Annotated in this window: 41 protein-coding genes, 1 pseudogene, 1 riboswitch and 1 other annotated feature; of the genes and pseudogenes, 37 read left to right on the forward strand and 5 right to left on the reverse strand. The window is 43.1% G+C overall.

Annotated features, from left to right (window positions below; all coding sequences use genetic code 11):
* A partial coding sequence (locus WA325_RS19640; RefSeq protein ID WP_134980913.1) for an IS3 family transposase occupies positions 1-86 on the forward strand: 86 nt, incomplete at its 5' end.
* A 106-nt stretch (positions 87-192) separates the two neighbouring features.
* On the opposite strand, the gene WA325_RS19645 is transcribed toward WA325_RS19640, so the two are convergent.
* The 3 genes and pseudogenes from WA325_RS19645 to WA325_RS19655 form a co-directional block, all read right to left on the reverse strand.
* Positions 193-642 carry a hypothetical protein gene (locus tag WA325_RS19645; protein WP_336184098.1) on the reverse strand — a complete coding sequence of 150 codons (450 nt, stop codon included), beginning with the start codon at positions 640-642 and terminating at the stop codon, positions 193-195.
* 73 nt (positions 643-715) lie between these two features.
* Positions 716-1,948 carry a nucleotidyltransferase gene (locus WA325_RS19650; protein WP_336184099.1) on the reverse strand — a complete coding sequence of 411 codons (1,233 nt, stop codon included), beginning with the start codon at positions 1,946-1,948 and terminating at the stop codon, positions 716-718.
* Positions 1,945-2,128, reverse strand: a pseudogene (locus WA325_RS19655) (hypothetical protein). The gene WA325_RS19650 and the pseudogene WA325_RS19655 overlap by 4 nt, the downstream one beginning before the upstream one ends.
* 27 nt (positions 2,129-2,155) lie before the next feature.
* On the opposite strand from WA325_RS19655, the gene WA325_RS19660 reads away from it, so the two are divergent.
* The 3 genes from WA325_RS19660 to gerR all read left to right on the forward strand — a co-directional run bounded on the left by WA325_RS19660 (position 2,156) and on the right by gerR (position 3,601).
* Positions 2,156-2,674, forward strand: a complete 519-nt coding sequence (locus WA325_RS19660; RefSeq protein WP_024121301.1) for a YceD family protein — start codon at positions 2,156-2,158, stop codon at positions 2,672-2,674.
* A 21-nt stretch (positions 2,675-2,695) separates the two neighbouring features.
* Positions 2,696-2,875, forward strand: a complete 180-nt coding sequence (rpmF, locus tag WA325_RS19665; protein WP_003154457.1) for a 50S ribosomal protein L32 — start codon at positions 2,696-2,698, stop codon at positions 2,873-2,875.
* 144 nt (positions 2,876-3,019) lie between these two features.
* Complete coding sequence (gene gerR, locus WA325_RS19670) at positions 3,020-3,601, forward strand: sporulation-specific transcriptional regulator GerR (RefSeq protein WP_105954184.1); 582 nt, start codon at positions 3,020-3,022, stop codon at positions 3,599-3,601.
* 53 nt (positions 3,602-3,654) lie between these two features.
* On the opposite strand, the gene WA325_RS19675 is transcribed toward gerR, so the two are convergent.
* A complete protein-coding gene (locus tag WA325_RS19675) occupies positions 3,655-4,137 on the reverse strand; it encodes an N-acetyltransferase (RefSeq protein WP_024121303.1) in 483 nt (160 codons plus the stop codon).
* 160 nt (positions 4,138-4,297) lie between these two features.
* Between WA325_RS19675 and WA325_RS19680 the strand changes: the two genes are divergently transcribed.
* The 33 genes from WA325_RS19680 (at position 4,298) to ileS (ending at position 43,043) form a co-directional block, all read left to right on the forward strand.
* The gene (locus WA325_RS19680; RefSeq protein ID WP_105954185.1) at positions 4,298-5,194 is read left to right on the forward strand and encodes a 2-dehydropantoate 2-reductase; all 897 of its coding nucleotides are present in this window, start codon (positions 4,298-4,300) and stop codon (positions 5,192-5,194) included.
* 70 nt (positions 5,195-5,264) lie between these two features.
* Positions 5,265-6,884 carry a bacillithiol biosynthesis cysteine-adding enzyme BshC gene (bshC, locus tag WA325_RS19685; protein ID WP_336184100.1) on the forward strand — a complete coding sequence of 540 codons (1,620 nt, stop codon included), beginning with the start codon at positions 5,265-5,267 and terminating at the stop codon, positions 6,882-6,884.
* Positions 6,885-7,009: 125 nt separating this feature from the next.
* The gene (mraZ, locus tag WA325_RS19690; protein ID WP_003221402.1) at positions 7,010-7,441 is read left to right on the forward strand and encodes a division/cell wall cluster transcriptional repressor MraZ; all 432 of its coding nucleotides are present in this window, start codon (positions 7,010-7,012) and stop codon (positions 7,439-7,441) included.
* Between the two features lie 69 nt (positions 7,442-7,510).
* Positions 7,511-8,446, forward strand: coding sequence for a 16S rRNA (cytosine(1402)-N(4))-methyltransferase RsmH (gene rsmH / locus WA325_RS19695; protein ID WP_044155985.1), 936 nt, complete (start codon positions 7,511-7,513; stop codon positions 8,444-8,446).
* Between the two features lie 39 nt (positions 8,447-8,485).
* The gene (gene ftsL, locus WA325_RS19700) at positions 8,486-8,839 is read left to right on the forward strand and encodes a cell division protein FtsL (protein WP_003232200.1); all 354 of its coding nucleotides are present in this window, start codon (positions 8,486-8,488) and stop codon (positions 8,837-8,839) included.
* Positions 8,840-8,844: 5 nt separating this feature from the next.
* Positions 8,845-10,989 (forward strand): penicillin-binding protein 2B, encoded by a 2,145-nt coding sequence (gene pbpB, locus WA325_RS19705; RefSeq protein ID WP_442895291.1) that lies wholly within the window; start codon positions 8,845-8,847, stop codon positions 10,987-10,989.
* A 125-nt stretch (positions 10,990-11,114) separates the two neighbouring features.
* Positions 11,115-13,055, forward strand: a complete 1,941-nt coding sequence (locus WA325_RS19710) for a stage V sporulation protein D (protein ID WP_105991237.1) — start codon at positions 11,115-11,117, stop codon at positions 13,053-13,055.
* A gap of 174 nt (positions 13,056-13,229) precedes the next feature.
* A complete protein-coding gene (locus WA325_RS19715) occupies positions 13,230-14,714 on the forward strand; it encodes a UDP-N-acetylmuramoyl-L-alanyl-D-glutamate--2,6-diaminopimelate ligase (protein WP_336184102.1) in 1,485 nt (494 codons plus the stop codon).
* A 111-nt stretch (positions 14,715-14,825) separates the two neighbouring features.
* Positions 14,826-15,800, forward strand: coding sequence for a phospho-N-acetylmuramoyl-pentapeptide-transferase (gene mraY, locus WA325_RS19720; RefSeq protein ID WP_024121314.1), 975 nt, complete (start codon positions 14,826-14,828; stop codon positions 15,798-15,800).
* Positions 15,801-17,156 (forward strand): UDP-N-acetylmuramoyl-L-alanine--D-glutamate ligase, encoded by a 1,356-nt coding sequence (gene murD, locus WA325_RS19725; protein WP_336184103.1) that lies wholly within the window; start codon positions 15,801-15,803, stop codon positions 17,154-17,156.
* Positions 17,157-17,215: 59 nt separating this feature from the next.
* Positions 17,216-18,316, forward strand: a complete 1,101-nt coding sequence (gene spoVE / locus WA325_RS19730; protein WP_003221421.1) for a stage V sporulation protein E — start codon at positions 17,216-17,218, stop codon at positions 18,314-18,316.
* A gap of 123 nt (positions 18,317-18,439) precedes the next feature.
* The gene (gene murG / locus WA325_RS19735; RefSeq protein WP_336184104.1) at positions 18,440-19,531 is read left to right on the forward strand and encodes an undecaprenyldiphospho-muramoylpentapeptide beta-N-acetylglucosaminyltransferase; all 1,092 of its coding nucleotides are present in this window, start codon (positions 18,440-18,442) and stop codon (positions 19,529-19,531) included.
* A gap of 31 nt (positions 19,532-19,562) precedes the next feature.
* The gene (gene murB / locus WA325_RS19740) at positions 19,563-20,474 is read left to right on the forward strand and encodes a UDP-N-acetylmuramate dehydrogenase (protein ID WP_024121317.1); all 912 of its coding nucleotides are present in this window, start codon (positions 19,563-19,565) and stop codon (positions 20,472-20,474) included.
* 129 nt (positions 20,475-20,603) lie between these two features.
* A complete protein-coding gene (locus WA325_RS19745) occupies positions 20,604-21,395 on the forward strand; it encodes a cell division protein FtsQ/DivIB (RefSeq protein ID WP_024121318.1) in 792 nt (263 codons plus the stop codon).
* The gene (locus tag WA325_RS19750; RefSeq protein WP_059292825.1) at positions 21,392-22,087 is read left to right on the forward strand and encodes a DUF881 domain-containing protein; all 696 of its coding nucleotides are present in this window, start codon (positions 21,392-21,394) and stop codon (positions 22,085-22,087) included. The genes WA325_RS19745 and WA325_RS19750 overlap by 4 nt, the downstream gene beginning before the upstream one ends.
* Before the next feature lie 21 nt (positions 22,088-22,108).
* On the forward strand, positions 22,109-22,816 hold the full coding sequence (locus tag WA325_RS19755) for a DUF881 domain-containing protein (protein ID WP_305934026.1): 708 nt from the start codon (positions 22,109-22,111) through the stop codon (positions 22,814-22,816).
* 17 nt (positions 22,817-22,833) lie between these two features.
* The gene (locus tag WA325_RS19760; RefSeq protein WP_010334164.1) at positions 22,834-23,199 is read left to right on the forward strand and encodes a small basic family protein; all 366 of its coding nucleotides are present in this window, start codon (positions 22,834-22,836) and stop codon (positions 23,197-23,199) included.
* 174 nt (positions 23,200-23,373) lie between these two features.
* Entirely contained in the window at positions 23,374-24,696 is a 1,323-nt protein-coding gene (gene ftsA / locus WA325_RS19765) for a cell division protein FtsA (RefSeq protein WP_024121323.1), read from the forward strand.
* 35 nt (positions 24,697-24,731) lie between these two features.
* Positions 24,732-25,880: a cell division protein FtsZ gene (gene ftsZ, locus WA325_RS19770; RefSeq protein WP_024121324.1), complete on the forward strand. Its 1,149-nt coding sequence runs from the start codon at positions 24,732-24,734 to the stop codon at positions 25,878-25,880.
* A gap of 307 nt (positions 25,881-26,187) precedes the next feature.
* Positions 26,188-30,495 (forward strand): S8 family serine peptidase, encoded by a 4,308-nt coding sequence (locus WA325_RS19775; protein ID WP_336184105.1) that lies wholly within the window; start codon positions 26,188-26,190, stop codon positions 30,493-30,495.
* A gap of 195 nt (positions 30,496-30,690) precedes the next feature.
* Positions 30,691-31,620 carry a sigma-E processing peptidase SpoIIGA gene (gene spoIIGA / locus WA325_RS19780; protein ID WP_193660640.1) on the forward strand — a complete coding sequence of 310 codons (930 nt, stop codon included), beginning with the start codon at positions 30,691-30,693 and terminating at the stop codon, positions 31,618-31,620.
* Between the two features lie 62 nt (positions 31,621-31,682).
* The gene (sigE, locus tag WA325_RS19785; protein WP_024121327.1) at positions 31,683-32,402 is read left to right on the forward strand and encodes an RNA polymerase sporulation sigma factor SigE; all 720 of its coding nucleotides are present in this window, start codon (positions 31,683-31,685) and stop codon (positions 32,400-32,402) included.
* A gap of 139 nt (positions 32,403-32,541) precedes the next feature.
* Positions 32,542-33,324, forward strand: a complete 783-nt coding sequence (gene sigG, locus WA325_RS19790) for an RNA polymerase sporulation sigma factor SigG (protein ID WP_010334169.1) — start codon at positions 32,542-32,544, stop codon at positions 33,322-33,324.
* 156 nt (positions 33,325-33,480) lie between these two features.
* Positions 33,481-34,275: an ABC transporter ATP-binding protein gene (locus tag WA325_RS19795; RefSeq protein WP_227599195.1), complete on the forward strand. Its 795-nt coding sequence runs from the start codon at positions 33,481-33,483 to the stop codon at positions 34,273-34,275.
* Between the two features lie 8 nt (positions 34,276-34,283).
* Positions 34,284-34,386: riboswitch (TPP riboswitch) on the forward strand.
* A gap of 90 nt (positions 34,387-34,476) precedes the next feature.
* Complete coding sequence (locus WA325_RS19800; RefSeq protein ID WP_202852509.1) at positions 34,477-35,757, forward strand: acetylornithine deacetylase; 1,281 nt, start codon at positions 34,477-34,479, stop codon at positions 35,755-35,757.
* A gap of 83 nt (positions 35,758-35,840) precedes the next feature.
* Entirely contained in the window at positions 35,841-36,086 is a 246-nt protein-coding gene (locus WA325_RS19805) for a YlmC/YmxH family sporulation protein (protein WP_010334173.1), read from the forward strand.
* A gap of 161 nt (positions 36,087-36,247) precedes the next feature.
* Positions 36,248-37,084 carry a peptidoglycan editing factor PgeF gene (gene pgeF / locus WA325_RS19810; protein WP_095713799.1) on the forward strand — a complete coding sequence of 279 codons (837 nt, stop codon included), beginning with the start codon at positions 36,248-36,250 and terminating at the stop codon, positions 37,082-37,084.
* A gap of 6 nt (positions 37,085-37,090) precedes the next feature.
* Entirely contained in the window at positions 37,091-37,783 is a 693-nt protein-coding gene (locus WA325_RS19815) for a YggS family pyridoxal phosphate-dependent enzyme (protein WP_336184106.1), read from the forward strand.
* Complete coding sequence (gene sepF, locus WA325_RS19820; protein ID WP_024121333.1) at positions 37,780-38,232, forward strand: cell division protein SepF; 453 nt, start codon at positions 37,780-37,782, stop codon at positions 38,230-38,232. The genes WA325_RS19815 and sepF overlap by 4 nt, the downstream gene beginning before the upstream one ends.
* A 6-nt stretch (positions 38,233-38,238) precedes the next feature.
* Entirely contained in the window at positions 38,239-38,511 is a 273-nt protein-coding gene (locus tag WA325_RS19825; RefSeq protein WP_003221463.1) for a YggT family protein, read from the forward strand.
* Positions 38,512-38,573: 62 nt separating this feature from the next.
* Positions 38,574-39,347, forward strand: a complete 774-nt coding sequence (locus WA325_RS19830; protein WP_248336803.1) for a YlmH family RNA-binding protein — start codon at positions 38,574-38,576, stop codon at positions 39,345-39,347.
* 94 nt (positions 39,348-39,441) lie between these two features.
* Positions 39,442-39,936 carry a septum site-determining protein DivIVA gene (gene divIVA / locus WA325_RS19835; protein WP_010334179.1) on the forward strand — a complete coding sequence of 165 codons (495 nt, stop codon included), beginning with the start codon at positions 39,442-39,444 and terminating at the stop codon, positions 39,934-39,936.
* A 62-nt stretch (positions 39,937-39,998) separates the two neighbouring features.
* Positions 39,999-40,226: a binding site (T-box leader), on the forward strand.
* A 51-nt stretch (positions 40,227-40,277) separates the two neighbouring features.
* Positions 40,278-43,043 (forward strand): isoleucine--tRNA ligase, encoded by a 2,766-nt coding sequence (gene ileS, locus WA325_RS19840; RefSeq protein WP_336184107.1) that lies wholly within the window; start codon positions 40,278-40,280, stop codon positions 43,041-43,043.
* 61 nt (positions 43,044-43,104) lie between these two features.
* Here ileS and WA325_RS19845 read toward each other — a convergent pair.
* Positions 43,105-43,190: IS3 family transposase (locus WA325_RS19845; RefSeq protein ID WP_134980913.1), on the reverse strand; the 86-nt coding region annotated here is incomplete at its 5' end.

Raw genomic sequence — 43,190 nt, forward strand, 5'->3', positions numbered from 1 at the left:
AATACATTTATTATTATAACAACATTCGTATTCAAACGAAACTAAACAGCCAATCACCGATAAGCTATCGGCAATTGGCTGTATAAAAGGTGTTTTGATCCCTGTCTCAAAAACAGGGGTCAGTCCCAGCATATAGGTGTTTTTAATTTATCTGTGGAATACTCTCCGCAAAAGTAAGATATTATTATGGGCTTAGCGTCCATATATTTTAATATTTTTTGAATATGCGCTTGGGTCATCAGCATAACCGCTATTTTTCTTCTTAGACAAGGTAACGTGGATTTTCGTCGTTTGAGTTCGTTCCACACTTTTGATGCTAAAGGATTTCCATGGAGTTGAGCTAGAAAATTCTCCAGTCTGAGTAGGCCCTATAGACGCGAAATTAGCATTTTTATAAGCGAGTTCCAATCTGTAATAGAGCTTCCCACACTTACCATTCTGTTCTACCTTCGCATCAACTGTTGTAGCTCTTTTGGTATATGTACTTGCATCGGTAATAACTCTTACTTTACAACTCTTGTTAAAACCGTAGGGGTGTTGCCAGCCTGAATAAGTAGCTGCTTGGGCTTTTTCATTAGATCCAAATAATACAACTGAAGATACTAATAAAAAAGAGAATAAGGTTAATAAAGATTTTTTCACAATGATACCTCCATTAGTAAAATATAATAAAATATTAATATATTAATATTTTATTGTCAAATTAACTTAAAATTTACAAAAAAACCTTGTTAATCTCATTATAACGAATTGGGGAAAATTCTTGTTTGTAAAATTCCGACCGATTTGGCTCTTTCAATGGTGCGCTATATACCAGAGAGGCTTTAATATCAAGATTAAGAGCGGTATGTGTAAATTTCGATGGGTTACTAATAAGAGGTAATTTAAGATCTTTTTTCTTTTTGGATAAAAATGACTGGCCTTTGGTTGTCATTCCTAATATTCTTATGTAAGGAACACCTCTATGTAATAACTGAGAAAGTTCTTTGTTTTTGGCATGTGTTAAAAGATGTACATTTAGACGCTGTAGCTTTGTCCAAGTATATCGTTTTGTTTTTAATTTAGTCATATACTCTTGAAATGAAGGAGCATTCAGGTAAAGTTTTAAAATTCTGTTTTCCAACCCCTCTTCAACTTCATAAATTTGACTAAGTTCTTTTTCCGATAATAATGAAAGATTATATTTTAAAAAACTAAAGTAATCCTCATGGCTATGCCACATACCGTATTTTTCTTTGTATAATTTCAGTTCGGATGCTATATTATCTGGAATGAATTCCTTTATTTTATCAATGTCACCAGTCTCAAATAATGCATTTCTAATACTTGTAGCACTCGCGAAAGATTTTTTGTTTTTTGGAAGAACAAGTTCATGGTAGCCCTGATGAAGTCTAGGACCAGTCATTGGTTTTATGGGCAAGTTAAGGTCTTTGATTGTTTTTACATAATGAAAACCTAAAATATTATTAGGTAAAGCTAAATTAACTCCTTTTTTATCTAAATAAGTTTCAAATGATTTTGCCATTGAAGCTGCATAGTTTTTGCCTGTCTTAATTTCTTTTTTAAAGGTATTATAAATATTTCTTTCTTCTTTTTGATATATCTCCAATCCATGATAAAAATGTTCTATTTCCCCATCTTCACTACCGAAAAAAAGGGTTGAACATCCAATATGATTTAAAATGTTGACTGCTCCATATGCAAAAATATCTGCTCTTTGTACAGCATACATATATGGGAGTTCGATGATAATATCAACACCATTTTGCAACGCCATCCTAGTACGAGACCACTTAGAAACAAGTGCTGGCTCCCCTCGCTGCAGGAAGTTACCACTCATTACTGCAATAGCCAAGTCACTTTTGGTTTGTTTTTTTGCTTCCTGAACATAATATGCATGTCCGTTATGAAAAGGATTAAATTCAACCACCAATCCGACAGCTTTCATATTTTTTCCGCCTTTCTTGCTATGTTTAAAAACGTATGGTACATTTGCAATTGAAAACTCTTACGTCTTTTTTGATTTAAGTGTATGCATAGTATATTCAGCTGTCAACGATGCTTGGCTGGCAGCATTATGCTGTAAAGAAAAAATATTGACAAAAACATTCTTAAAAGCTATAATCATGTTTGTTGCTTTCCTGAGGTGATACAAATGAAATGGACGATTTATCAGTTGCATCAAATGAAAAAACCGAGTTTTGAGTTTGATGAGACAGTTGAGTTACATGAGCTGACAAAGCTGAATTCTGACATTCGCCGCATTTCTCCTGTAAGGGTGAAAGGCAGAGCGGATATCAAATCTAAGCAGGTTTCGTTTGATTTTACGATCTCAGGCGAAATGATTTTGCCATGCTCAAGAACACTCGTTGATGTTCCGTATCCATTTACAATTTCGACAAAAGAACTGTTTATATTTCATCAGACGGATGATATAGAAGATGATGACGTTCACACTGTTGAGGACGATACTATCGACTTAACTCCGATCGTGAAAGAAGAAATTCTTTTAGAAATCCCTATGCAAATCTTTTGTGAATCTGAACAAGAAAAAGGAGCTGCTCCTCAAGAAGGAAAGGACTGGCAAGTCATTTCAGAGGAAGACAAGAAGAACAAAGTCGATCCGAGACTTGCAGCCCTTGAAAAGCTCTTAAAACAAGATGATGAATCTTAACTCTTTAAGGAGGTGGGAATAATGGCTGTACCTTTTAGAAGAACTTCTAAAATGAAAAAAAGATTGCGCCGTACACATTTCAAACTTAATGTACCTGGTATGACAGAATGTCCGTCATGCGGAGAGATGAAATTGTCTCACCGTGTATGCAAAGCATGCGGATCATACAACGGCAAAGACATAAATGTAAAAAGTAACTAATAAGAAAAGCGCAGGGTGAAAACCTTGCGCTTTTTCTTTTTTTCTTCCTGTCAGCTTGCAGAAAATTTGTGAGTGCAAATAGTCTATCTAATCTATTACCGGCATATGTATGAGATAAATAAGCTGACATGGAGGGAGATTGATTTGACTATTACAAGACAAGATGCTTGGACACAGGATGAGGATTTGCTGCTGGCAGAAGTAGTGCTTCGTCATATTCGCGAGGGCGGAACACAGCTTTCTGCCTTTGAGGAGGTCGGAAGGGCACTGACCAGAACAGCCGCTGCCTGCGGATTCAGATGGAACTCTTATGTGAGAAAGCAATACCAATCAGGCATAGAACTGGCAAAAAAACAGCGGAAAGAACTAAGGAAACAAATCGGGGTTCATTCCGTCAATATGCCGAATTCCGTCAAGCAGGCTGCCCCGGCAGCTTCAGAGAGGAAAAGAGATTTGTCCATTCAGGATGTGATTGAGTTTCTCGAACAGTTTAAAGAAGCGCCGTCCGCGCAAGAATTCCACGTTGAAAAGGAAAAAATGAAGGAGCAAATTCAGTCGCTGCAAAAAGAACTTGAGGATTTACGGAGTGAAAACCAAACATTGAGAAACCAGCTGGAGATGACAGAAGAGGACTACAAGGCACTGATCGATATTATGGATCGAGCCAGAAAAATGGTTGTTTCGAAGGAAGACGGAAGACTGAAAAAAACAGCTCAAGAAACGTAATGAACCCTCAAATGAACCGGCCCTAGAGTCATCAAAGGCCGGTTGTTTCATGTTTATGCTGATTCACCCGGTGTCATTTCGCCATCCATATCCGGATGCCAGATGAGCGGGTTTTCCCCTTTGTCCCGCGCCATGTCATATTTGACTGGTTCAAAGTTCATTTTACTAAAAAACTCTGCTGATTTAATCCGAGAATTTGTTCGAATCGGCATTCTGAATGATTTGGCGAATTCAACCAATGCTGTACCGTAGCCCCTGTTTTGATAACCTGGAAGGACCTCAAGCTTCCAAAGCTCTAAGTAATCCTGATGTTGGTCGAAGTAAGGATTTGATTTGCCATTAACTTGATACAGACTCATTCGCGCTACCAGTTTATCCCCGAAATAAATCCCATAAAAAGGCGAAGTGCTGTCATTTTCAATGATATTATCTTGAAGATCTTCAAGCATTGAGAGCTCTTGTATACCGTATTCTTTGAATTTCTTGAATTCTTCAAGCGTTTTATAGTTGACGAGCAGACGTTCTACCTTAATCAAATTAATCTCCCCCTTTGTTGTTCTCTACATATATTGTAAACGCTTTATTTAAAAAATCCAAATATTTAAACTTTAATTTAAGTGTTTTGAAATCTCTGTGAAGTATTTTTTTCATACTTCTGCTATGATAATACGTAAATGTTAAATTGGGTGTGACATCATGAAAATTGGAATTATCGGCGGGGGCTCCGTCGGTCTTTTATGTGCCTATTATTTATCTTTGGATCATGAGGTGACTGTTTTGACAAGGCGGGTTGAACAGGCCGCAGCGATTCAAACGGAAGGGATTCAGCTTTATAAAGCCGGAAAAGTGTTCAATGCTCATTGCAGCGCGGGCGCAGCTATTGATTCATGTTTTGACCTTCTTGTCGTGACAGTGAAACAGCATCAGCTTCAGACTGTTTTCCCGATGCTTGAACGAATCAAAAAAACAAATATTTTATTTTTGCAAAACGGTATGGGCCATATTCACGACCTTAAAGACTGGGGTGCTGACCATTCCGTTTATGTTGGGGTTGTTGAGCACGGAGCTGTAAGGAAATCGGATACAGCCGTTGAACATACAGGCATTGGTGCGATAAAATGGAGCGCATTCAAGCATGCTGAACCAGATCGTCTGAACGCGGTGCTTCAGCATAACCATTCCGAATTTCCAATTCGCTATGAGATGGATTGGTATCGCCTGCTGACGGGCAAACTGATCGTAAACGCCTGCATCAATCCGTTAACCGCGCTGCTGCGTGTGAAAAATGGAGAGCTGTTGACTGTGCCTGCTTATTTTTCTTATATGAAGCTCGTTTTTCAAGAGGCGTGCAGCATTTTGCGGCTGGAAGATGAAGAGGCGGCCTGGGAGCGTGTACGTGCAGTTTGTGAGCAAACGAAAGACAATCGCTCTTCCATGCTGGTCGATGTGGCCGGCGGACGGCAGACGGAGGCTGACGCCATTCTCGGATATTTGCTGAAAGAAGCACAGCTTCAAGGCCGCGACGCTGTTCACCTTGCGTTTTTACATGGCAGCATCAAAGCTTTGGAGCGAAACCCAAACAAAGTCTTTTGAGCTTTTCTGGTAACATGCTATACTCATTTCGGATAACTAACTATTTATTGGAGAAAGGAAGTTCTAGAAGATGCAGCTAACTGAACTTTCCATCAAAAATCAGAATGTGTTTGTACAGCACTATATAGATGGTAAAGAAGAAATGTCTTCTTTTTTTGATTACAGCATTCATCATAAGGATATGTGGCAAGAAAGACTGAAAGATTTATCCTCGCGGGTTTTCGCAAGAGAGGAATTGACAGCCTATTTATCCTCTTATCACAACAAATTCGGCTCAAGCGCCATGCAGCGTTCTATTGAGAAGCTGAAGGATCCGTCAAGTGTTTCTGTTGTCGGCGGACAGCAGGCAGGGCTTTTAACAGGACCGCTTTACACCATACATAAAATCATCTCAATTATTGTTTTAGCAAAGGAAAAGGAAGAACAGCTGCAAGTGCCTGTTGTACCGATCTTTTGGGTTGCCGGAGAAGACCATGATTTGGATGAAATTAATTTTGTCCACACGTCAGAAGAAAGCGGTCCGGTGAAAAAAAAGCTACCGCAGTCTTACTGGAAAAAGTCATCTGCCGCCAACACACCGCTTGACCAAGAAAAATGCGCCGCGTGGATAGACGATGTGTTTGCGGCTTTTGAAGAAACAGACCATACGAACACACTTCTAGAACATGTGAAACGATGTTTAAGGGAATCTGTTACGTTTACTGATTTCTTTGAACAGCTGATTGCGGATCTGTTTCAAGAGGAAGGCTTAGTATTGTTAAATTCAGGAGACCCGGGAATTAAAAAGCTGGAAACCGCCATGTTCCAAAAGATCCTCCGTGACAATGATGAACTTGCACACGCTGTTTCTAAACAGCAGGACTTCATGCGCGGAGCGGGCTACAAGCCGATTATCGAGTCTGGAAAAGAGCAGGCAAATCTGTTTTATGAATATGAAGAGGAACGCTTTTTAATTGAGAAGGACAACGGCCGCTTTGTGATTAAGGAGCTTGATCTGGCATGGTCGATGGATGAACTTTATACGCATATAGAAGAACATCCTGAACGCTTCAGCAATAATGTTGTAACGAGACCGTTAATGCAGGAATTTTTGATTCCTACCTTGGCATTTATCGCGGGCCCCGGTGAAATCAACTATTGGGGTGAGCTCAAACAGGCTTTTGCAGTGATGGGCTTTACAATGCCTCCTGTTATGCCGAGGCTGAACATCACGATAGTCGAGCGCCATATTGAGAAAAAACTGGTTGAACGAAAGATATCATTACAAGAGGCGATAGAAGGCGGGACGGAAAACCAAAAAGAAAAATACTTTGAACACCAGATTCCGGAAGAGTTTACCGCGGTGATTGAGCAAGCGAAAAACCAGATTGAAGCAATTCATAAAACCGTCCGGCAGGAGGCGCTTAAGGTTGATCAGAGCATGGAGCCTTTGCTCCTGAAAAACGCGGCGTTTATTCAAGATCAGCTTCAGTTTTTAGAGCGTACAGTGACAAAAAGAATTGAAGAAAAAGAAAGCTATGTCTTAAGGGATTATGAGAGAATCCAAAATAGCATTAAACCGCTGCTCGCACCACAAGAGCGAATTTGGAATATCATGTATTATTTAAATAGGTACGGTCCAAAATTCTTCACATCATTCAAAAATCTGCCATTTTCTTTTCAAAATCAACATCAAGTTGTCAAACTTTGAAATAAAGTTTTAAAGAACCCTGAATAGTTCAGGGTTTTTTTTTATGTATAAACAGTGTAAAATGAAGTTGTGGAGAGAAGTGGTGGATAGTGGTGAGTTAAGGAGAGAAAGTGGGGCAAAAGATCATGTTTATGGGTGAATACCAGCATACAATCGATGCGAAAGGCCGCATGATCGTACCCGCTAAATTCAGAGAAGGCCTCGGTGAGCAGTTTGTGCTGACAAGAGGACTTGATCAATGTCTCTTCGGCTACCCTATGCACGAGTGGAAACAGATTGAAGAAAAGCTAAAAGCTCTTCCTCTCACAAAAAAAGATGCCCGCGCATTTACCCGTTTCTTCTTTTCAGGTGCGACAGAATGCGAACTGGACAAGCAGGGCAGGGTGAATATCGCATCATCTCTATTGAATTACGCAAAACTGGAAAAAGAATGTGTTGTTATCGGGGTTTCGAATCGAATTGAATTGTGGAGTAAAGTAATTTGGGAACAATACACAGAAGAGCAAGAAGATTCATTCGCTGAAATTGCTGAAAACATGATTGGGTTTGATATATAATGAATCTTCGTGTATAACACTCTAAAAATAATTTCAATTCATCCTGATAAAAGGTGGGACCAACACAAAATGTTTCAACACAAGACAGTACTTCTTCGTGAAACCGTTGACGGCCTAAATATTAAACCGGACGGTACATATGTAGACTGCACACTCGGCGGAGCTGGGCACAGTACATATTTATTACAGCAGTTATCAGAGAAAGGGCGTTTAATCGCTTTTGACCAAGATGACACGGCATTACAGCATGCAGAAGAAGCGTTGTCCGATTATCAAGGACAGCTTATTCTGATTAAAAGCAACTTTAGGTATTTAAAAGAATGTTTACATGAACACGGCATTACTGAAGTAGACGGTATTTTATTTGATTTAGGGGTGTCTTCCCCGCAGCTGGATACACCGGAAAGAGGATTCAGTTACCATCATGACGCACCTTTGGACATGAGGATGGACCAGTCGGCCACGCTTACGGCGAAAGAGGTCGTAAATGAGTGGCGCTATGAGGATCTTGTCCGTATTTTCTTTAAATACGGTGAAGAGAAGTTCAGCAAACAGATCGCCAGAAAAATTGAGGAGGCAAGAAGCAAATCTCCTATTCAAACTACGGGCCAACTGGTCGATCTAATAAAAGACGCGATTCCCGCTCCGGCCAGAAGGAGCGGAGGACATCCCGCAAAACGCGTGTTTCAGGCAATCAGAATTGCTGTGAACGATGAACTGAAGGTTTTTGAAGAGGCTTTGGAGCAAGCAATTGACGTGTTAAAGCCGGGGGGCAGGGTATCAGTGATTACCTTCCACTCACTTGAGGACAGAATTTGTAAATCTACGTTTAAAGAGAAGTCGTCACTTCCGGAACTTCCTCCGGGTCTTCCTGTTATACCGGAAGAGTTTGAACCGGAGCTCAAGCTTATCACAAGAAAACCGATCACGGCATCTGAAGAAGAGTTGGCAGAAAACAATCGTGCTCGTTCTGCGAAGCTTCGAATTGCTGAAAAAAGAAAATAACAATACGCGAACGCAAACTTAAAAGGAGGTCATCAGCCTATGAGCAATTTAGCTTATCAACCAGAGAAACAGCAACGGCATGCGATCAGTCCTGAGAAAAAAGTGATTGTCAAGAAAAGGGCTTCCATTACACTCGGAGAAAAGGTGCTTCTCGTCCTCTTCGCTGCGGCAGTGCTGAGCGTATCACTTTTGATCGTATCGAAGGCATATGCGGCTTACCAAACAAATATAGAGGTGCAAAAGCTTGAGGAGCAAATTTCTTCCGAAAACAAGCAGATTGGTGACCTCGAAAAAAGCGTTGCTGATTTAAGCAAGCCGCAGCGCATTATGGATATTGCGAAAAAGAACGGCTTGAATTTAAAAGATAAAAAAGTGAAAAACATACAGGAATGATTCAAATGCCAAAAAAGAATAAATTTATGAACAGAGGAGCAGCGATTCTAAGTATTTGTTTCGCTCTCTTTTTCTTTGTCATCCTTGGGAGAATGGCATATATTCAAATAACCGGAAAAGCCGACGGTGAAGTGCTTGCGACAAAAGCGACAGAGCAGCATGAAAAGAAACGGACAATCGAAGCGAGCCGGGGCTCCATTTTAGACAGAAATGGTAAAGTAATTGCTGAGGATACAGCTACGTATAAGCTGATCGCTGTTCTTGATGAAAAAATGACAACTGACAAAAAGCATCCGCAGCATGTCCAGAACAAGGAAAAAACAGCGGAAGAACTGTCTAAAGTGATAGATTTGGACAAGGCTGAAATCCTTGATATCTTAAATAAGAAGGGTGCAAAACAAGTTGAGTTCGGGTCAGCAGGCCGGGATATTACCTATTCCCAAAAACAGAAAATCGAAAAGCTGAAACTTCCGGGAATTTCATTTTTGCGCGATACAAAGCGGTACTATCCGAACGGCATATTTGCGTCCAACTTAATCGGCTATGCCGAGGTTGACCAAAAAACAAATGAAATTACGGGCGCGATGGGCTTAGAAAAAGTGCTGGATCAGTATTTGAAGGAGCGGGACGGATACGTAACATATGAAAGTGACAAATCCGGCTGGGAGCTCCCGAACAGCAAAAATAAAATTACAGCGCCAAAAAATGGTGACAATGTATATTTAACCATTGATCAGAAAATTCAAACCTTTTTAGAAGACAGTATGACAAAAGTGGCGGAAAAGTATAAACCGAAAAAAGTCATGGCAGCAGTTGTTGATCCGAAAACGGGCAAAGTGTTAGCAATGGGTCAGCGTCCAAGCTTTGACCCGAATAAGCGTGATGTGACGAATTATTATAACGATTTGATTTCATATGCGTATGAGCCTGGATCAACGATGAAGATTTTTACACTTGCTGCTGCGATGCAGGAAAATGTGTTTAATGCGAATGAAAAATATAAATCAGGGACCTATAAAGTTGGCGGCGGAAAAGTATATGACCATAACGAGGGTGTGGGCTGGGGCCCCATATCTTTCAAAGACGGGGTGCTTAGATCCTCTAACGTTGCTTTTGCCAAATTAGCCAATGAAAAATTAGGTTTTGATCGTTATAATGAGTATTTGCATAAATTTGGTTTTTATCAAAAGACAGGAATCGATCTGCCGGGAGAAGCATCAAGTAAAATGAACTTTAAGTATGATTACGATAAAGCTTCAACTGCATACGGCCAAGCATCCGCAGTCACCCCGATTCAGCAGCTAGAAGCAGCGACTGCCGTCGCAAATGATGGCAAAATGATGAAGCCTTATGTCATTGATCATATTGTTGATCCTGATAAGAAGAAAACCGTTTATCAAAATAAACCGGAATCTGCAGGAACACCGATCTCTGCCAGTACAGCTAAAAATGTGCGTGATATCCTTGGAGACGTCGTTTCATCAGACATTGGAACCGGACGCCCTTATAAAATTGAGGGCTTTGACGTGGCTGGGAAAACAGGTACAGCACAAATTGCAGGAACGAATGGTTATTTAAAGGGACAAGATAACTATATTTTTTCATTTATGGGAATGGCGCCTAAAGATGATCCTGAGCTACTGATCTATGTTGCAGTGCAGCAACCGCAATTAGAAAATGATGAAACAGGTTCTAATCCAGTATCTGAAATTTTCAATCCGACAATGAAAAACAGTTTGCATTACCTGAACATTGAACCGACTGAAACGTCTGATTCAAATAAGGAAGAAACGAAAGCGCAGGCGATGCCTGACTTAACAGATCAAACTGTAACAGGTGCTCAAAAGAAAGCGAAAGACGAAAACCTCACACCGATTGTGATCGGAAGTGATATTGCAGTAAAAGAGCAATATCCAACAGCGGGTGAGGAAGTTTTGACCAATCAGAAGGTCTTCCTGAAAACGGGGGGCAAAATCAAGATGCCTGATATGACAGGCTGGTCGAGAAGAGAGGTTCTTCAATACGGCGATTTGGCAGGAATTCATATTGAAGTGAGCGGACAAGGTTACGCTGTGAGCCAAAGCGTTAAGAAGGACAAAGAAATAAAAGACGGAACCGTGATCAAGGTGAAGTTTAAGAATCCTGACTAAATAGAAAGAAAGCTTACCCCGTCGGGTAAGCTTTCTTTTTTTATATCTCCAAAGAGGAGCGCCGTTCTACCTGTCCACACGCAGGCATAAAATGAAACAAGCCTAAATAAGGAGTGAACGGTGCCTTGCGCGTCTCGAATGTAACGGTTAGAAAACGTTTATTATTTGTTTTGCTTTTTGGAGTGATCGTATTTCTGATCATTGATACAAGGCTGGGGTATGTTCAGTTTGTCATGGGAGAGAAACTGACTTCTCTGGCGAAGGATTCCTGGAGCCGGAACCTGCCGTTTGAGCCGGAACGTGGAGAGATCCTTGATCGGAACGGCGTTAAGCTTGCCACAAATAAAAGTGCACCGACCGTATTTGTCGTGCCGCGCCAAGTCCAGAATCCGCTGAAAACGAGCAAACAGCTGGCTGCGGTGTTAAATATGTCTGAAGAAAAAGTATATAAGCACGTCACGAAAAAAGCATCGATAGAAAAGATTACACCAGAAGGGAGAAAAATTTCAAATGAGAAGGCAAAAGAAATCAAATCGCTCGATTTAAAAGGGGTGTATGTAGCGGAGGATAGTATCCGCCATTATCCGTTCGGCAGCTTTTTATCTCATGTGCTTGGGTTTGCCGGTATTGATAACCAAGGACTTCTTGGGCTTGAAGCCTATTATGATGATGATTTAAAAGGAGAAAAAGGCTCTGTTAAGTTTTATACAGATGCCAAAGGGAAGAAAATGCCCGATGAAGCGGATGACTACACGCCTCCTAAGGATGGACTCGATATGAAGCTGACTGTGGATTCGAAGGTGCAAACCATAATGGAACGAGAGCTTGATAATGCTGAAGCTAAATATCATCCAGACGGTATGATTGCAGTCGCAATGAATCCGAAAAACGGAGAAATACTTGGGATGGCAAGCAGACCTGACTTTGATCCGGCTGATTACCAATCTGTTGACCCGTCCGTTTACAATCGGAATCTCCCTGTATGGAGCACATACGAGCCGGGTTCTACCTTTAAGATTATTACACTTGCGGCGGCTCTGGAGGAGCAAAAAGTCAACTTAAAACGCGACCAATTTTATGATAAAGGGCATGCAGAAGTAGACGGAGCAAGACTGCGCTGTTGGAAAAGGGGCGGCCACGGACTGCAAACGTACCTTGAAGTTGTGCAAAACTCCTGTAACCCCGGCTTCGTTGAATTGGGCGAGAGATTGGGCAAAGAAAAGCTATTCAAATATATAAAAGGCTTTGGATTTGGCCAAAAAACCGGGATTGACCTGCAAGGTGAAGGAACAGGGATTTTATTTCCGCTTGACAGAGTAGGCCCGGTTGAGCAAGCGACAACCGCCTTCGGACAGGGGGTATCCGTCACGCCGATTCAGCAGGTTGCAGCCGTTTCTGCCGCTGTTAACGGCGGCACGCTCTACACACCTTATATAGCAAAAGAGTGGATTGATCCGGTAACCAAAAAAACTGTCAAAAAACAATCGCCAATCGCCAAGAAACAAGTCATTTCTAAGGAAACATCAAAACAAATCCGCTATGCTTTAGAAAGCGTCGTTGCAGAAGGCACGGGACGCAATGCGTTTGTCGAAGGCTATCGTGTCGGCGGAAAAACAGGAACAGCACAAAAGGTTAAAGATGGAAAATACCTCGAAAACAACCATATTGTATCATTTATCGGTTTCGCGCCGGCTGACGACCCGAGTCTTGTCGTCTATGTCGCGGTGGATAACCCGAAAGGCACGATTCAGTTTGGCGGAACCGTTGCAGCGCCTATTGTGGGAAGTATTATGAGAGACAGCCTGCCGGAGCTTGGTGTTAAGCCTAGGAAAAATCAAATCGAAAAAAAATACCAATGGAACGACACAAAAACAATAGAAGTTCCGAATGTTGTAGGGATGTCTGTCTCAGATCTTGAGTCACTCTTGGTGAATCTGAATATAGATGCTTCCGGAAAAGGAAGCAAAATCGTCAAACAATCACCAGCTGCAGGAACAAAAGTAAAAGAGGGCTCTAAGATACGTGTTTATTTGACTGAAGAAGATGAAAAGGAGGCAGCCGATTGATTCGGGCTGCCTATTATTTTATTGCAGAAAAATGCTGATATCTTTCAAGATTAGCTGGATGTATCCTTTTTTTTACGCTAAAATATGAACTGTATGCTTAAAAGTCATTATCACATCATTTGATGTGACTTCAATGATAAAAAGAACGAATAGAATGTTGAGAGGTTTGATACGATGAAACTTACAAAGCTGCTTACATACTTAACAACCGAACCTTCTGTAAATGACTCACAAGACCCTGAAATAACTTCAATTGAGATGGACTCCAGGGAAGTAAAGAAAGGGAGTCTTTTTGTATGTGTAAAAGGGTATACGGTAGATGGCCATGATTTTGCGCAAAAAGCAGTTGAAAACGGCGCAGCGGCTATTGTGGCTGAAAAGGAGCTCGATGTGGATGTGCCTGTCATCATTGTCCGGCAGTCACTGCGGGCGCTCAGCGTTTTGTCTGATGCGTTTTACGGACAGCCGACAAAGAAACTGCAGCTGATCGGAATAACCGGCACAAACGGAAAAACATCTACGACCCATATGGTTGATGAGATTCTCAAAAAAGCGGGGAAACGAACAGGCTTAATCGGCACGATGTACATTAAAATCGATGACGAAACACTTCCCGTTAAAAACACGACACCGGAAAGCGTCACGTTGCAGCAAACATTTAAAAAAATGAATGACAAGCATGTCGACACGGCCATCATGGAGGTTTCTTCTCACGCTTTGTCACTGGGACGGGTTCACGGCTGTGATTATGACATTGCCGTGTTTACGAACTTAACACAGGATCACCTTGACTATCACAAAACGATGGATGAGTACCGACAGGCAAAAAGCCTGCTGTTTTCTCAGCTTGGCGGGGCATTCAACCATGAAAATCCAAAACGGGCTGTTTTAAACGCGGATGATGAGGCAAGCGCTTATTTTGAAAAGGTCACTGCGGCACATATTTCTACATATGGAATTAAAAACAATGCTGATGTAATGGCGAAAGATATCAAAACCACTGCACAGGGCACGAGTTTTGAACTGGTGACGAACAAAGGCACTAAGCACATCACGATGTCGCTCGTTGGACAGTTTAACGTGTATAACGTGCTCGCTGCTGTTGCGACTTGTATTGCGGCAGGCATTCCGTTTGAAACCATTACAGAAGCCGTGGAAGAATTGCATGGCGTAAGAGGCCGTTTTGAACTGGTTAATCAGCAGCAGGAATTTCCGGTTATAGTTGATTACGCGCATACGCCGGACAGTCTTGAAAACGTGCTGAAGACATGCAGAGATATGGCGGAAGGAAAGCTTTTTGTTGTTGTCGGCTGCGGCGGAGACCGAGATAAGACGAAACGCCCGAAAATGGCGAAAATCGCTGTTGAGCTGGCTGACGAACCAATTTTCACTTCAGATAATCCAAGAAGCGAAGACCCGCGTGCCATTTTAAAAGATATGGAAGCAGGGGTAGAGAACGAATACTACCACAGCATTGCAAATCGCGAGCAGGCGATCTTCTTTGCCATTGCCAACGCCAAAAAAGGCGACGTTGTCCTCATTGCCGGGAAAGGCCATGAAACCTATCAGCAGATTGGGAACGAAACCTTTGACTTTGACGATGCCGAAGTGGCGGCAAGAGCGATTGTCGAACTGAATAAAAATAAGACGAATTCATAGGAAAGAGATGTTATTGAATGATGGAGCTTGAAAAGATTTTTCATATGGAAAAAAATCATGAATATGATAACTACGTATGTCGTTTGAAAGAAACAGGAGGAGAAAAGGACAATGCTTGAGCAAGTCATTCTGTTTACAATTTTAATGGGTTTTTTAATCAGTGTTCTGCTCTCTCCGATTCTTATTCCGTTTTTAAGAAGATTAAAATTCGGCCAGAGTATTAGAGAAGAAGGACCGAAATCACACCAGAAAAAATCAGGGACGCCGACAATGGGCGGAGTCATGATCATACTGTCTATCATTGTGACAACAATTGTGATGACACAGAAGTTTTCAGAAATAAGTCCGGAAATGTTCCTGCTGCTGTTTGTCACGATCGGTTACGGTTTACTCGGCTTTTTGGATGATTACATCAAAGTCGTAATGAAACGAAATCTCGGTCTGACGTCAAAGCAAAAACTGATCGGACAAATTATCATCGCAATTGTGTTTTATGCGGTGTATCATTACTACAATTTTGCGACGGATATCCGCATTCCTGGGACTGATCTGTCATTTGATCTTGGATGGGCTTACTTTATCCTTGTGCTATTTATGCTTGTCGGCGGATCAAACGCCGTCAACCTGACTGACGGTCTAGACGGTTTATTATCAGGTACGGCAGCTATTGCTTTTGGCGCCTTTGCAATCCTAGCTTGGAATCAATCCCAATATGATGTTGCTATTTTCTCAGTCGCGGTTGTCGGAGCGGTGCTGGGCTTCCTGGTATTCAATGCGCATCCAGCCAAAGTGTTTATGGGAGATACAGGATCACTTGCATTGGGAGGAGCAATCGTCACCATTGCCATTTTAACGAAATTAGAAATCCTGCTGGTCATTATCGGCGGTGTATTCGTCATTGAGACATTATCCGTTATTTTGCAGGTCATCAGCTTTAAAACGACAGGTAAACGAATCTTTAAAATGAGTCCGCTTCACCACCATTATGAGCTTGTCGGGTGGTCTGAATGGAGAGTTGTTGTAACATTTTGGGCTGCGGGACTTTTGCTTGCCGTATTAGGAATATACATCGAGGTGTGGTTATAAGTGGAAAACGATCTATTTTTGCAAAATCAGCATTTTTTAGTCCTTGGGCTCGCGAAAAGCGGGTTTGCGGCGGCGTCTATTCTTCATGAAAAAGGTGTTTATGTTACAGTCAACGACCAAAAGCCTTTTGATGAGAACGAACCAGCCCAGAAACTTTCTGAAAAAGGGGTCGAAGTTGTCTGCGGAGAGCACCCTGTTTCTCTGTTCGATCAGCATCAGATTACTGTACTGATCAAAAACCCGGGAATTCCATATGAAAATATTATGGTTCAGGAAGCAGAAAAAAGAGGCATCCCGATTTGGACAGAAATTGAGCTTGCCTACCATCTGACTAATGCCAAATTTATCGGGATTACCGGATCGAATGGAAAAACGACAACGACGACGCTGATTTATGAAATGCTGAAGGCAGACTCTCAAAAGGCGCTGATCGCCGGAAACATCGGTACAGTCGCAAGTGAGGTTGCCTATCACGCTGATGGAGATGAATGGATCGTAACGGAACTTTCGTCATTTCAGCTGATGGGAACGCACGACTTCAGGCCTGAAATCAGCCTGATTTTAAACGTGTTTGATGCCCATCTGGATTATCATCATACGAGAGAAAACTATGAAAAAGCCAAACAGAAAGTGTATCTGCATCAGAAAGCTTCAGATAAAGCAATTGTCAATCAGGATGATGAAACAGTCGTCCGCCTGGCTGAAGCCGGAGAAGCCGGAATTGTTCCTTTTTCAGTACGCAAACAGCTTGAACACGGCGCTTATGTAAAAGACGGCATGATTATGTACAGCGGCGAAGCTATTCTTCCTCTGGAAGAGGTTGTGCTGCCAGGTGCGCATAATCTGGAGAACATTTTAGCCGCGATTGCGGCAGTGAAAACGGCTGGAGCGTCCAACGAGGCCATTAAAAAAGTGCTGACAAGCTTTACCGGCGTCAAGCACCGTCTCCAGTATGTCACAACGGTGAAGAACCGTAAGTTTTATAATGACAGCAAAGCAACAAACGTTTTGGCGACAAGCAAGGCGCTTTCGGCTTTTGAAAAACCTGTCATCCTGCTTGCAGGCGGACTGGATCGCGGAAACGGCTTTGACGACTTAAAGCCTTACATGAAGCATGTCAAAGCGGTGCTTACATTCGGACAGACAGCACCGAAACTCGAGAAACTCGGAAATGAGCTGGGAATACAACATGTCAAACGTGTCGATAATGTTGAACAAGCAGTATCTGCGGCGTTTGCGCTCTCAAATGAAGGAGATGTCATTCTGCTTTCACCTGCGTGTGCGAGCTGGGATCAATTCAAAACATTTGAAGAACGCGGTGACATGTTTATAGACGCCGTGCATATGCTTAAGTAAGGGCTTGTCTTGGAGAAATCGGCAGCCCTAATGACTTTAAGCTTGGGGTGTCGATTGATTTGACTACTAAAAAAACATCGCCTGATTTGTTATTGGTCATCATTACGTTATTATTATTAACAATTGGATTAATTATGGTGTACAGTGCGAGTGCGGTATGGGCGGATTATAAATTTGACGACTCATTCTTTTTCGCGAAACGGCAGCTGCTGTTTGCGGGCATCGGAGTTATTGCCATGTTCTTTATTATGAATGTTGATTATTGGACATGGCGGACATGGTCTAAATTGCTGATGGTTATCTGTTTTTTCTTGCTGGTGCTTGTTTTAATACCAGGCGTAGGCATGGTGCGGAACGGCTCAAGAAGCTGGATCGGAGTCGGTGCATTCAGCATACAGCCTTCAGAGTTTATGAAGCTTGCGATGATAGCATTCCTTGCTAAATTTCTCTCTGAAAAGCAAAAAAACATTACATCGTTCAGACGTGGATTTGTCCCGGCGCTCGGCATCGTGTTTTCCGCATTTTTGATTATTATGTGCCAGCCTGACCTCGGAACAGGAACGGTAATGGTCGGTACTTGTATTGTCATGATTTTTGTAGCGGGTGCGCGAATCGCCCATTTCGTCTTTCTCGGGCTGATCGGCCTGAGCGGATTTGTCGGGCTGGTACTGTCGGCTCCATACCGGATTAAACGGATTACCTCTTACTTAAATCCGTGGGAAGATCCGCTCGGCAGCGGCTTTCAAATCATTCAGTCGCTATATGCGGTAGGGCCTGGCGGATTGTTCGGAATGGGGCTTGGCCAAAGCAGACAGAAATTCTTTTATCTGCCCGAACCGCAAACGGACTTTATTTTCGCCATCTTGTCAGAGGAGCTTGGGTTTATCGGCGGGTCGCTTATTTTGCTTCTGTTCAGCGTGCTGCTGTGGAGAGGAATCAGGATCGCGCTCGGTGCACCAGATCTATATGGCAGCTTTGTCGCTGTGGGGATTATTTCAATGATCGCGATCCAAGTTATGATCAATATCGGCGTTGTGACGGGCCTTATTCCGGTAACTGGCATTACGCTGCCGTTTCTGAGCTACGGAGGTTCATCGTTGACCCTGATGCTGATGGCTGTCGGCGTGCTGCTGAACGTGAGCCGCTACTCGAGGTATTAATGAATTTTATTAGTGAAGCGATCCTATGAAACAGGAAGCTGGGAAACAATTGAAGCGATAACCCTGTCCATAAAAACAGGGTTATCGTTATGTTATAGAGAAACTGAGACTGGGGGAAGAGTTATGCGAATTGCAATAAGCGGAGGCGGCACAGGGGGACACATTTATCCTGCGCTTGCCTTTATCAAAGAGGTGCAGCGCCGCCATCCTGATACGGAATTTTTATATATCGGAACAGAAAACGGATTAGAGAAAAAAATTGTAGAACGAGAAAATATACCGTTTCGTTCCATTGAAATTACAGGTTTTAAAAGAAAGCTTTCATTTGAAAACGTAAAAACGGTGATGCGTTTTCTAAAGGGCGTTAAAAAAAGCAAATCGTATTTAGCGGAATTTAAGCCGGATGCCGTGATTGGAACGGGCGGTTATGTGTGCGGGCCGGTTGTATACGCTGCTGCAAAAATGGGGATTCCGAGTATCGTTCATGAACAAAACAGCCTGCCGGGCATCACCAATAAGTTTCTTTCAAAATATGTTAATAAAGTAGCAATATGTTTTGAGGAAGCAAAATCACATTTTCCAAGTGAGAAAGTTGTATTTACGGGAAACCCGAGAGCCTCTGAGGTCGTCTCAATAAAGACGGGCCGCTCAATGGCTGAATTCGGACTCTCTGAAGAGAAAAAAACCGTATTAATCTTCGGCGGAAGCAGAGGCGCCGCACCGATTAACCGAGCGGTCATTGATATGCAGGATGCGCTGAAATCAAGAGCGTATCAAGTACTGTATATTACGGGCGAGGTTCACTATGAGAAAGTAATGACAGAGCTGAAAAACAAGGGTGCAGCTGACAATATGGTCACAAAACCGTTTCTTCATCAGATGCCAGAATATTTAAAGGCAATTGATTTGATTGTAGCAAGAGCGGGTGCGACGACCATTGCGGAAATTACGGCACTAGGAATCCCAAGTGTGCTGATTCCAAGTCCGTACGTAACGGCGAATCACCAGGAGGTCAATGCGCGATCTCTCGGTCAGCATGATGCTGCGATTGTGTTGAAAGAAACAGAACTCAGCGGCGAAAAGCTGATTGAAGCGCTTGACCGGATTGTACTCGATGAACAAACATTAAAGGATATGAGCGAACGGACAAAGTCACTCGGTGTTCCTGATGCGGCTGCCCGTTTATACAGCGTACTCGAAGATTTGAAAAAATAATAGAAAAGCAAATGGAATGCGGAGGTTTACGATGGAGAAAGTGATACAAGAATTAAAAGAACGCGAAGTCGGCAAGGTGCTTGCAAATGAACCGCTCGCAAATCATACAACAATGAAAATCGGCGGTCCTGCGGATGTATTGGTCATTCCAAGCAGTGTAGATGCTGTTAAGGACATCATGGATGTTGTGAAAAAATACGAAGTAAAGTGGACAGTCATTGGCCGCGGATCAAACCTTCTTGTATTAGATGAAGGAATCAGAGGCGTGGTCATCAAGCTGGGCGCGGGTCTTGACCACTTGGAGCTTGACGGGGAACAAGTCACTGTCGGTGGCGGTTATTCAGTCGTGCGTCTTGCTACATCGTTGAGCAAAAAAGGCTTGTCGGGATTAGAATTCGCTGCCGGAATTCCGGGATCCGTTGGAGGAGCTGTCTATATGAATGCAGGCGCTCACGGGTCTGATATGAGTAAGATCCTTGTCAAAGCGCATATTTTATTTGAAGACGGCACGATCGAGTGGCTGACAAATGAGGAGATGGAATTCACCTACAGAACGTCCGTATTGCAAAAGAAACGCCCTGGTGTTTGTCTTGAAGCCGTTCTGCAGCTTGAACAAAAAGATAAAGAATCAATCGTTCAGCAAATGCAAAGCAATAAAGACTACAGAAAGAATACACAGCCGTATTCAAGCCCTTGTGCAGGAAGCATATTCAGAAACCCGCTTCCAAACCATGCCGGCAATCTAGTGGAAAAAGCAGGCTTAAAAGGATATCAAATCGGCGGTGCGAAAATATCGGAAATGCACGGGAACTTTATCGTCAATGCGGGCGGAGCATCAGCAAAAGATGTGCTTGATCTGATCGACCATGTGAAAAAGACGATTCGTGAAAAATACGAGATTGAGATGCACACAGAGGTTGAAATCATCGGTGAAAATCGCTGATTCAAGTTCTGAACTGAAGCTGTTCATATGATATACTGTAAGCAAACGACAAACGGCATCATAGTATGCCGTTTGTTTTGGAATAGGCAGACTTTTAAGGCTGTTTCATTTGAATGAGGTGAACAGGCAATGAATCCGGGGCATGACCGAGAAAAAATCGTAAATATTGAAGAGCGGATCCCTAAAATTAAAGAGCAGAGAAAACAGAAGGCAAACCGCCGGCTTATTTCATTTATTATGCTCTTTTTTATGATGGTGCTGATCATCGTGTATCTGCAGACACCGATCAGTAAAATTTCATCAATCTCTGTTACCGGCAATGAGAATGTTTCCAAAAAGGAGATTATTGATCTTTCCGATATCAAAAGCGGAGATACTGAATTTTGGAGTCTGGATAAGAAAAAAACAGCAAAAAAGATTCAGCAAAATAAATTAGTAAAAAAAGCAGAAATCAGCAAATCCCTTCCTAATAAAATCAACATTGCGATCGAAGAATATAAAGCGATTGCTTATTTAGAAAAAGACAATGTGTATTATGAAGTCCTTGAAAACGGTTCAGTTTTGCCAGACGAAGTAACGCCTGATGATGCGGGACCGATTTTGGTGAATTGGACAGACGCTAAAAAACGTGTTCAGATGGCCAAGCAGCTCGATGCTTTGTCAAATTCTATAAAACAATCGATTTCAGAAGTGTATTATACTCCTGTCAAAATGGATCAAAACCGGATTAAATTATATATGAACGACGGGTATGTCGTCACTGCATCCATCAAAACCTTTGCAGACCGAATGAAAACGTATCCTTCTATTATTTCACAGCTCAGCGGCAGTAAAAAAGGGATTATTCATTTAGAAGTTGCAACCTATTTTGAGGAGTTTGGAAAAAGCGATTCGTCTGCCAAAAAGGAAGATGAAAATTGAGGGGCAAATCAGCCGTCCTTCTTTCTTTAATTATGCTTATCGCCGGCTTTTTAATTTCTTTTTCTTTTCAGACGACAAGAGAAAACCACAAAAGCATGACAGAGACGGAAGAATGGAAAAAAGAATATGCCCTGCGGGATGAACTGCTGAAACAAGAGAAAGAAAACAAGGACCTTGAAAAAGAACTGTATCAAAAGCAGAACAAAGTCCGTCAGACTGAAAATAAGCTGAAGAACGAAAAAACAGAATACTATAACGTCCTGGAAGATGTAGAAAAGTACAGAATGTATATTGGGGAAGTCGGTGTACAAGGAGAGGGCGTTCAAGTGACTTTGGAAGATGCTTCTTACATACCGGAAGGAGAGAACGTGAACAGCTACATCGTTCACGAAAGCCATCTCTTTCAAGTCATAAATGAACTGTATATATCTGGTGCGGCAGCCGTCTCCGTCAACGGCCAGCGGCTGACCCATGATTCCTACATCAAGTGCAACGGGCCGGTCGTAACGGTAGACGGGGTGCAGCACCCCGCTCCGTTTGTCGTTTCTGCCATCGGAGATCCTGATGTCCTGCTTCCTTCGTTAAATATAGCAGGAGGCCTGATCGATCAGCTTTCTATGGATCATATTTCTGTTACCGCAGAAAAAAAGAAAAATGTACAAATGGAACCCATTCTGAAAACGAAGGAATGACTGGAAAAGCGGGTGAAGTGATTGAAAATAAAGCGTTCCTTCATTAGCATCAGCGTGCTTATGGTTATATTCGGCCTTATGATATCTGTTCAATTTAATTCTTTAAAGCATCCACAAGTCCGAGATACAAGAGATATGTGGGATATAAGAGAAGAGCTTACATCAGAGCAGAAGAAGCAGGAAGAGCTGCTGGCTGAAATTAAAAAGTATGATAAATTGCTGAATACCTATACACAAAACAAAGAATTGACAAAAGAAACAGCGCTCAATAATACATTACAAACCTTAAAAAAAACAGCCGGCATGACCGATATAACAGGTAGCGGAATTGTCATCACCCTTTCTCCGCTTTTTTCTGAAAGCGTAACTGGAGAGGCGGTCAAAAATCCACCGCCGGATTTACTAAAGAAGCTGATCAATGAACTCAACTCCTATGGTGCTGAGCATATCTCAATAAATGAGCGAAGAGTTGTGAATTCTTCAGTGATACGGGACATAAACGGCACAACAAAAATAGACGGATACAGCCTTGATGATTATCCTTTAACAGTAAAAGTGCTTGCTGAAGATCCGGACAAGCTGTACAGCAGGGTAAAGGGGTCCGATTTGGAGGATATCTTTGCTTCTGAAAATGTAGCGTTAAAAGCAGGTAAATCTGACAGCAGCCTGACTTTAAAAGCTTATGACAGAGCAGTGGACGTACAACAGCTAAAACCGCTGAAAGACTAAAAGGGAGGAGAATTGTCATGTGGCTGCCCGTGCTTGGACTCGTGCTCGGAATAACGATCGGATTGATGACAAACTTAACGATACCGAGTGAATACTCAAATTATTTATCACTTGCGGTGCTTGCTGCACTTGATACTTTAATCGGCGGAATCAGGGCGCATTTACAAGGTACATATGATGAAATGGTATTTGTTTCCGGTTTCTTTTTTAATATTATATTGGCAATAAGTTTAGCTTTTCTGGGAGTCCATCTTGGTGTAGACTTGTATTTAGCAGGTATATTCGCATTTGGAGTCAGGTTATTTCAGAATATAGCCGTTATAAGAAGAAATCTACTAACAAAGTGGACTCTTTCTAAAAAAAATAAAAAAAATGTGATATAAAAGAGGATATACATAGGATATAACGAATATTTTCAATAAACATAAAATGTGAAAAGCACATAAGGAATATTCCGTTGTTATTTTTTGTTACACACTTGTAAAGCCACATTCATTGTATTGTTGTTCCGCAAATAATAGAATAGAAATGATCGAAATGTGAGGAGGTGCCATAGAATGAACAACAATGAACTTTACGTCAGTCTTGACATCGGTACGTCCAATACAAAAGTGATCGTCGGAGAAATGACAGATGATTCCCTAAATATTATCGGTGTGGGAAATGTACCGTCTGAAGGGTTGAAAAAAGGCTCAATCGTTGATATAGATGAGACCGTTCATTCTATAAGAAAAGCGTTTGACCAAGCTGAAAGAATGGTAGGTTTTCCGCTTAGAAAAGCTATTGTCGGCGTTAATGGAAATTATATCAATATTCAAGATACAAACGGTGTTGTAGCAGTTTCCAGTGAAAATAAAGAAATTCAAGTAGAAGATGTCCGCCGCGTCATGGAAGCGGCCCAGGTTGTTTCAATACCGCATGAACAGCTGATAGTCGACGTCATTCCTAAACAATTTATCGTAGATGGAAGAGATGAAATTACCGACCCGAAAAAAATGCTTGGTGTGCGTTTAGAAGTAGAGGGTACACTGATCACCGGTTCAAAAACAATATTACATAACTTGCTTCGCTGCGTTGAAAGAGCCGGTGTTGAAATAACTGATATTTGTCTACAGCCGCTGGCAGCCGGTTCTGCTGCTTTGTCAAAGGATGAGAAAAATCTCGGTGTGGCTCTCATTGATATAGGCGGAGGGTCAACCACCATTGCCGTGTTCCAGAACGGACACCTGACTTCTACCCGTGTCATTCCTCTCGGAGGCGAAAATATCACCAAAGATATCTCCATCGGATTGAGAACGTCCACAGAAGAAGCGGAACGTGTGAAAAAACAATTTGGACATGCCTACTATAACGAGGCTTCAGAAGATGAAGTATTTGAGGTAACCGTTATAGGCACCAATCAGAAACAAACATTTACACAGCAGGAAGCAGCGAATATCATTGAAGCAAGAGTCGAAGAAATTCTTGAGATTGCTTCAGAAGAACTTCGCAATATGGGAATTAGCGATCTGCCGGGAGGCTTCGTGCTGACAGGGGGGCAAGCAGCAATGCCTGGTATCATGTCACTAGCGCAGGATGTGCTGCAAAACAATGTCAGAGTGGCGAGCCCGAATTATATCGGTGTAAGAGATCCTCAGTATATGACGGCAGTTGGCATGATTCAATTCGCCTGCCGGAATGCAAGAATTCAAGGCAGAAAAATTGGCTTCAAGATGCCTGAAGAAGCGATACAGGAAATCGCCGTCTCATCAGCAGAGGAACAAGAGCAGCATCATCACCAAAATGAGATGCAGCAACGGCCAAAAGGAAAACAAAAAACACAAGCCGAACATAACAAACAGAGCAAAATGAAAAAACTATTAAGCATGTTTTGGGAATAGATAGATAGTCATTCGGCAGATTAGGAGGATTTAGCATGTTGGAGTTCGAAACAAACATAGACGGCTTAGCATCAATTAAAGTAATCGGAGTAGGAGGCGGCGGTAACAACGCGGTCAACCGAATGATTGAGAATGAAGTGCAAGGAGTAGAGTACATCGCGGTAAATACGGACGCTCAAGCTCTTAACCTGTCAAAAGCGGAAGTGAAAATGCAAATCGGCGCAAAGCTGACTAGAGGATTGGGAGCAGGTGCAAATCCGGAAGTCGGAAAAAAAGCCGCAGAGGAAAGCAAGGAGCAGATTGAAGAAGCGCTAAAAGGCGCTGACATGGTATTCGTAACAGCTGGTATGGGAGGCGGAACAGGAACAGGTGCCGCACCGGTTATTGCGCAAATCGCAAAAGATTTAGGAGCATTAACAGTCGGAGTCGTTACAAGACCGTTTACGTTCGAAGGTCGCAAAAGACAGCTGCAGGCGGCAGGCGGAATTTCTGCAATGAAAGAAGCGGTGGACACGCTGATTGTGATCCCGAACGACCGTATTCTTGAAATTGTTGATAAAAACACGCCGATGCTTGAAGCATTCCGTGAAGCTGATAACGTACTCCGTCAGGGGGTTCAAGGTATTTCTGACCTGATCGCTACTCCTGGTCTCATTAACCTAGACTTTGCTGATGTGAAAACGATCATGTCAAACAAAGGATCTGCTTTAATGGGTATTGGTATTGCGACTGGAGAAAACCGTGCTGCAGAAGCTGCGAAAAAAGCCATTTCCAGTCCGCTTCTTGAAGCAGCAATTGACGGCGCGCAAGGCGTCTTAATGAACATTACTGGCGGAACAAATCTGAGCCTTTATGAAGTTCAGGAAGCAGCAGACATTGTCGCTTCTGCATCTGATCAGGATGTAAACATGATTTTCGGTTCTGTTATTAACGAAAATCTTAAAGACGAGATTGTGGTTACTGTGATTGCCACTGGTTTTATCGAACAGGAGAAAGATGTTACGAAACCCCAGCGTCCATCATTAAACCAGAACATCAAATCACATAATCAGAGTGCTCCAAAACGTGAGCCGAAACGAGAGGAACCGCAGCATCAAAACACAGTCAGCCGTCAAACCTCACAGCCGGCTGACGATACGCTTGATATTCCGACATTCTTAAGAAACCGCAATAAACGCGGCTAATTGAAAGGACAAAATCGTTTTCGATTTTGTCCTTTTTTTATTTTTTCCTCAACCATTTCCATTCATCTCTTATGCCTTTTGCACTATGTCTTCCTGCACATAACAACAAATCAACCTATTATACCTACTGATATTTCATGACCATATCATCATTTTCATTTATATGGAAATAAGATGACAGAAAACGACAATATCTGTAATTGAGATTGTCTACAGTTAACGTACAGCGAAGCTTTGACAAACAAATTGAATGTTAAAGGAGGGACGACATTTTTTTACAAAGTGGTTTAAAAAAGGGGGATAAAAAATGAGGAAACAAACGAAAAACAGACTGATCAGTTCTGTTTTGAGTACAGTTGTCGTCAGTTCACTGCTGTTTCCGGGTGCAGCCGGGGCAAGCAGCAAAGGCGCTGCTTCTTCTGTAAAACAGGAGCTTCAATCTTCTGAATCGATTCAAAACAAGATTTCCAGCTCATTAAAGAAAAGCTTTAAAAAAGAAGAAAAAACTACCTTTCTGATCAAATTTAAAGATCAGGCTGACACCCAAAAAGCAGCAAAATCAGCTGTCAAAAAAGCGAAATCTAAAAAGCTGACCGCTGCTAAAACGGAATATCAAAAGCGTTCGGCCGTCGTGTCTTCGTTAAAAGTGACAGCTGATGAAGCCCAGAAAGACGTCTTGAAATATTTAAACAGCCAAAAAAATAAAGGGAATGCCGATGATATTCACTCCTATTATGTGGTAAATGGAATTGCTGTACATGCTTCAAAAGAAGTCATGGAGAAAGTGGCGCAGTTTCCTGAAGTAGAAAAGGTGCTTCCGAATGAAAAACGGCAGCTTTTTAAGTCATCCGCTTCCCCATTCAATATGAAAAAAGCACAAAAAGCGATAAAAGCAACTGACGGTGTAGAATGGAATGTAGACCAAATAGACGCACCGAAGGCTTGGGAGCTTGGCTATGACGGAACGGGTACGGTTGTCGCCTCCATTGATACCGGGGTTGAATGGGAACACCCTGCATTAAAAGAAAAATATCGCGGATTTCATCCGGAAAGCCCCAATGAGCCTGATCATGACATGAACTGGTTTGATGCTGTAGCGGACGAGTCAAGTCCATACGATGATCTCGATCACGGCACTCATGTAACAGGTACAATGGTTGGTTCTGAGCCTGATGGCACGAATCAAATTGGTGTCGCACCTGGCGCAAAATGGATTGCTGTTAAGGCGTTTTCTGAAGATGGCGGGACAGACGCTGACATTTTGGAGGCTGGTGAATGGATTTTAGCTCCAAAGGACGCAGAGGGCAACCCTCATCCGGAAATGGCTCCGGATGTCGTCAATAATTCTTGGGGCGGGGGCCCCGGCCTTGATGAATGGTACAGAGATATGGTCAATGCCTGGCGGGCGGCCGACATTTTCCCGGAATTCTCTGCGGGAAATGCTGACCTCTTTAACCCGGGAGGACCTGGTTCTATTGCGAATCCTGCCAATTATCCGGAAGCGTTTGCGACCGGAGCGACTGATATTAACAAAAAGCTTGGCGATTTTTCACTTCAGGGACCGTCGCCATACGATGAAACAAAGCCGGAAATTTCTGCTCCAGGCGTAAACATCCGGTCTTCAGTTCCCGGCCAGACATATGAAGACGGATGGGATGGCACGTCGATGGCAGGACCGCATGTCTCTGCTGTTGCTGCGCTATTGAAGCAGGCAGATGCCTCACTTTCTGTCGATGAGATGGAGGATATATTGACAAGCACGGCTGAGCCATTAACGGATTCTACATTCCCTGACTCTCCGAATAACGGATACGGTCATGGTTTGGTGAATGCTTTTGATGCCGTATCAGCGGTTACAGACGGTTTAGGAAAAGCAGAAGGGCAAGTTTCTGTCGATGGGGAAGATGAGGAGCTGCCTGGCTATCAGCATGAGAAAGTAAATGAAGCTTATGAAGGTGCCAGCCTTCCGCTTACCTTGACAGCTGAAGACAATGTGAGTGTGACATCCGTGAAATTGTCTTATAAGCTGGATCAAGGCGAATGGAACGAGGTCAAAGCTAAACGAATCAGCGGAGATCATCTGAAAGGAACGTACCAGGCGGAAATCCCAAGTATAAAGGGGACCGCATTAAGCTATAAGTGGATCATTCAGGATTTTGGCGGCCATGTTGTCGAATCTGACATATATGATGTAACCGTGAAACCTAGCATCACTGTTGGATACAAGCAGGATTTTGAAACAGAACCAGGCGGCTGGCTTACGAGCGGAACAAATAATAACTGGGAGTGGGGAGTTCCGGAATCAGGCCCTAATGCAGCTGCATCAGGAGAAAAAGTATATGGGACAAACCTGACTGGAAATTATGCCAATGGAGCGAATATGAATCTCACTATGCCTCCAATTGACGTGCCTGATTCAGGCGGCCTGTTTCTTCAATTTAAAAGCTGGCACAACCTGGAAAATGATTTTGATTATGGCTACGTTTTTGTTTTACCGGAAGGCGAAACGAATTGGGAGCAGGCAGGGGTCTATAACGGAAAGACTTCAAACTGGACCAGCGAAGAAATTAATTTATCCGCATACAGAGGCCAAAACATTCGAGTGATGTTTAACCTTCAGTCTGATGAAAGCATTGCAAAAGAGGGCTGGTACGTTGATGATGTTCAGCTTTCAGACAAATCTTCCGGGAAAACAGCCAAAAAGAATAAGCTGGGCGTACAAAAACCGGCAGAAAAGCAAAAGAAAAAAGCGGTTAATCCAAAAAAGGCTAAGCCATCAACAAATACAGCTGCCAAAACAAAACATAGTGCTGATATGCAGCCGCAAGCATTGCCGCTCAGAGCACAGGTCAGTGTGGTTGAAACAGGAAAATCAACCTATTCAGATCAATCAACCGGACAGTACAAGCTGACGCATAAAGCAGGAGACTACACGCTTATGGCAGAAGCTTACGGCTATCAATCAAAAACGCAAAAAGTGTCTTTGCAGGCAGATCAGACAACCCAAGCTAATTTTACGTTAGAAGAAATAAAGAAAGGCACATTAAAAGGCACTGTCATCAATAAAACAACAGGAGAGCCGGTAAAAGGCGCTTCCGTCTATGTTATCGAGGATGCTGCTGTTGAACCGGCAACTACAAACGACAAAGGAGAATATACACTTGAGGCCTACGAGGGCTCTTACACCATTAAAGTGGCTGCACCGGGCTATTACAGTGATGAATTTTCCGTTGATTTAAAAGGTGATATCACGAAAGAAACTGTGCTGAAGCCTTTCGTCGGTTATCCTGGCGAGATCGGATACGATGACGGAACAGCGGAGAATGCAAATTCCTATTTCGCGGCCGGAAACGGATGGGCGGTTAAAATGTCACTTGCTGACGGCAAGGAAAAAGGCATGCTGACAGGAGGTCTATTCAGATTCTGGGATACGGAGTTCCCTGATCCTGGCGGCACAGAGTTTAAGGTCGAGGTTTACGATGCTACAGGGAAAGATGGAGCACCCGGCAAAAAAATTGCGGGACCATATAACGCGGAAGCTCTTCGCAATGGCGAATGGACAAAAGTCGACCTCAGCTCGAAGGGGATTATGGTCGATAAAGACTTTTATCTTGTATATATCCAGTCAAAACCTGATCCATATTCACCAGGCTTGGCAATGGATGAAACCGGGCAGTACTCAGATCGCAACTGGCAGTATGTTAACGGAACATGGCAAAAAGGAGATAAAGAAGACGGCAACTATATGATTCGCGCGTTAGTCGATTATGAAGCTGCCGTACCTGACATTACTTCTCCTGCAGATAAATCATACACCAATAAGGAGAACGTCACGGTAAAAGGAAAGGCATCTCCGGGGACGACTGTAACCCTTTATAATGGTGATAAAGAAGCAGGAGAAACGAAAACTGCCGAAGATGGCACGTTCGAGGCAGGAGTTTCACTCAGCAAAGGGGAAAACAAGCTGACAGCGGCTGCATCAACAGGCTCCGGAACGACAGATGCTTCAAGTCCTGTCACAGTCACACTTGATCAAGACAAGCCTGAACTGACGCTCGACAATCCAAAGGATGGCGAGAAAATCAATAAAGAAGCGCTGACTGTTAAAGGCACTGTTTCAGATGACAACTTGAAAGAAGTAAAGGTTAATGGCAAAAAAGCAACGGTCACAGACGGTTCCTACTCTGCCCGTATCCTTTTGGAGAACGGAAGCAACGAAGTAAAGGTGACAGCCACTGACTTAGCAGGCAACAAAACGACGAAAAAAGCTGTCGTCGATGTGAATTTTGACCAGCCAGTCATTGCCGGACTGATTCCTGGTGAGGACAAAACCTTAAAAGCCGGTGAATCGGTCAAAATCGCTTTTTCAAGCGCGAAAGGTGCAGATGCAACGTTTGTCATTCGCCTGCCGCTCACAAATGCAAGAGCGAATGTACAAAACGCTACCGAGCTGCCGTTAAGAGAAATTTCTCCGGGACGATATGAAGGCTACTGGACAGCAACTTCTTCTATTAAAGCAAACGGAGCTAAAGTAGAGGTTATCGTTCGAGACGGTTACGGCAATGAAACCAGAAAAACAGCGAATGGAAAACTTTATATCAATACTGAAAAGTAAGTGTAAGAAAGCTGCCGCTCTTGGCAGCTTTTTTTCTGTATATTCTCATTTATTCTCCTCGACAAATTAAGCAGTTATCCCTGAAAAATTGTATGGGCCTCTCAACATTAATTGACAGACTTTCCCACAGAGCTTGCTTTATACTTATGAAACAAGAAGGGGAACAGCGTGATGCAAGAAAGAAAGGGGTCAGGTGTGAAAATCTATTTAGATGTCATTTGGCTGTTAAACTTTTGTTTTGACGCACTGTTGCTTTTACTGACGGCTTTTATTTTAAAACGCCATGTGAAAAAAAGAAGATTGATAGGCGGCGCGTTTATCGGTTCAAGTATTGTCCTTTTGATGTTTACTCCTTTTTCGCCGATCGTTGAGAACCCGGCCGGAAAGCTCGCTTTTTCGGTTGTCATTGTGCTCGTGACATTCGGTTTTAAGCGGTTTCGCTATTTCTTTCAAAATTTGTTTTCCTTTTATTTTGCTACTTTTCTAATGGGAGGGGGAATAATCGGAGCACATTCATTGCTGCAGTCAAACTCTATTGTCAGAAACGGTGTCATGATCACCAATCAAACCGGATTTGGCGACCCGATCAGCTGGATGTTTATCGTGGCTGGCTTTCCCGCATTATGGTTTTTTTCCAAGAGAAGAATCGAAGATATTGAAACAAAAAACATTCAATATGAGGAGCGAGTCAGGGTACAGGCGGACCTGGGCGGCCAAACACTGCACGCAAGAGGCCTGGTGGATTCCGGCAACCAGCTGTATGATCCGCTCACAAAAACGCCGGTCATGATTCTTCACATTGATAAGCTTGAACCGATTTTCGGAGAGGCTGAAACGATGATTATCCGAAATGCAGACCCGATGGAAGCGATTGAACAGCTTGATGATTCGTTTCGTTTTTTAGATAAAATGAGGCTGATCCCATATCGGGGAGTAGGCCAGCAGCATCAATTTTTATTATGTATCAAACCGGATCATGTAACGATTATGACAAAAGATGAAATGATTTCCGCGGATAAATGCTTAATCGGCATCAGCACGTCAAAGCTGTCGGCAGATGGAGATTTTGACGCGATTATTCATCCGAAAATGCTGTCCGGAAAAGCCATTAAGCACGTATCCTAATGTTCGCAAATGTCCGTTACTTATCATACTCATAAGACGTGACATTTAGAAGGGAGAGGAAGATGAAAAAACTTAAATTGCGGTTGACGCACCTCTGGTATAAGCTGCTGATGAAACTGGGCTTAAAAAGCGATGAAGTGTATTACATAGGCGGGAGTGAAGCTTTGCCGCCGCCATTATCAAAAGACGAGGAGCAGGTTCTATTAATGAAGCTCCCAAGCGGCGACCAGGCGGCCCGCGCTATTTTGATCGAACGCAACCTGCGGCTTGTCGTCTATATCGCACGGAAATTTGAAAACACGGGAATTAATATTGAAGATTTAATCAGCATCGGCACCATTGGATTAATCAAAGCTGTGAATACCTTCAATCCGGAAAAGAAAATCAAGCTGGCTACATATGCCTCTCGCTGTATCGAGAATGAAATCCTGATGTATTTAAGGAGAAACAACAAAATCCGTTCAGAAGTTTCTTTTGATGAACCGCTTAATATTGATTGGGACGGCAATGAGCTTCTGCTTTCTGATGTGCTGGGCACAGATGACGACATCATCACAAAGGACATTGAAGCAAACGTAGATAAAAAGCTTCTAAAAAAAGCGCTCGAACAGTTAAATGAGAGGGAGAAACAAATCATGGAACTGCGTTTTGGGCTTGTCGGCGAAGAGGAAAAGACCCAAAAGGATGTTGCGGATATGATGGGGATTTCTCAATCCTATATTTCCCGTCTGGAAAAAAGAATCATTAAAAGATTGCGAAAAGAATTCAACAAAATGGTGTAAAAAATTTTTGCGGCTTAATCCCTTGATTCTACAAGGATTTCCCAATTATGACTATTTTTCGGTTTGAGTGCAGTGCATATTTTTCCCACCCGAGGAGATACTTAACGTTGTACAGCAGCTCCTGTAGGGAGGGAAAAAAGTGTCGAGAAATAAAGTCGAAATCTGCGGGGTGGATACCTCCAAATTACCCGTACTCAAGAATGAAGAGATGAGAAAGCTGTTTAGGCAATTGCAGGACGAAGGTGATGATTCAGCCAGAGAAAAGCTTGTAAACGGGAACTTGCGTCTTGTCTTAAGTGTTATTCAAAGATTTAATAACAGAGGGGAGTATGTTGATGACTTATTTCAAGTCGGCTGTATCGGACTAATGAAATCCATTGATAATTTTGATCTAAGCCACAATGTTAAGTTTTCAACATACGCTGTACCTATGATTATCGGAGAAATCCGCAGGTATTTGCGCGATAATAACCCGATACGTGTCTCGAGATCACTCAGGGATATCGCATATAAGGCACTTCAGGTAAGAGAGCGGTTAATCAGTGAGACAAGCAAGGAGCCGACGGCAGAGGATATCGCCAAAGTTCTTGAAGTACCGCACGAAGAAATCGTGTTCGCACTCGACGCCATTCAAGATCCGGTATCTCTTTTTGAACCGATCTACAATGACGGCGGAGATCCGATTTATGTCATGGATCAAATCAGTGATGAACGCAACAAAGATACACAATGGATTGAAGAGCTGGCTTTGAAAGAGGGTATGAGAAGACTGAACGAGAGGGAAAAAATGATTTTAAGAAAACGGTTCTTCCAAGGAAAAACGCAAATGGAAGTAGCTGAAGAAATCGGCATTTCCCAGGCACAGGTGTCCAGACTGGAAAAGGCAGCAATCAAACAAATGAATAAGAATATTCATCAATAGCATGCACGCCGAAAGCCTTTAAAACAATTTCTGTTTTAAAGGCTTTTCTATTTGGAAACGAGCGGTTTACGTTTTTGAAAAAGTAAGGTATCCTAGTCCGTACACAGTTTTGTGAAAATTAAAATAATTTTTTAGCTTGGAAAGAGGAGGACCACAATGATTTTGCAGCTTGACAATGTCTCACTAAAACGGAATGGAAAATGGATACTAAAGGATATTCATTGGAACGTAGAAGAAAAGGAGAATTGGGTGCTTTACGGATTAAACGGAGCTGGGAAGACCGCGCTGTTAAATATGTTATGCTCTTACTATTTTCCGACAGCAGGCGAGATGCAGGTGCTTGGTCATGTATTCGGAAAAACGGAGCTGGGAGATAAACTCAGACGAAAAATCGGCCTTGTCTCAGCGGGTCTTCAGCAAAAATTGTATCCGGCAGATTCAGCTTTTGAAATTGCTCTGAGCGGGGCATATGCTTCGATTGGCTTGTATGAAACACCAAGTGCGGAAATCAGAGAAAAAGCGATTGCCCTGCTCGAGGACTTAGGAGCCATTGATTATGCCGACCGCCGCTATGAAACTCTTTCTCAAGGAGAGAAACAAAGAGCTTTAATCGCAAGAGCGCTAATGGCTGATCCGGAGCTGCTTATACTGGACGAACCAGTTACAGGACTTGATTTTATTGCCCGGGAAAAACTGTTAGATACGATTACGCACATTGCAAGCAGGGAAAATGCGCCGTCTATTCTTTATGTTACGCATCATGCGGAAGAAATTTTACCGATTTTTGATAAAGCCCTCTTGTTAAAAAAGGGAGAAGTCTTTAGGTCAGGACACATGAAAGATATGCTGACAGACGAAGCACTTTCTTCTTTTTTTGATACGCCGATCCGTGTATTATGGAATCAGGATCGCCCGTTTTTAACAAGAGCTGAGCCGGTAACAAATGCATAACAACATACGATTCATCCTGGGGGTGCTTTCGAAGCTGAGAGAGACGCATGTCTCAACCCTTATTGACCTGATCTGGATCATACCAGCGGAGGGAAGCGGTGAAAAAAGCGGAGAATGCAGCAGCGTGCACTCTGCTTTCTTTATTAAGCCGTTTCATGAATATGAAACGGCTTTTTTCTATTAAAAATAGGAGCGGATAACATGATTGATCAAGTAGAATCTTTACTGAAAAAAGCGGAAGAACAAAAGGACGAGCTCATTGAGCTTGCGAAAACGCTGATTTCTTTTAAAACACCGGCGCCGCCTGCGAGAAATACAGACAGCATCCAAACATGGATTGCGCAGTTTTTGCTTGAACGGGGATTTTCCATTGACAAATGGGACGTTTATCCAGGAGATCCCAATGTTGTGGGTGTTTTAAAAGGAACAAATTCAGCAGCCTATCAAAGTTTAATCATCAATGGGCATGTCGATGTGGCAGAGGTAAAAGAGGGCGAGGACTGGGTGCATGACCCGTTTTGTCCCAGTGAGAAAAACGGTTTCTTAATCGGCCGGGGCGCTTCAGATATGAAAGGCGGAATGGCCTGTGTGCTGTTTGCTTTAAAGCTGATTCGTGAAGCGGGCGTTGAGCTCCCGGGCGATTTGATTCTGCAATCGGTCATCGGGGAGGAAGTCGGAGAGGCCGGCACGCTTGAATGCTGCAAAAAGGGCTATCACGCAGACTTTGCAGTTGTGGCGGATACGAGCGATATGCATATTCAAGGTCAAGGCGGAGTGATTACAGGCTGGATCGAAATGAAAAGCAGTCAAACGTTTCACGATGGAACAAGACGGAATATGATCCACGCTGGCGGAGGAACATTCGGGGCGAGCGCAATCGAAAAAATGGCAAAAATCATTTCTGGACTCGGTGAGCTGGAGCGCCATTGGGCCATTATGAAAAGCTATCCCGGTTTTACCCCCGGTACAAACACCATTAATCCCGCTGTTATAGAAGGAGGCAGACATGCGGCCTTTATAGCGGATGAGTGCCGATTATGGATTACCGTCCATTTTTATCCCAATGAAACGCATGAAGAAGTGGCTGCTGAAATAGAAGATTACATCAACAGGCTGAGTGACAGTGATATTTGGCTGAGGGAAAACCGTCCTGTCTTCAAATGGGGAGGCTCTTCAATGATTGAAGAAAGAGGAGAAATTTTTCCGGCCTTGGAAGTTGATCCGGCTCATCCCGGCGTCTTAGCCCTTACGGCGTCACACGAGGAGATCAAACGGGAACCCCCCGTCATTGACGTGTCTCAAACCGTAACCGATGGGGGATGGCTTTATAATGCGGGTATTCCAAGCGTAATATACGGACCGGGCGATTTATATAATGCTCATGCCGTTAATGAAGAGGTATCGATTGAGCAGCTCGTAGATTATACGAAAATCATGCTCACGTTCATCATAAGATGGTGCAGCCGCAAAAAAGAACAATGATCATGAAAATTTCTCCTTGCTGACAAGGTTCAGCCCGCCCGTTCATATACTAGAAAAAAAGGACCGAAAAAGGACGTGATGGGATGATCAGCATTTCAGAATTTCAAGTAAAGGATGTCGTCAATGTCTCTAACGGAAAAAAATTAGGGAGCATCGGTGATATTGATATCAATGTCACCACAGGAAAAATTCAGGCGATTATACTAGGGGGAAATGGAAAAGTTCTCGGTTTTTTTGGAAAGGAAGAGGAAATGGTCATTCCTTGGCGAAATATAGTTAAAATCGGAGAAGATGTCATTTTAGTCCGATTAAGTGAATCCCACGCTTAACCTGCTTTTTTGCTGCTGATTGTCAAATGCCGGAAGTCTGAACTCTTCCGGCACATTTCATTTATGAAATATGTAAATCGACGCTAAACGAATGCAGAAAGATGTGGTAAAATAAGTGGGAAATTACGCCTTATAAATGTTTGTCGAAAGGTTGGATCATCATGAATACATATCACCCATTCAGTCTCACCACCCCCTCGACACTCATGATACAAGACTGGAAACAAACGAATCAAAACGATGCAGAAGTCATTGCCGGATTTACTACGAAAAACGGCGGTGTCAGTCAAAAACCTTTTGAGTCGTTAAATACAGGATTGCATGTTCATGACAAAGATGCAGATGTGGTTAAAAATCGTGAATATATAGCCGATATGTTTAATATTGATTTGCAGTCTTGGGTATTTGCTGACCAGACACACGACAATCGCGTCCAAAAAGTGACGCAGAGGGATAGGGGAAAAGGCGCCCGTGAGTATCACTCAGCTTTTAAAGCAACAGACGGGCTCTATACAAATGATAAAAATGTATTTTTGGCATTATGCTTTGCTGATTGTGTGCCTCTATTCTTTTTCGATCCGGTGAAATCGCTTGTCGGGATCGCTCATGCCGGATGGAAAGGAACGGTCAAACAGATTGGCAGAGAAATGGTGAAGCAATGGACCGAACAGGAGGGCTCGAAGCTTTCTGATATATACGCTGTTGTCGGACCGTCTATCTGCGGTGCGTGCTATACGGTAGATGACCGTGTGATGAATGCTGTCCGCGCATTGCCGTTTTCAGCAGATCGCGCCGTGAATCAGACGGGGCAGGGGCAGTATCAGCTTGACCTGAAAGAGCTGAACCGACTCATACTGATTGACAGCGGTTTGGCAAATGAGCAGATTTCTGTCAGCGGTTTATGTACGGAAAGTGAGCCGTCACTTTTCTTTTCCCATCGGCGAGATCAGGGGAAAACAGGACGGATGATGTCCTTTATCGGAATGAAGGAGGCATAAAAGATCTTGCGTGTTGTTGATCATTTACGACATATAAACGAACGAATAAACGAAGCATGTAACAGATCGGGCCGCAGATCCGATGAAGTTACGGTTATTGCAGTCACAAAATATGTGTCGCCTGAAAGAGCACAGGAGGCGGTCAATGCGGGCATCACGTGCCTCGGAGAGAACCGGGACGCCGAACTGCTTCGCAAACAGGAAATCATTAAAGGAAATCCGGAATGGCATTTTATCGGCAGCCTTCAATCAAGAAAAGTAAAAGCTGTCGTCAATTCAGTTTCCTATATTCATTCCCTGGACCGGCTTTCATTAGCGAAAGAAATTGAAAAACGGGCTGAAGGTGCTGTCCAATGCTTTGTGCAGGTCAATACCTCGCTTGAGCCCTCTAAACACGGCATGAATAAAGAAGAAGTGATACCATTCATACAGGAGCTTTCCGGCTTTGACAACATTGTTGTGGCCGGACTGATGACAATGGCTCCACTGACTGATGACCAAGATGAGATTAGAAGCTGTTTCCGAACGCTTAGAGAACTTCGTGATCAGGTTCAAGAGCTGAAACAGCCGAACGCTCCATGTACAGAACTGTCGATGGGCATGTCAAATGATTTTGAAATCGCGATTGAAGAAGGGGCTACTTATATTAGAATCGGCTCATCGTTAGTCGGAAATGAAACAGGGGGTGTACAGCAATGAGTATGAAAAATAAACTGAAAAACTTTTTCTCAATGGATGAAGAAGAATACGAATACGAATATATTGAAACTGAGCGGGATTCTCATGAAGAACAGGAACAAAAAGAAAAACCTGCTTATAATGCTGGTAAACCAGCAGCCAAACAGAATGTAGTAAGCTTGCAAAGTGTTCAGAAATCCTCTAAAGTGGTGTTGAGTGAGCCGCGCGTTTATGCGGAGGCGCAGGAAATAGCCGACCATCTGAAGAACAGGCGGGCAGTTGTCGTCAATCTTCAGCGGATACAGCATGACCAGGCGAAACGGATTGTTGACTTTTTAAGCGGCACCGTTTATGCCATTGGCGGCGATATCCAAAGAATCGGTTCAGATATTTTCCTATGCACGCCTGACAACGTAGATGTATCAGGCACAATTTCTGAGCTCATATCTGAAGACGATCAGAGGTGGTAAAGCGAGATGATCCTTTATCAAGTTTTTTCGGTTTTAAGCTTATTAATTACAATATACTCATTTGCCCTGATCATATATATTTTTATGTCATGGGTGCCGAGTACGAGGGAAACAGCAGTCGGACGGTTTTTAGCGTCGATCTGTGAACCATATCTCGAGCCATTCAGAAAAATCATCCCTCCAATTGCAATGCTGGATATCTCGCCAATCGTGGCCATTCTTGTGCTGCGGTTTGCAACAACCGGCTTGTGGGGGCTTTATCGCATGATTGCGTTTTAAGGTGACAGTTTGATAGGGGGGCTTGGCAGCAGCCAAGCCTCTTTACATAGAAGGGAAAGACGATGAGCGATATTTATCAGCACTTCAGAAAAGAAGAGCGTGCCTTTATCGATCAGGCGCTCGAATGGAAAAGAATTGTCCAGGAGCAGTACCGGATGAAACTGACCGACTTTTTAGATCCCCGGGAACAGGTCATTCTCGCTGCGGTCACGGGACAGGCAGATGTAGGACTGGCTTTTTCCGGCGGCTATGACAGAGCGGAGCGAAAACGGGCCATTTTATATCCTGAATACATCACGCCGGAAGAATCGGATTTTGAGCTTCAGGCGTTTGACGTTCGCTATGCTGAAAAATTTGTGACGGTTGATCACCGGTCTCTCCTTGGTTCATTAATGGGAATCGGTCTGAAGCGGCAAAAGTTTGGCGATTTAGTGTTTTCAGAGACGGCGGTGCAAATCATTGTCTCAGCTGATACAGCCGATTTTGTTGCGGCTCAGCTTACCCAAGCCGGAAAAGCCGCAGTCAAGCTTGAGAAAATTGACTTGTCAGACCTTGAAATTCCTGCACTAGATGTCGAAATAAGAGATGACACCGTTTCTTCTTTAAGGCTTGACGCGGTCTGCGCCTCTATGAGCAGGCAATCACGCCAGAAATCACAAACGCTGGTGAAAAACGGTCTCGTAAAAGTGAACTGGAAGGTTGTTGAAGACCCTTCTTACCAGGTTGCTGAAGGGGATATGCTCTCTATCAGGGGCTTTGGCCGCTGCAGCCTGACAAAAATCGAAGGGAAAACCAAAAAAGACAAGTGGAGAGTCACGTTTGAACGACAAAAATAGTCGGTTTTTCAGTTTTTTTCTCCATCTGTGCGAAATTTGTTTTATAATGTGAACTAGATAACCGTACTGAAATGTAAAAAATGGAGGTGGCATCATGCCATTAACGCCGAATGATATTCACAACAAGACGTTTACAAAAAGTTTTCGCGGATATGATGAAGACGAGGTAAATGAATTTCTGAGTCAAGTCAGAAAAGATTACGAAATTGTTCTCCGTAAAAAAACAGAGCTTGAAGCGAAAGTCAATGAGCTCGATGAAAGAATCGGACACTTTGCCAACATTGAAGAAACGCTGAATAAATCGATTCTGGTTGCCCAAGAAGCAGCTGAGGACGTAAAGCGCAATTCTCAAAAGGAAGCAAAGCTGATTGTTCGGGAAGCGGAGAAAAACGCTGATCGCATCATCAACGAATCTTTATCGAAATCAAGAAAAATCGCAATGGAAATCGAAGAGCTGAAAAAACAGTCTAAAGTGTTCAGAACACGTTTCCAAATGCTGATTGAAGCGCAGCTTGATCTTCTGAAAAATGATGATTGGGATCATTTGCTTGAGTATGAAGTCGACGCTGTGTTTGAGGAAAAGGAATAAATTCTCTGATTACCTTGACATTTTCTTAGCTTGTCGAATATAATACGTTCATAAATTCAGATGAAAAGACGGTTGAAAGGGACAGTCATGTTTCCATCATGCCTTCATAGCGACCCGGAGATGGTGAAAGTCCGGGATGGCCGGAATCATGTAGATCAGCCCTTAAGTTTCCTTTCTGAACTCACAGTAGGTTAGGACGTTCATCACGTTACGATGCTCGAGAGGAAAAAGCGTAAGCCTGGCTTTTTCTAAAAGGGTGGTACCGCGAGATAAGCTTTCTCGTCCCTTATGGGATGAGAGGGCTTTTTTTATTTTCTGAAAAAATTGGTGGAGGAATGAAAATGGATTACAAAGACACGCTCTTAATGCCGAAAACAGATTTTCCGATGCGAGGCAACTTGCCAAACCGTGAGCCTGACATGCAAAAGAAATGGGAGGAGCAGGATATCTACAGTCTAGTACAGGAACGGACGAAAGACCGCCCTAAATTTGTTTTACATGACGGACCTCCGTACGCAAACGGCGATATCCACATGGGCCACGCGCTTAACAAAATTTTAAAGGACTTCATCGTCCGCTACAAATCAATGAGCGGGTACAACGCACCGTATGTACCGGGCTGGGATACACACGGGTTGCCGATTGAAACAGCTCTTACAAAAAACAAAAAAGTGAACCGCAAAGAAATGTCAGTAGCTGAATTCCGCAAGCTATGCGAAGAATATGCATGGAAGCAAATTGAGGGTCAGCGTGAGCAATTCAAGCGTCTTGGAGTCCGCGGCGACTGGGAAAATCCATATGTGACACTGAAACCGGAATATGAAGCGCAGCAAATCCGCGTTTTCGGTGAAATGGCAAAACGAGGCTATATTTATAAAGGCCTTAAACCGGTTAACTGGTCACCTTCAAGTGAGTCTGCTTTAGCCGAAGCGGAAATCGAATATCAAGACAAACGCTCAGCATCTATTTACGTTGCTTTTGGCGTAAAAGACGGAAAAGGCGTGCTTGAAAATGGCGAGCGCATCATCATTTGGACAACAACGCCTTGGACGATTCCTGCAAACCTCGGCATTTCAGTTCATCCTGATCTGGAATACAGCGCGATTGCAGTCGGTGATAATCGCTTTGTTGTAGCAAGTGCACTGGTTGAAGCTGTAGCTTCTGCATGCGGCTTTGAGCAGTATGAAGTGACAAGAACGATCAAAGGGAAAGATCTCGAAAATATTATCGCTGAACATCCGCTATACGGCAGAGATTCACTCGTTATGCTTGGCGATCACGTGACAACTGACGCCGGAACAGGCTGTGTTCATACAGCACCGGGACATGGGGAAGATGACTTTATCATTGGCCAAAAATACGGCTTAGACGTCCTTTGTCCGGTTGATGAAAAAGGTGTGATGACAAGCGAAGCTCCTGGCTTTGAAGGTATGTTCTATGATGATGCAAACAAAGTGATCACACAGCAGCTCGAAGAAAAAGGCGCGCTCGTGAAGCTTGAATTCATTACACACTCCTATCCGCACGATTGGAGAACAAAGAAACCAACCATTTTCAGAGCAACTGCGCAATGGTTTGCGTCTATTAAAGATTTCAGATCAGACCTGCTGGATGCCATTAAAGAAACCAAATGGGTTCCTGAATGGGGCGAGCAGCGTTTGCACAACATGGTTCGTGACCGCGGAGACTGGTGTATTTCCAGACAGCGTGCATGGGGTGTGCCGATTCCGGTATTTTATGCTGAAAACGGCGAGCCAATCATCACAGATGAAACGATTGAGCACGTTTCAGAATTGTTTAGACAACATGGTTCAAACATTTGGTTTGAAAAAGAAGCGAAGGATCTTCTTCCGGAAGGCTTTACGCATCCTGGAAGCCCGAACGGCACTTTTACAAAAGAACAGGACATCATGGATGTTTGGTTTGATTCTGGTTCTTCCCACCAAGCGGTGCTTGAAGAACGCGAGGATCTCGTTCGGCCGGCTGATTTATACCTTGAAGGCTCTGACCAATACCGGGGCTGGTTTAACTCATCTCTATCAACAGCAGTAGCCGTAACAGGAAAAGCGCCATATAAAGGTGTGCTCAGCCATGGGTTTGCACTGGATGGAGAAGGACGCAAAATGAGTAAATCCATCGGTAACGTCGTCGTTCCAGCAAAAGTCATGAAACAGCTTGGCGCCGACATTTTGAGATTATGGGTGTCTTCTGTTGACTACCAGGCGGATGTTCGCGTGTCTGATGCGATTCTGAAGCAGGTTGCTGAAGTATACCGTAAAATCCGCAACACGTTCCGTTTCCTTCACGGCAACCTGTTCGATTTTGATCCAAAAACAAATGCGGTGGCTGTTGAAGATCTTCGTGAAGTCGATCAGTACATGCTGGTTAAGCTAAACAAACTGATTGATAAAGTGAAAAAAGCGTACGACGAGTACGAGTTTGCGGTTGTGTATCACAGCATCCATAATTTCTGTACAATTGAATTAAGCTCATTCTATCTGGATTTCGCTAAGGATATTGTATACATTGAGCACGCGGATCATCCGGATAGACGCAGCATGCAGACTGTATTCTATGAAACGCTGCTTGCGTTAGTGAAGCTTACAGCACCGATACTGCCTCATACCACTGACGAATTATGGTCTCACTTAACATTTGTTGACGAGCAGAGCGTTCAGCTGACAGACATGCCGGAAACGATTGCGGTTCCAAACAACGAAGCGACAGAAGATAAATTTGACCGTTTTATGTCTCTTCGTGATGATGTGCTAAAAGCGTTAGAAACAGCGCGAAATGAAAAAATCATTGGTAAATCATTGGAAGCAAGCCTGAAATTGTATCCGAATAAAGAAAACAAAGAGCTATTAGCTTCTATTAAAGAAAATCTTTCTCAGCTGTTTATTGTTTCTGAATTAACCATCAGCGAAGAAAATGAAGCGCCAAACGATGCGCAAAGCTTTGAGACAGGGAAAATCGCTGTCGAGAAAGCTGAAGGTGAAATGTGTGAGAGATCCCGTGTGATTTCTAAAGATGTAGGTGCGAACCCGAAATATCCTACATTGTCACTGCGCAACGCTGAAATCGTTGAAAAGTATTATCAGAACTAATGAAAAGAGCCCGGCGCAAAGGGACTGACCCCCGTTTTTGAGACAGGGATCAAAACACCTTTTATACAGCCAATTGCCGATAGCTTATCGGTGATTGGCTGTTTAGTTTCGTTTGAATACGAATGTTGTTATAATAATAAATGTATT

This window comes from Bacillus sp. 205(2023), assembly GCF_037027485.1.
GTDB lineage: Bacteria > Bacillota > Bacilli > Bacillales > Bacillaceae > Bacillus > Bacillus halotolerans.

What these genes read in the sequence shown, in the direction of transcription:
- WA325_RS19650 (WP_336184099.1), bottom strand. Translation starts at nt 1,948, where the DNA reads ATGAAAGCTGTCGGATTGGTGGTTGAATTTAATCCTTTTCATAACGGA.
- WA325_RS19660 (WP_024121301.1), top strand. Translation starts at nt 2,156, where the DNA reads ATGAAATGGACGATTTATCAGTTGCATCAAATGAAAAAACCGAGTTTT.
- rpmF (WP_003154457.1), top strand. Translation starts at nt 2,696, where the DNA reads ATGGCTGTACCTTTTAGAAGAACTTCTAAAATGAAAAAAAGATTGCGC.
- WA325_RS19680 (WP_105954185.1), top strand. Translation starts at nt 4,298, where the DNA reads ATGAAAATTGGAATTATCGGCGGGGGCTCCGTCGGTCTTTTATGTGCC.
- bshC (WP_336184100.1), top strand. Translation starts at nt 5,265, where the DNA reads ATGCAGCTAACTGAACTTTCCATCAAAAATCAGAATGTGTTTGTACAG.
- mraZ (WP_003221402.1), top strand. Translation starts at nt 7,010, where the DNA reads ATGTTTATGGGTGAATACCAGCATACAATCGATGCGAAAGGCCGCATG.
- rsmH (WP_044155985.1), top strand. Translation starts at nt 7,511, where the DNA reads ATGTTTCAACACAAGACAGTACTTCTTCGTGAAACCGTTGACGGCCTA.
- ftsL (WP_003232200.1), top strand. Translation starts at nt 8,486, where the DNA reads ATGAGCAATTTAGCTTATCAACCAGAGAAACAGCAACGGCATGCGATC.
- pbpB (WP_442895291.1), top strand. Translation starts at nt 8,845, where the DNA reads ATGCCAAAAAAGAATAAATTTATGAACAGAGGAGCAGCGATTCTAAGT.
- WA325_RS19715 (WP_336184102.1), top strand. Translation starts at nt 13,230, where the DNA reads ATGAAACTTACAAAGCTGCTTACATACTTAACAACCGAACCTTCTGTA.
- mraY (WP_024121314.1), top strand. Translation starts at nt 14,826, where the DNA reads ATGCTTGAGCAAGTCATTCTGTTTACAATTTTAATGGGTTTTTTAATC.
- murG (WP_336184104.1), top strand. Translation starts at nt 18,440, where the DNA reads ATGCGAATTGCAATAAGCGGAGGCGGCACAGGGGGACACATTTATCCT.
- murB (WP_024121317.1), top strand. Translation starts at nt 19,563, where the DNA reads ATGGAGAAAGTGATACAAGAATTAAAAGAACGCGAAGTCGGCAAGGTG.
- WA325_RS19745 (WP_024121318.1), top strand. Translation starts at nt 20,604, where the DNA reads ATGAATCCGGGGCATGACCGAGAAAAAATCGTAAATATTGAAGAGCGG.
- WA325_RS19760 (WP_010334164.1), top strand. Translation starts at nt 22,834, where the DNA reads ATGTGGCTGCCCGTGCTTGGACTCGTGCTCGGAATAACGATCGGATTG.
- ftsA (WP_024121323.1), top strand. Translation starts at nt 23,374, where the DNA reads ATGAACAACAATGAACTTTACGTCAGTCTTGACATCGGTACGTCCAAT.
- ftsZ (WP_024121324.1), top strand. Translation starts at nt 24,732, where the DNA reads ATGTTGGAGTTCGAAACAAACATAGACGGCTTAGCATCAATTAAAGTA.
- WA325_RS19775 (WP_336184105.1), top strand. Translation starts at nt 26,188, where the DNA reads ATGAGGAAACAAACGAAAAACAGACTGATCAGTTCTGTTTTGAGTACA.
- sigE (WP_024121327.1), top strand. Translation starts at nt 31,683, where the DNA reads ATGAAAAAACTTAAATTGCGGTTGACGCACCTCTGGTATAAGCTGCTG.
- WA325_RS19795 (WP_227599195.1), top strand. Translation starts at nt 33,481, where the DNA reads ATGATTTTGCAGCTTGACAATGTCTCACTAAAACGGAATGGAAAATGG.
- WA325_RS19800 (WP_202852509.1), top strand. Translation starts at nt 34,477, where the DNA reads ATGATTGATCAAGTAGAATCTTTACTGAAAAAAGCGGAAGAACAAAAG.
- WA325_RS19805 (WP_010334173.1), top strand. Translation starts at nt 35,841, where the DNA reads ATGATCAGCATTTCAGAATTTCAAGTAAAGGATGTCGTCAATGTCTCT.
- pgeF (WP_095713799.1), top strand. Translation starts at nt 36,248, where the DNA reads ATGAATACATATCACCCATTCAGTCTCACCACCCCCTCGACACTCATG.
- sepF (WP_024121333.1), top strand. Translation starts at nt 37,780, where the DNA reads ATGAGTATGAAAAATAAACTGAAAAACTTTTTCTCAATGGATGAAGAA.
- WA325_RS19825 (WP_003221463.1), top strand. Translation starts at nt 38,239, where the DNA reads ATGATCCTTTATCAAGTTTTTTCGGTTTTAAGCTTATTAATTACAATA.
- WA325_RS19830 (WP_248336803.1), top strand. Translation starts at nt 38,574, where the DNA reads ATGAGCGATATTTATCAGCACTTCAGAAAAGAAGAGCGTGCCTTTATC.
- divIVA (WP_010334179.1), top strand. Translation starts at nt 39,442, where the DNA reads ATGCCATTAACGCCGAATGATATTCACAACAAGACGTTTACAAAAAGT.
- ileS (WP_336184107.1), top strand. Translation starts at nt 40,278, where the DNA reads ATGGATTACAAAGACACGCTCTTAATGCCGAAAACAGATTTTCCGATG.